Raw genomic sequence first — 42,124 nt, forward strand, 5'->3', positions numbered from 1 at the left:
CCTGTTAAGCCCATTGGCCTGGAAGTTGTTATGGCTAAAGACGGAAAAAAGCCAACCGCCCGAACAAGTCCCCAGTGTGCATTGGGCTTATCTAAGATTAGGAAAACTCGCGGGCTGGAATGACAGCAAACGAAGCGGAATTGTGGGCTGGGAAAGGTTATGGCAAGGATGGTTTAAACTGCAAACCATCCTTGAAGGTTACCAGCTAGCCTTGTCTCTTGAGCAAAAGATGTGATCAAGAGACAGGCTAAGTGCGGGGATTTTTTATTTAGCAATTGATGATCTAATTAACTTTTTTAAAATCATCAAAGCCTTACAGCCGACAATAGTCAATGCGATGGCAGCAGTATCCTTCAATCTATCAATAACGTTGAACTGCTAAGGGAGGCAGGTAACGTTGAACTGCTAAGGGAGGCAGGATTTGAACGAAAGGGGGATATAAAAAGCAGCCTTAAGGGATTAAGGCTGCTTTTGAAGATGGGCAAATTACTGTTCGATACCAACGATCAACCAAGGTGAATTGGCTTGCGTTACGTTACGCTCTAAATGCCAGATTTCCTTAATGTCCTCTTCTACGCCTTCAACGGTATCGCGATAGCGGCCGCTAAATTTAACACTCACTTCCGCAAGATTTGCATTGTGTGTGGCGCGGACGAGTTCGGCATCCAAAAACATCACTTCAGTGTGCTGATCGCCAACTAACTCGCGGCGTTGGTTGCTGAGTTCATTGTAAAGCTCAATCGAAACATACTCTTGGATTTTGCTTAAGTCGTTTTCATTCCACGCCAATTGCAAGGTTTTGTAGTGACTACGAGCGCCTTCCAAAAAGCTTGGTAAATCAAAACCTGCTGGCAAATCGAAAGGAACTGCGCTTGTCGCTTGACCAAAACCATTGCTGCCGCTGTTTGTATTGGTGGCAAAACCTGTTTGCTCAGTCTGTTGGCGCTGCATATTCGGATTGGGTTGGCCAGCACCCGCGTAGGCTGGTCTTGGCTGTGCCCCCGCTTTTGAGGCCATCACTGTACGGACGATTTTGAATAGTACGAATGCCAGCAAACCGATTATCAAAATATCCATGATTTGAATATTTTCAAAACCACCGCCCATAAACAGCGCAGCCAATAAGCCACCCGCTAATAAACCGCCTAACATGCCGCCCATCATACCTTTTTTGCCCGGCGCTCCCGCTGGTGCTGTAGTCGGTGTGTTAGTCGCCGCTGGTTGAGCAGGCGCCGTTTGGTGACTCTTGCCGATAGATTTACTACCGCCGAATTTTTTTGCTTCAACGACTGGGCTAGTAACTAAGCTAACCGCAAAAATCATCGCCAGCATAATAAATAACTTTTTCATTTATAGGATCTTGTTCGTGTAATCTGAGGTGCTGCCATAATAGCGGGATGACATTATATGTCAATTAGCAAAAAGCGAAGTCTGATTGTCCTGTGCATATTTAGTGAGTTCCGATTAAGCACTGTCATTCCAGTGACGCGCAGCAAGCACATCCCTGTGTGCTCGACCGTGACATCCCTGTCACGGACGGTCACTTACATGCCAGTGCTTAATCCCGTTAACTATTGTGCATCCTGATAGTCTGAACTCCGAAACCCAATACTAAGGTCAAAGTTAACATTTAAGCAGGCATAGCTTTTGAATATCGATATAGAATAATCACTATGAGGAAAGATATACATATTCTATTTTTTGACTCTGGGAGCAAAAGAGAAGTGTAGTATGTTCGATAATATCCTCACTAACGTCAAAGCAAACGTCCGAGGGCGAGTTCAATTGTTGTCAGGATTAAGCCCAGTACAACGCTAATAGCGGTCAAAACCGAGCTAGAGAGAGTGGTTGCTGCATGGTTAATACAATCGAAAAATTAAATTAAAACATTTAATTACAATAAGTTACTAATTCACCACAGATGAAATTTAATTTAAATAGTTACAAAAGGAATTGAACACCTATGATCTACAGCACCACTTTCAGTTTACTACTCAATGAGTCTTTACTAGCTAAATCCGCAATATCAGATGGATTAAGAACACTTAAACAAGCTGGGTTCGATGATGTATATCCAGGCAAATTTTATTCTTCATTTTTTCATCTATCTATTGGATTAGAAAGACTAATGAAGCTTGTGTATGTAACTGAGTACATGCTTTGTAATGAGATGAAGCCACCAAATAATGATATTTTAAAGAACAAGTTTTCTCATAAATTGAAGGACCAATACCAAACTATAAAATCTATAGGAGAAAAATATAACTTAGCTGATGGAAGTTTTTTTGGGGAAGATGACTACATACACGAAATGATCATTCACCATCTACACGAGTTTGCATTAAGCGCTCGGTATTATAACTTGGATACATTGACTAACAGTAAGAAGAGCGATGAAAACCCGCTTAGTGGTTGGTATCAAATTATTTGCGAAACTTACCTTAAGGAAATATCAGAAAGTAGAAGAACAAAGATCTGCGCTACAACATACCAGCGTTTAGACAAAGAGTTTATTAATGGCAGTAATGGATTTTATACCGGACAAATGGATTTTGATGGTCATCCACTAACAATTGCTGACGTTGAGTTCAGGCGTATCTATACAGAGTTAGCATTACCGCACACAGCTTGGTACTGTTTGGAAATCATTCAATCCATACTAAAAGTTCTCGATGAAATTCAAAGAAAACTTCAGGAGAAAGAACCATCTACTGAGAAGCGCGTAATGAATATCCCTTACTTTAATGAGATCTTTACCACGTTTATATTTCTGCATAGAAGTGATGCCCTCAAAAGAAAAACTTTCGATTAAAAAGGAGAAAATAAGTTTAACGAGAAGAGTTTTAACGAGCCGCCCGTTGTTAATTCTCGAAATGCATAATTGCAAATAACAGACTATCAGGCATACCACGGGTTGAACGGAATTAAGCACTGTCGTGGAAGTGACCGTTGGCGGCATGGATGCCGCCGTCGAGCCCTCAGGGATGAGTTCATGGCGTGTCACTGGAATGACAGTGCTTAATCAATATCACCTGCTGCCAAAAGTGACTTTATTAACAAAATAAAAAAATCCCCGCATTGCGGGGATTTTCGTTTAATCAAAACCACTAAAACTAACTAAGTTACAAACACTTTCCATCCGATGAATCATCGGAAGAAAGTGCTCGGCTGATGCCGCCGAAGATGACATTCAAGAAGCCGATACCGACATCTTTTTGCCGCTCATCGGCGCTGCCCGTATCGTGGCCGCTCGCATCGCGCATGCTTTGATTATTGTTGGTTCCACGTACAAAATCGCAGGACGCATTGCTGGTATTGTTCACCGAACAGGCACTGAGCAAAGCGATCATTAGGCCGCAAAGGGCAAGGCGTAATCTTGGCATATTAGTTCAACACCTCTTCTAATGCCTTGAGGCATAAAGAGACATTTTCTCGACGGGCACCAAAACCCATGAGGCCAATGCGCCATGCTTTGCCCGCAAGGGCGCCAAGGCCGGCGCCGATTTCGAGGTTGTAATCCTTCAGCAAACGAGTGCGCACCGCAGCATCATCGACACCAGCGGGGATGTAAACTGCGTTAAGTTGTGGCAGACGCGAATCTTCGGCCACCACAAAGTTTAGCCCTAACTTTTCAAGCCCAGCACGCAGCACTAAATGCATTTCGTGGTGGCGTTGCCACGCATTATCTAAGCCTTCGGCCGCTAAAATACGCAGGGATTCATGCAGTGCATAAAGTGCATTAACGGGCGCAGTGTGATGGTAACTGCGCTTACCGCCCGCGCTGGTCCAATAGGCCATCACTAAGCTTTGATCGAGGAACCAACTTTGCACTGGGGTCTTGCGATTCTTGAGTTTTTCGACGGCAGCAGGTGAGAAAGACACAGGTGATAAACCCGGTACACAGGAAAGGCACTTTTGACTGCCGGAATAAATAGCATCTATGCCCCATTCATCGACCCTTAACTCGACACCGCCAAGGGAAGTCACCGCATCAACTATGCTCAAGCAACCATAGGTTTTGGCTAATGCGCACAGAGTTTTGGCATCGGACAGCGCGCCAGTAGAAGTTTCGGCGTGCACAAAGGCTAAAAATTTGGCATCGGGATTGGCTTTCAGCGCCGCTTCAACCGCAGCAGGGTCAACAGGTGTGCCCCACTCATTGTCCACCAGCACGGCAATGGCGCCCATACGCTCGACGTTTTGGCGCATACGCTCACCAAACACACCGTTACGGCAGACAATCACCTTCTCACCCGGCTCGACTAAGTTAACGAAACAGGTTTCCATGCCCGCACTGCCCGGCGCTGATACCGCCATGGTCATTTCGTTTTTAGTTTGGAAGGCGTATTGGATCAGGCTCTTAAGCTCATCCATCATGCCCACAAACAGCGGATCTAAATGACCGACCGTCGGTCTGGACTGCGCCGCAAGCACTTCGGGATAAACATCCGACGGGCCAGGGCCCATTAAAATACGGCGAGGAGGATTAAAAGCGGTAAAACGCGGTGCTGGTAACATCATGTCTCCTTAATGCGTGTAGGTGTAGGTCGAAGTCTAGTTATTATTCGTTAGCCAATCGTCAGCGGATTAAGTCAGCGACTTAACTGTGACGTATTAATCGGCGGCTAGAGTATTAAGTCTACAAAACTACCACAAAAAGGAGCGCCTGTGCGCTCCTCCTTTAGCCTTAGTTATGACTAACATAACTATCACGCGCATGGTGCGCTAAGGTTGTAACGCCTTGTTGCCGTTACCCGCATTTAAAAACAGCTGATAGGCAGGACTTTGAGTTTCCTCTTGATAGACGAAACCCAGCTCAGTTAAAAACTGTTGGAACGGCAAGGCATCACTCGCGGGCACTTCAAATCCCGCTAGCACTCGGCCAAAGGCCGCGCCGTGGTTGCGATAATGGAACAAACTAATGTTCCATTTACTCTGCAATGTGGTCAAAAACTTTAGCAGCGCACCGGGATGTTCAGGGAACTCGAAGCTAAACAAACGCTCCTCTAAAGGCTCTGGTGGATGACCACCGACCATATAACGCACATGCAATTTCGCGGTTTCATCCCCAGATAAATCCTGAACTTCAAAACCATTGGCCTCTAAGGTGGCAATGATTTGTTCTAGCTCACCTTGGCCTCGGCTTAAGCGAATGCCGGCAAACACCACGGCAAGATCACGACTGCTGAAACGATAGTTAAACTCTGTCATCACCCGCTTATCGAGTAACTCACAGAATGTTAAGAAACTTCCCGGACGCTCAGGGACTTTCACCGCCAGTACCGCTTCTTTTTGCTCGCCAAGCTCACAACGTTCAGACACATAACGCAGACTGTGAAAATTCACATTCGCGCCACTTAAAATCGCCGCGACCTTTTCACCATTGCCGCAATCACCACTGGCATTAGCGCTGACATATTTTTTAAGCCCAGCTAAGGACAAGGCCCCTGCGGGTTCGGCGATCGCACGGGTGTCTTCGAAGATATCTTTCACCGCAGCGCAGATTTCATCCGAAGTGACAGTCACTACTTCATCGACATAGAGTTTAGCGACTCGAAACGGCTCAGTGCCGATACGTTTAACCGCCACGCCATCGGCAAATAAACCGACTTGCGCCAGCGTCACGGGCTCGCCCGCTTCCATCGCTGCCTTTAAACAGGCCGCGTCTTCTGGCTCGACACCGACAATTTTCACCTGCGGCATCACCGCCTTGTAATAGGCAGCGATCCCCGCGATGAGCCCGCCGCCGCCCACGGGCACAAATACCACTTCGAGATCGCGCTGCTGCTGCAACATCTCTTGGGCGATAGTGCCTTGGCCTGCGATCACGGCTTCATCGTCGAAGGGCGCGATATAGACTCGGCCCTCTTCTTTGGCCATCGCCATCGCAAAGCCATTGGCTTGATCGAAGGCTTGGCCGTGCAATACCACGTTGCCACCTAAACGGCGCACCGCATCGACTTTAATATCGGGCGTCGTCTCAGGCATCACAATCACAGCATCCACACCGCGACTCGCCGCTGACATAGCCACACCCTGAGCATGATTGCCTGCCGAAGCGCACACCACGCCGCGCTGGCATTCTTCTTTCGTCAGCTGGGCGATACGGTTATAGGCACCGCGTAACTTGAAGGAATGCACTGGCTGCATATCTTCGCGCTTCAAAAATACCTGACAACCTAAACGCGCCGATAACTTGTTCATGCTTGAAAGCGGCGTCACTTTCGCTATGTCATACACAGATGACAACAGGATTTTTTGCAGATAGCTTTGTGCCAACTGAAAATGGGCTAAATCCGCCTGAGTTTGCGATGCAAGTGGCAACATAGATGCAGTAAACATAATTAGTCCTCCAGTTTACTGCGATCGCGCACCGCGCCCTTGTCGGCACTGGTGGCGAGCATGGCGTAGGCCTTAAGCGCGAGTGACACATAACGCTGGCGACCAATAGGTTTCCACGCCATTGGGCCAAGACTGTGCATTTTTTCGCGGCGAGCATTGAGTTCAGCATCGCTTAACGCCAGCTTGATGCTGCGCTTGGGTATATCAATTTCGATGCGATCGCCATTTTCAATCAAGGCGATAGTGCCGCCAGCTGCCGCTTCGGGTGAGACGTGGCCAATCGATAAACCTGAAGTGCCACCGGAGAAACGACCGTCGGTGATCAGCGCGCAGGCCTTGCCTAGCCCGCGTGATTTTAAGTAACTGGTTGGGTACAACATTTCTTGCATACCTGGGCCACCTTTCGGGCCTTCGTAACGGATAACAACCACGTCGCCCGCCACCACTTCACCGCCTAAAATGCCCGCCACTGCATCATCTTGGCTTTCATAAACGCGCGCCGAGCCGATGAAGGTCAGATTAGATTCATCTACGCCCGCCGTTTTAACGATACAGCCGTTTTCGGCCACATTACCCGACAATACGGCAAGACCGCCCTCTTGGCTGAAGGCAAACTCGCGGCTACGGATACAGCCTTCTTGTCTGTCATTATCCAGTGACGGCCAGCGACAATCTTGGCTAAAGGCTTTAGTGGTCGGAATCCCCGCAGGTCCCGCCATAAAGAAATGTTTTACTTTTTCATCTTGCGTCTGCATCACATCGTATTTCGCCAATACAGACTTCAAATTGCCACCTTCATCGGCCGCCACATGGAACACATCGGTATGCAGTAATCCGGCTCTGTCTAGCTCACCTAAAATCCCCATCACGCCGCCCGCACGGTGCACGTCTTCCATATGGTATTTAGGCGTCGAGGGCGCAACCTTACAAAGGTGTGGCACCAGGCGCGACATACGGTCGATATCCGCCATGGTAAAATCGACATCGGCTTCCTGCGCGGCGGCCAATAAATGCAATACGGTATTAGATGAACCGCCCATGGCGATATCTAAGGTCATGGCATTTTCGAAGGCTTTAAAGTTAGCGATATTGCGTGGCAATGCCGATTCATCATCTTGATGATAATAACGTTTTGCCAGCGCCATCACCCGGCGACCCGCTTCCAAAAACAGCTCGCGACGATCGGCGTGGGTTGCCAGCATAGAACCGTTACCCGGCAGCGATAACCCTAGGGCTTCGGTTAAACAGTTCATTGAGTTAGCGGTAAACATGCCAGAGCAAGAGCCGCAGGTTGGGCACGCGCTACGCTCAATTTTGGCACTGTCTTCATCGCTCACGTTCGAATCGGCGCCGGCTATCATGGCATCGACTAAGTCGAGCTTGATGAGTTTATCCGACAACTTAGTCTTGCCTGCTTCCATCGGTCCGCCAGACACGAATACCACAGGAATATTGAGGCGCAGCGCCGCCATCAACATGCCGGGGGTGATCTTGTCGCAGTTGGAGATACAGACTAAAGCATCGGCGCAGTGGGCGTTAACCATGTATTCCACACTGTCGGCGATAAGCTCACGTGATGGCAGACTATAGAGCATACCGCCGTGGCCCATGGCGATACCGTCATCGACGGCGATCGTATTGAATTCTTTGGCGATACCGCCCGCTTCTTCGATGGCGCTCGCCACCAGTGACCCCATGTCTTTTAAGTGCACATGACCCGGTACAAACTGAGTAAAGGAGTTAGCAATGGCGATAATTGGCTTACCAAAATCATTGTCTTTCACCCCTGTGGCGCGCCATAGCGCACGGGCACCCGCCATATTGCGGCCTTCGGTACTGGTAGCTGATCGTAACTTTGGCATTGACTGTATCCTTTATCTCAAATCGAAAATCGTATTCTTAATTCACATGGCGAATGCTTAAGCATTCGCCGTTTGTTGCAAGCTCAGCGGTAACAATACCTTACACTGGGTCACATCAATCAGTTTATTCAACTGATTACTTAACAGTTCGATGGCACGTTCGCTATCGACCTCCATATCCAGCGACAGGCTCGCATCGTCATTCATACGCATCTGCATTTGGGTAATCGTAAAGCCTCGATGGCGAGTCACGCGCAAAACACGCTCAAGCACTTCGGGGCGTTGTTGAACCGTTAATTCCAGAGAGTGGATCATGTTTGTTTCTCCATTTCGTCCATCATATCGCTGTTTGATGCGCCGGGGGGCACCAGTGGCCAAACGTTAAAAGCATCGTCGATTGCAACGTGTAACAAATACGGGCCCTTAGCCGCTAACATTTCGGTTAAGGCTTCTTCCACTTCGTCGGAAGAAAAAATCGTCCGGCCGGGGATATCAAAGGCGGAGGCCAATAACACAAAATCTGGGTTATCAGATAAATCCGTTTCGCTGTAACGCTCTTCAAAGAATAGCTGTTGCCACTGCTTCACCATGCCGAGTTTTTGATTGTCGATCAGCACTATCTTCACCGGCAACTTACGGCGTTTGATGGTGGTCAGCTCCTGCACATTCATCATAAAAGAACCATCACCAGAGACAGTCACCACAGTCGCATCGGGACGCGCCACTTGCGCACCAATGGCGGCGGGTAAGCCAAAGCCCATAGTGCCTAAGCCAGCGCTGGACAGGTGATCTTCTGGACGGCGGAACCACATATGCTGGGCCACCCACATTTGGTGCTGGCCCACATCGCAACAAACAACATTGTCTTCGGGTAATTTATTGGCTAAACGGCGCAGCAGCGCAGGCGCATAGATCAAACTGCCGGGGTGTTGATAATCCCATTGATGCTTACGGGATAAATGCTCCACCTCAGCCTGCCAAGGCGTAATGTTCATCGACATGGCTAAGGCGGGGAGGATTTGGCGTAAGTCACCGGCGATTGCCACCTCTGGCATACGTAACTTGCCCAGCTCAGCGGCGTCTATGTCTAAATGGATCACTTTGGCCTTGTCGGCAAAGCTCGCTAAACGGCCGGTGACTCTGTCGTCGAAACGGGCGCCAACCACGATCAGCAAATCACAATCCTGTACCGCTAAGTTAGCCGCTTTGCCACCATGCATGCCTAACATGCCTAAGTAACCTGGCGTGCCGTGGGCGATACTGCCAAGCCCTTTCAAGGTCGCGACCGAAGGTATACCCGTTACTTTGATAAACTCACGCAGTTGATCGACCGCGCCCGCCATGCCCACACCGCCACCGACATACAACATAGGTTGTTTCGCTTCTGCCAACAGCGCACGGGCAGCCTCGATATCACTCATCTCGGCTTGGGGTTCGTTCATGACGGCCAGCAAAGGTGTACGGTATTCGAGGTGAGCGAGTTGGATATCCTTCGGGATATCGACCAACACAGGACCAGGGCGGCCGGATGCGGCGATCTCAAAAGCTTGATACAAGGTTGGGATAAGATCGTTGATGTTTGTCACCATAAAACTGTGCTTAGTGCAGCTCAGTGACATGCCCAGCACGTCGATTTCTTGAAAGGCGTCGGTGCCGATAACGGCGGTGGAGACTTGGCCTGTGATGGCCACGATAGGCACTGAATCTAACAGCGCGTCGGCTAAGGAAGTGATCAGGTTAGTCGCGCCTGGGCCTGAGGTCGCAAAGCACACGCCGGTTTTACCGCTGGCTCTTGCGTATCCTACGGCCGCAAAGGCGGCGCCTTGTTCGTGACGGCTGAGCAGATGTTCAACAGGGCTTCCATAGAGGGCATCGTATATTGGCATAATGGCACCACCTGGGTAACCAAACACTGTGGTGACTCCATGTGCTGCTAACACTTTGATTACCGCGTCTGCGCCTCTGATCATCTGCCCTGGTTCCATATTCTCTCTCGCTACGTTAGTCCTGAATTGCCGAAAATCGACGCTAATTTTTTACTCTTTCGAAGCTTAGAACCTTACTCTAGGCCCTGAAACGAAGAACCCCCCGGTCCTTTCGGAGCGGGGGGTTCTTTCGAAACTTTTAACCTTTTAGGTCTATCAGTTCGCCATGCGCCGCCCCCGCTGTGATTTAATAATCACGACGGTAATAATCACGAGAATGAGCTTGGCAGCTTGGTTAAACATCAATATGGATTCCTAATCGGTGTTTCTAAAATTGGGATATTGCATGAAAGTTAGTATCGCTTTGGGCTTTGCCCTAGCGCGAGCTATTAGCTTTACCATAAAGCAACGGCCAAACACAATAAAAAATATCTTTTGTCAAAAAAAATTCAGCTTCCCTGCCGAGACAATGCAAAACAACAAAGTAAAACGTTAACTGTTGAGCCTCAGTCGGCGCGATTCACCTACTGAACGATAGACTCACTAACTGTGTCGTTTTTGCCCGCTCGACAACCCACTGAACAGGAAAAAATTTGTTTCTCACTAACTGATTTATCACTAAGCAAGCTCAAGATGCGCGTTTCACTATCTTGAGCTTGCTTGGGAACTGAGTTGAGACCCAAGTCCTTTGAGTCTCAACCCTCTCCCCCAATGCTGGGCTTAACTCACTATCACTTAAGCCTCAACAATGCTCTTCATATCAGTCATGTAACCGCGAAGCTCAGCGCCAACATATTCCACTGCCGTTTCACGAATCGCTTCGTTAACAGCGATGAGCGTTAGGTTGTCGACACCGGTTGCGCAGTCTTTCAGGCCAGCACCTAAATACTCAGATGACATGGCATTAACATAGTCGCGCAGCATAGGTACGGCTGCGTGATTGAACAGATAGCAACCGTATTCAGCTGTGTCTGAAATCACTACGTTCATTTCGTATAAGCGCTTACGGGCAATCGTGTTAGCGATCAGTGGGGTTTCGTGCAGTGACTCGTAATAGGCCGACTCTTCCACAATACCCGCAGACACCATGGTATCGAACGCCAGTTCCACACCCGCTTTGATCATAGCAACAAGGAAAATACCTTTGTCGAAATAGGTTTGTTCGTCGATATGCTCACTCGATACGGGCGCATTTTCGAAACCTGTTTCGCCAGTTTCCGCTCTCCAACGCAGCAAGTTCGCATCATCGTTCGCCCAGTCTTCCATCATAGTGCGTGAGAATTCGCCGCTGATGATGTCATCCATGTGCTTTTCAAATAACGGTTGCAGAATTTCTTTTAAATCTTCTGCAATTTCAAATGCTTTAATCTTGGCTGGATTAGACAAACGGTCCATCATGTTAGTGATGCCGCCGTGTTTCAGCGCTTCAGTGACCGTTTCCCAACCTTGCTGGATAAGCTTGGCCGCATAGCCTGGCTCAACGCCATCGGCGATCATTTTCTCGTAACCTAAGATGGCACCCGTCTGCAACATACCGCACAGAATGGTCTGCTCGCCCATCAGATCCGACTTCACTTCTGCGATGAAAGACGACAGTAAAACACCGGCCCTGTCTCCACCCGTTGCGCTAGCGTAGGCTTTAGCAATCTCTAAGCCATCACCGTTTGGATCGTTTTCAGGGTGAACTGCGATAAGGGTAGGCACACCAAAACCACGTTTGTATTCTTCACGCACTTCAGTACCTGGGCACTTAGGCGCAACCATCACCACAGTGATATCGGAACGAACTTGCATACCCTCTTCAACAATGTTGAAGCCGTGTGAGTAAGACAAGGTAGAGCCTTGCTTCATCAGTGGCATAACCGCGTTAACTACGTTTGAATGCTGTTTGTCCGGCGTCAGATTAAGGACCAGATCCGCCGCGGGGATTAATTCTTCAAAGGTACCGACACGGAAACCGTTATCGGTTGCTTTTTGCCATGAGGCACGTTTCTGTTCAATCGCTTCAGGACGCAGGGCAAAAGAGATATTCAGACCCGAATCACGCATGTTCAAGCCTTGGTTAAGACCTTGAGCACCACAACCTAAAATAACAATATTCCAATCTTTGATGTAGTTACAGCCGTCGCTAAACTCAGAACGATCCATGAAACGACATTGGCCAAGCTGTGCTAATTGTTGACGTAAATTCAGAGAGTTAAAATAGTTAGCCATCTGATATACCACCTATAAGTCAGAAATTTTGGACGCAACCAAACTAACATAATGTTACGACTTGGTTGTGATTGAAATCACTATAACCCATGCTTATCATTGCTTAAAATGATATATTCGGAACTTCATATTGCATTATTCGCAACGTCAGCCGCAATAACGCTCAGTAACACTGGCAGCAACATCGGCGGCAATATGCAGCACTCAAGCTCAGGCTAAACAGGATAAGTTATGGATATTCGTACCCTCAAATTGTACCTGCACTTATGTGACAGTTTGCACTTCGCCAAGACGGCGGAGCAGATGCATGTGAGCCCATCAACCTTAAGCCGAGCCCTGCAAAGATTAGAAGAGGAAGTAAACGCTAAGTTGTTAGAGCGGGATAATCGCAGCGTGACCTTAACCCACGCGGGACACGAGTTTAAGCGATTCGCCGAGCAGACCTTGAACCATTGGAGCACCCTCAAGCACAGTATCGTTCTCAAGCAGGACGTGCTGCGCGGTCGGCTGAATCTGTATTGCTCGGTCACCGCTGCTTACAGTCATTTACCGGGTTTATTGGATTTATTCCGCCAAGAACATCCCTTCGTCGAGATTGCTTTAACCACGGGAGATGCAGCCAACGCGCTAGCAGAAGTGCAGCAGAATCGCGCCGATATCGCCATCGCCGCCCTGCCCGATCCTTTCCCCAGCAGCTTACACTTTGCCAAAATCGACGATGTGCCGCTGTCGATTATCGCACCGACGATCCGCTGTGCAGTACAGCAACAAGTGAGTCAAACGCCTATAGATTGGTCGAGCGTGCCCTTTATCATCCCAGATCACGGCCCAGGACGGCGCCGCGCCGATAACTGGTTCAAACAAATGGGCATCAGCCCTAATATTTACGCCCAAGTCTCGGGACAGGAAGCGATCGCCTCTATGGTAGCGTTAGGTTGTGGCGTGAGCATGAGCCCCGAAGTGGTGATCAATAATAGCCCAGTGCGTGATCGCATTCAGCTGCTCTCGTCGCCGGTTGCGATTCCACCGTTCGAGTTAGGTTGCTGCTGCAAAGTGAAACGACTTGATGATCCCATCGTTAATGCGTTTTTGGATGTGATTTAAACGGGGAAAGTAATACAAAATAAAAGTGCGAGTGAGAGTTTCAACGAGATAGAAACCGAAACGGCTCTCAAAAAGCTAAAAACTTAGCTAAAGAGAACCGCTTCACTATCGAACAGTTGCTATCAAACTGGTGCTAACTATTGCCACAGGATTTCTATCGCAAGGCAATCAACACAAGATGACAGGATTACACATCCGGCGAGTTGAGCTTATCAATAGGATCGATACGAGTCACCAATAGCTGATCGACCTTGTACGAATCGATATCGACCACCTCAAATTTATAGCCTGCATAGTTCACGAAATCCGTACGCTTAGGGATTTTACGCAGCATATACATCATAAAACCAGCAATGGTTTCGTAGTTCTGATTATGCGGAAACTCCTCAATACCAAAGGCGCGCATTACGTCGGTAATAGGCGTCACACCGTCGACTAACCAAGAGTTGCTATCACGGGCGATGATCTGCTCTTCGCTCTCGTGCAATGACCAAGCCCCCATTACGGCGCGCTGTAGATCGTTAGTCGTGACAATCCCCACCACTAAGGCGTATTCGTTCATGACCACGGCAAAATCGGCGCGACTATTTTTAAAGTATTCCATCGCTTCTGACAGGCTCAGCGTATCGGGAATGATCAGCGAAGTATGGATTAAGTTACTGCCTTTTAAGATGATATTCTCACCGTTGATCACACGGATCAGCAATTCTTTCGCATCCACGAAGCCTTTGATCATATCCAACTGACCATCGCAGACGAGGAACTTAGTATGGGGATCTTCAGAAATTTTACGCTTGATATCTTCTTCACTGTCTTGCAGTAAAAAGTACACTAAGCTTTCACGGGCCGTCATGGCCGAAGTCACAGAAACGGTTTGCATTTCAAACACATTTTCCATCATCTGTTGCTCACCGCGATCTAGCACCCCAGCTTCGGCACCGGCATTCATGACGGCATAAATGTCGTCGGAGGTGATGGCATCGTTACGTACGGTTGGGATCTGCAGCAGTTTAAAGATACCACTCGCCATGCCATTGAAAAACCATACTAATGGGCGTAATAGCACAATACAGAAAGACATAGGCCCGACAACAGCTAAAGCGACAGGCTCAGGCATCGCCATGGCAATGCGTTTTGGCATTAAATCGGCGACTAAAATAAAGGCGCTGGTTACCGTTATGAAGGATAAAACAAAGCTCAATTGGCTCAGCCAAGGCTCGGCAACTAAAGGGGAAAGCAACTGATAGAAGTAAGGCCGAAATGCCGACTCACCCACAATACCGCCCATGATGGCAACGGCATTAAGACCAATTTGTACTACCGTAAAAAAGCTACCGGGAACAGCTTGTAACTGCAGCACTTTTTCTGCTCGTGCATCGCCCTCATCGGCTAACTGACGTAAACGAATTTTACGTGAAGCGGCAAGTGCAATTTCTGACATAGAGAAAAAACAACTCGCGCCGATTAGACACAATATAATCATCACGTTATCAAAGAGACTCATGTAACACCTTTCATTTAACACTGGACTAACTAGGACCAACCCGCGCTTTATTGCTCGCGAGTCAGTTGAATTCATTGTATTTGAGCAAAGTTTGCTTTGTCTGGTCGCTGCACAACAAGATTGTATTGACCACTTTCACCCCAAAGATGAATGAGCGCTTAGATGACAATCCTTAGGGTGCACTCAGTATATCTGCAAATTCACGAGTTATGCGTGACTCCGCTCTCGCAGCCCACGCATAGCGCTAATGCACTTGCATCATTTAAGTAATGTTTTATGTCGAAGCGACTGAATATACAGCATTTAATTATTTTACTCGACTCGATGGCATTAGACATCCGAGCGCGGTGGCTTTGATATTGAGCTGCTAGAACGTACATTTAAACCAACAGAATTGACTATGCAGTCGTGGCTTTGCTTAGTTGCGTTACGTAAAATACGTCCAGAATGGCAGCATGAATGTCACTCAGAGTGCATCGCTAAATCGACAATAGGCGACAGATTATATCTCATCTGCCGCCTAATATTACCTCACCTTGAGTAATTTTTATCTTAGCGACTTATCTACAGCTGTGTTTCACATAAATGTTATCAATTAGTTAGCATGATAGAGGACGTCTGTAGCGTGGTGATGCTAACCGAATATGTCTCCAATTTTGCAGCATAGCGCCTAGACTCTTGAAGCTCAGTAGCCAATCCAGCAACGTGTTGGGATATCTTGGCGAAAGAGTAACATCACCTTCAACCGGCTCCCATTAAATCACTTCAACCTCGACTCTATTGCGACCTTTATCCTTAGCGCGATAGAGGCAAACATCGGCGCGGCGTAATACGTCGGCCATCTTAAACCCAGAGATCTTATCTAATGGCAAAAACACGCTGCCAATACTGATCGTCACCACTGCCAAGGGAGATACTTGATGGGGAATATTGAGTTGCTCAACGAGATAACACAATTGCGTAGCAATAGCCGTTAACTGTGCTGGCGTGACCTGCTCGACGACCAAAGCAAACTCTTCACCACCAATGCGAGCCAATAGAGCATTGTGCGGCAGGATATCGCACTGTGCTAAGGCATCAGCCACCCGCTTGAGCACAGTATCGCCTTCAAGATGACCATAAGTGTCGTTGTAGGATTTGAAATAATCGATATCCAACATTAACAATCCCGCTGGAGTGTTAGCTTGTAGCACAGTAGCTAATCTTTCGGCAAAGGGTCGTCTATTAGCTAAGCCTGTTAACTCATCGGTTTCAGCCATCACCTTTAATTGGCTATTCGCGGCAACCAGCGCTTGTTGTAGCACTATCATCTGACGCTCTTTCTGTTCGCGTAGCAGTAACTCGTTCAATGCGGAGGCGAATTGGGTCAGCATATTCTTTTTCTGGGCGTTCCAATTTAATGGCCGCGACACAGTCGACAGCGAGAGCAATCCCAATAACTCCCCAGCATTTTTAATCGCAAAGGCGGCAATCGAACATATCCCCACGGATTTCATTACCTCATATTCCTGTGGTGAAAAAGCCTTTAACGCCTCAAGATCCTCAATGACTAAGGTCGATTCCGTCTCGAATTTTTTAGCCAGTTGAGCAATATTATCTACCGAAATCACTTGGACCTTATTTGCGTGTAAGTCACTGGTCCAAAAGCTGCGGTAATAGGCATGCTGCTGATTGAATTCGAGAAGACTCACCCTTTCAACATCAAATAACTGACCTATTTTGTGGCATACTTCAGTTAAGGTTTTATCCACATTGCAGGTATCTATGCTCAAAAATTGCAACGAAATCTCTGCCAACAATTGATTCGACTGCGACTGCCAATCTAATTCTTTAGTTCGTTCTTTGACTAAGTCAGACAATAAATGCTGCTGTTGTTGCAGTGCACGTTGCTGACGTTTATTGATGGCTAAATCATTACGTATCCTTTGATACATACCCTTAAGTGACAATGCCACATGGGCTATTTCATCGGGTCTTGCGGTTACCGTCTCGGGCACAGATAACTTTTTTAACGAGTTAAGATTGATTTTATTAGTGAAATCTTCCAATGCCGACAATCTATCTGTCACCATGAGTCGCACTAAGGTCAAAATCAAATAAATCATCAATAGGGTCTTTAACCCATTACCGAGCACGATAAAAATCAACTGCCGCCACAGCTCGTAGTAAAGCCGATTGGTATCTAACCCTACGGTCAAAGTCGCTATCGACTGCTCTTGATAGGTCACAGGATAGTGAAATAGAGTTTGCGACTCATCATCGGTTAACAAAGGTTTACCCAGATGCATAGTGACGCCATCGATACTGTCTAAATGTACACTCGACACTAGTGGCATCATCCCCAGTCCAGAGAGCAAATCCGATAACAAGCTACGGTCGACGTCCCACAGTGACTTAGCCACGCTTGGCAAAATAGATTCTGAATACTCGCGGATATCCGAAGTCGCATTATCGATACTATCCTGATAGTTCCAAATCAACTGTACCAGCATAGTTAACACAGCAAAAAACGAGCTCACCCCAATAATAATCAGCGTCATCTTGTGGCTAATAGAATGATTACGATGCTTCATGTACACCTGTTATTACGCCTTGAGGGGCAACTTATTCAAAATCTGAGACTGGAAAATCTGTGGCCAATCTCGAGCAACTAACATTTGATAAAATGCCGAATCTGGTTGCAAAACACCGAACAAGGCAACATTGTCATAGGGGAGATATTTTTTATGCTGCTGATAATATTGCAATTCGACCAAACCTAAAGCGCCAACCAAAAAATGCCCGCCACCAATAACACTCACAGAGTGCTGGCGACAAAGCTGTAAAATCTCAGGTGAAGTATTGATCGTACCGACAAATACATCTTTACCAGACACCAAACCTTTTTCCTTCAATGCCTTAAGCACCCCAATCGCCATACGATCACTGGCGGTCCAAATCACATTCAGATCAGGATAACGATTCAGCAGGGTTAACGCTTGCCCATAAGCCACAGCCTCACTCCATTGGCCATAAACCGTTTGAGTCAGAGTGGCATTGGACTGCATAAAGAAATAGTCACTGGCGCCTTGGGTACGTAACACTGAAGCAGGCGTCGATTTATCGCCCGAAATCAACAGAACTTTAGCCGCCTTTCCCTCTAAGTCATCCATTAAGGCCTTAGCGGTCGCCGAACCAATAGCGTAATTATCGGGAATAATGGCAGGTAACAGATATTCTTGCCAATGGGGATCTTGCAGCAAGGCATCACGCTCACCAGGGGAAATATCATTTAAAATCAATTGCACATAGACAGGGTGAGGATAAAGCGCCTGCAGCATTTTTATCGCGGATTGTTTTTCATTAACCAGAATAACGTAATTAGGTAACGCCTTTGCAGAAGCTAACAACTCATCGAGTTGGGTGATCATCTTGAAGTGATTGCGATCGGAATGAATGATATCGAGTTTAATATCGAGTGTCGTCGATGCCGCCAACATCAATTGGTCGACATCTCCCCAAAAACTGTCATCGACAGCCCCAGGATTAAAGAAAACCACATCGAGTTTTGCCCATGCTGCCCCACCAAAACCCGCAGTACAGATAAACACACACGCTAACATCCACGAACGCATAGGCGAGTTCTCCTCGACCATGTTCCCTCAAATGTCATCCTTCACAAGAGGTCACTTTATTATTATCGATTCACAACCTTGTTACCGCATCGCCGCCCAAAATGTTGCTAAAATCGGCAGCAGATGTTTCGATTAAACCACAAAATGATACAAAGTATACTTTATATGCTGACTATTTATTCCGACACCCTGTCTGTATAAGGAGTTCGAGTGGCTCTGTAGCAGAATGTTTATGGGGATGTAAGTGGCGGCCTTATGGTCAGTCTTGCGACCTAACCACGGAGAAAATGACGGGAACTTAAAAGGAATACAAGTTAGAACTCAGACGTTAATGCAGCCTAGCGGTCAAGTTGAATCAAGGTCGTTGGAAGGGGAACCATGATTTTCAGTGGAGGGTCAACCAACTGAGACTGTGCAACGATGCCCTCATATAATGGCATAGGTTGACTAATCTCCATTAACTGATTGAAATAATTAAATATAACTATCAAGCACTCAATCTATTCAGTGGTAATCATTTCTCCCAGAATCAATCCTTTATAACTCATATTCATTCAAAGGCACTAAATTGTGCTTGCGACTCTTCTTTTAATCGGTCGCAACATACATCTTCAATCGTCTCGATATACTCCAAGTGCTGTGTAGCCCGTATCGCCCAGCAAAAAGGTTGGCTGTAGCCAACCTTTCGATGAACTAATAATCATATATGCAGTAAATGCGATCGAATTTGCCTAGCGCTAAATCCGCTTGGTGGATAATAAAATTCAACTGCATGGAGTGCTCACTATAGACGACTTTGAACAGTACTAGATAATCTTCGGCATTGCCGCCTAACTCAGCCGCAGCGTGGAGTTCGGGGGCTTTATAGCGACTATCGCCATGGCCATTAATGCTGGCGATACCATTGTAATACGGCAGCGGCTGCTCGGGGACCAGCAATGACTGCAAGCTGGATGGCTGCCACTCGGTATTAGCCCATTGCGATTGAGTGAGAATCTGGCCAGGGATGAACCCGTGCTCATTCAATTGTATCAGCTCATAGCCCTTGAGCTGATCTTGCCACTCTGGTGCCAATTCATCATCCACAACCGCTAGAGCCTCCAGCACCATAGCTTGTTGCGGTTCTGGTAGCGCTTGTAAACGTGCCTTGGCTAACTTTACTAAATGCGGGTTGTCACTATTAATCATGTCAGGGGCTATCATCTTAATGCTGGCAATCCCCTGAAGTTGATAAGCCGCCTCATACTCATAGTTTGCACATACCGCATCGTCGAACTTAAGTTCGGCAATCGCTTCCCCAGAGTTAAGCTGCTGATCCTCAGCGACATAATAGACATGGCCGCGAAGCATTTCCGAGAATCGCCAGCGCTCCAAAAAGAACAACAATCGCCCTTCTCGAGGTAAATAAGATTGAAACGCCTTTAGGTCGCTACAGTTGAGCTGTGCAATAAATTGCATGGGCACACGGAAGGCCTGCGCCGCCTCGTCCCAGTCCCAAAGATGCGCCTCATCTGTCTCCCAATCGTCCTGCCAGTCCTCCCGCCAATGCTCATTAATAAACTCGCGGGTATGGCCAAAGCTCTCAACATAGCCATCCAACATCTCCTCCCTTCCGACCAAAGTCACCGGATAATCCATGCCAACAGGCAAATCCGGCAATCCACCCAGTCGGCTATTACCTAACTGGACATAGTCTTCGATTGCACAGGGATAGAGATCGACACTACTTCGAATAAATGCCGAAAGCGTATGGGCAAGATGCGGGTCTTTAAACTGCGCCAGCTTTTGCTCTAGCAGCTGCTGACGAATGGGGGAATTTTCTGCTAACAACATATCCATATTGACCTCAGGACTCCAATGTTTGCTTTTTATCATTTCTATCAACTATTTGCTATCGTCCAATATGGCAATTTGCCAAAGCTATCACGGGAACGGTATAGCCAGATTCAGCAGCTTACTGATGAGGAGAATGACCAAGTTAATCGAAAACCCCTAACGTCAATTACTGCTACACTCAAATTCTGTGCGAAATGAACAACAAAAGGATTTGTTTATGGCGATTGCCTGCGTCAATACCCGAGCCAGTTGTGGGGTCGAAGCGCCCCAAGTCACAGTTGAGGTGCATCTGAGCAATGGCTTACCGGCATTTAATCTAGTGGGATTACCCGAAGCGTCGGTGAAAGAAGCCCGCGAGCGGGTACGCAGTGCGCTGATTAATGGGGGATTTGAGTTTCCGATGCGGCGGATAACCGTTAACCTCGCGCCTGCAGATTTACCTAAACAAGGTGGTCGCTACGATTTGCCCATCGCAGTGGGCATATTGGCCGCATCAGAACAAATCCCCCTTAATAGCCTAAAAAATCTCGAGTTTGTCGGTGAACTGGCATTGTCTGGGCACATACGTTATTGCCAAGGATTATTACCGGCGATTATCGCCGCAAAGCGCCAAGACCATACCTTGATATTGCCGCTGGATAATCGCCACGATGCCGAGTTAGTCGGCTATCCCAATGTGTTGTTTGGCTCGCACCTGCTGAGTCTGGCCGCTTATTTACAGGGGCAAAACCAACTGCCGACGTTAGCGCCACAATTAGAATGGATAAGCCAAGAGACGCCCGAGTCCCATACTTGCCTGAGCGATGTGATTGGCCAATATCAGGCCAAGCAAGCACTCGAAATTGCCGCTGCGGGGAACCATAACCTCCTGATGCTTGGCCCGCCAGGTACGGGCAAAACCATGCTTGCCAGCCGCATGATGGCGCTATTGCCCGCGCTTAATTATGAGGAAGCATTAGAAGTGGCGGCGATTCATTCCGTTGCCGGACTCGACATTAAGCCGCAGCATTTTTTGCAGCGACCCTTTCGCTCGCCACACCACACAAGTTCATCGATATCCCTCGTGGGCGGTGGCAGTATTCCAAAACCCGGTGAAATTTCCCTCGCCCACCGTGGCGTGCTGTTTTTAGATGAAGTTGCCGAATTTCCTCGGAAAGTCTTAGATTGCCTGCGCGAGCCGATGGAAACCGGCGAAGTGGTGATTTCCCGCGCAGCCGCTAAGCTGACATTTTTGAGTCGCTTCCAATTGATCGCGGCAATGAATCCCAGCCCGAGCGGTGATATTGATAGCCAACACAGATCGAGCCCCGAACAGATTCAACGTTATCTCTCAAGGCTTTCAGGCCCATTTCTCGACCGCTTCGATTTAACCATTGAAGTCCCCAAACTCCCCGCGGGTACCTTGACTCAAGCCGCGCCGCAAACAGAAACCAGCCAAGATATCGCCAAGCGGGTCAAACTGGCGCGTGAGCTGCAACTCGCCCGCGCTGGCGTGCTCAATAGTGAACTCACAGGGAAACAATTGAAACGCTTTAGCGGACTCAGTGACGCTGATTTAGTGTTTTTGGAACAAAGCGTGGTAAAGCTTGGCCTCTCGGTTCGCAGCTTTCATCGTATACAAAGAGTCGCGCGCACTATTGCCGATCTGGAACAAGTGCCTAACACAGAACGCCGCCATATTGCCCAAGCACTGGGTTATCGCGCTATGGATAGATTACTCGCCCGCTTATCCCAGCAATATTGAGTTTTCGCGGGAACAAATGTTAACAAATGCACCGACCAGCAGTGCCTAAGATTGAGCCAAACGTCGACACCGAGTAACATAGGCCTCCAATTTTTGTCAGGGGGCTCGGATGGGAACGCTGTTTTCACAGATAAAAGGCTGTATCGCATTTTTAGGCTACGTTATAAATACCGTCTTTTGGACTATCCCAATCGTGTTGATCAGTTTTATAAAACTGATACCTATCAGTCCATTAAGGACTGCGACGAGCCATGTGCTCGACTTTTGTGCCAGCGCTTGGATCAGCGTAAATGGTGTAATTGAGCGCTGCTTGCATCCGGTTAAGATAGAACTGAGTGGTGACACCGACTTTTCCACTAAAGAGTGGTATATGGTGATTGCCAATCACCAGTCTTGGGTGGATATCCTGATCCTGCAGCGGGTTTTTAACCGAAAAATCCCTTTCTTGAAGTTTTTCCTCAAGCAAGAACTGATTTTTGTGCCGATTTTAGGCTTAGCTTGGTGGGCGCTCGATTTTCCTTTTATGCGCCGTTACAGCACGGCACAGTTGCGTAAAAATCCTAAGCTAAAGGGAAAAGACATTGAAATTACTCGTAAAGCCTGTGCTAAGTTCAAGGCTAAACCGGTAAGTGTGATGAACTTTGTCGAAGGCACGCGCTTCAGCAAAGCTAAACATCAAAAGCAGAACTCACAGTTCCAACATTTGTTAAAACCCAAAGCGGGCGGCATGGCCTTCGCGCTATCGGCCATGGGTGAACAGATCCACAAGCTAGTCGATGTCTCCATTTACTACCCAGACACAGTGCCTAGCTATTGGGACTACCTGACAGGCAAGTTACCAAGCGTTAAAGTACACATCAAGGTCTCAGATATTGATCCTGCGATGCGTGGCGATTATATGAATGACCGCGATTTTAAAATTGGCTTCCAAGAGCAGCTAAATCAACTCTGGCTCACTAAGGATCAGGTGTTAAGCCAACTCGCTAGCCAAGTGAATAAAGAACAAAGGTAACGCCACTATGTTGAATTTCCTGCCTGGTTCAGTGCTGTTTATGCTGAGCTTAAGCTTGCTGATCATTAATACCGCCGTTTGGGGCTCACTTATCAGCATTGGCGGAGTAGTAAAACTCGTGATGCCAGCACAAAGTGCTCGCAATGCGGTGACTACGGTTATGAATCGTTTTATGTGGGCGTGGGCCTGCTGCAACGGTGGCATTCTATATTTGATCGCTAAAATTGAGTGGGACGTCGAAGGCCTAGAAGGACTCGATAAAAACAGCTGGTACTTGCTGATCAGCAACCATCTCAGTGGATTCGACATTGCCGCGCAAACCTATGTGTTACGCAACCATATTCCTATGCTGAAGTTCTTCCTCAAAAGAGAACTCGCCTATGTGCCGATTATGGGACTGGGTTGTTGGGCGCTAGATATGCCTTTCATGAACAGGACTAGCCCGGCAAAACTCAAGAAGAATCAGAAGCTTAAGGGCAAAGATTTAGCGACCACACGCCGCGCCTGCGAAAAATTTAAAAATATGCCTACGTCAATCATTAACTATGTTGAAGGCAGCCGTTTTACCCAAGATAAACATCAGCGCCAAAACTCGCCTTATCAGCATTTGTTACGCCCTAAAGCGGGCGGTATTGCCTTTACCCTATCGGCCATGGGTGAGCAATTTACTAACCTGCTGGATATGACTATTGTCTATCCCGATGCACCTGACGATATTCTGTTTTGGGTAATGAACGGTAAAGTCACTAAGATCATTGTTAGGATAAGAGCGTTGCCCGTACCTCAAGTCGATCCAACGCGTTATTTCTCTGAATCTGAATATCGCGTCGAGTTCCAACGCTGGTTAAACCAAGTGTGGGCGGAAAAAGATCAACAAATCGATACCTTACTGCAAACGAATCAAAATGTCGCGGATAGTGCCGACAGCGCCAATCACACTCAAGCGAGCTAGATCTGCTCAGTTCTTTTCTAACTTTGCTCTAGTTCGGCAACCCATGCTGCTGCGGCGGATAACTCAAATTCATTGAATACGGTTATCCCTGCGGCGCTGAGTTTTTCAGCCGTTAATCCCTGTCCCGCGATTAATTGCTTAGCAAATTGACCATCGTAAATCTGCCTATTACCACAGGATGGACTGCGGGCTTTTAGGATCGCCACTTTAATCCCTTCTTGCTGCGCCAGCTTAAGGGCGAGATCGGCTCCCAGACTAAAAGCGTGGGTCACATCCTCACCCTGAGCGGTTAAGATACGCTGCCCAACCCGCTCCGCTGGCTGCCTGGGTGTTGGCAAACCGCCTGCACATTCGGGACAAATCGCCACAATCCGTCCTTGCTCAAGCCACGTCTGTACAAGTTCGCTCTCCATCAAGTTATGATCACCGTCGTAGCGCACCGCTTGCCCGAGTAAACAACTGCTCACTAACACTTTTTCCACGGTCACCTCCAAGCGTGTCATTCCGCCCATAGCATAACGCGAAGGACAAACATGCAAAATGCATTTGGACGATTTCCCCCAAAGCCATCAACAACTGCAACAAGAACGGACGGCAAAAACCACTTCATTGTTGACAATTTAATATTTAAAAATTCATAAGCTAAAATATTAAAAACGAACAAATTAAAATAAAACTATAAAAATCAAAACAATAAATAAAAAGCAATTAGGATGTAGACTTACGTCTAAGTAAACACATTGTTGACAATCCACCAAGAGAGGGCTATTTTTTACCCATTGTCGACAATCCTATTAATAGTGATGCGCTCTATGTTGAAGCAAGACACGACGTTCGTTTCTGATGACACACATGTTTCCCACCTGCATAAGGTCAAATCGACCTCGGCAGATAAAACGTCGACCACACTCGCCGATCAAATTTTGGTGCAGATCCAAACCAGCATCATCAAGGGCGAACTGCCTGCAGGCAGCAAGATTAACGAGCAAGCACTGGCCGAAAAATACGGCATCAGCCGCGGCCCGACCCGCGAAGCCCTGCAAACCTTAGAAAGACAACGCTTAGTGGTGCGCGCCCCCCATGTTGGCGCCCGCGTCGCACAACTGACAGTGAGCGAACTTAACGACTTATATCAACTGCGTAGCGTACTCGAAGGCATGGCCTGCGAACTGGCCGCCAGTCGTATCACCCCAGAACAATTAGCCAAGTTAGAAGATCTACTCGCAACACAAGAAGCGGCGCTCGCCAAGGGCGATACTTACTTCCAAGAGGAAGGCGATGTCGATTTTCACTACCAAATTATTCAAGCCAGCGGTAACAAGCATCTGCAGGAAACCTTAGTCGGCGGCCTGTACCACCTGCTACGTATGTATCGCTACCAGTGCACTAATAAAAATCGTCCCGTGAAAGCGATTGCCGAGCACAGACGCATAGTCGAAGCCATTGCCCAGCGCGATGGTGAACTCGCCAGTTTGCTGATGCGCCGCCATATCGAACAGGGGCGTAAAAATACCGAATTACGCTTAATTGAATTGCAAGCCAATGCAGCCGCAAAAGAAACCTTAGCCAGCATTAGCTAAGTTTATACGGCTCAATATGCCCACTTCCCATAAATGGAAAAGGATAAGGACAAGACCATGACCCAAAGCGCAGGATTACGTTTTCGCCAAGCTCTTGCTAAGGCTAAACCGTTACAAATCGTTGGCACCACCAATGCCTATTTTGCCTTGATGGCAGAACAAACAGGCTTCCAAGCCTTGTATCTTTCGGGCGCTGGCGTTGCCAATGCGTCCTACGGTTTGCCTGACTTGGGCATGACCTCAATGAATGACGTGCTGATTGATGCAGGCCGCATCACCTCTGCCACGCAAGTGCCTTTATTGGTCGATATCGATACTGGCTGGGGCGGCGCATTCAACATTGCTCGTACCATTAAAGAATTCGAAAAAATCGGCGTCGCTGCTGTGCACATGGAAGACCAAGTATCGCAAAAGCGTTGTGGCCATAGACCTAACAAAGCGGTCGTGAGCATTGAAGAAATGGTCGATCGCATTAAAGCGGCCGTCGATGCCCGTACCGATCCTAACTTTGTCATCATGGCGCGTACCGATGCGGTCGCCGTGGAAGGCTTAGAAGCGGGTATTGAGCGCGCAAAAGCCTATATCGCTGCCGGTGCTGACATGATTTTTGCCGAAGCGTTAACTGAGCTAGACCAATATCGCCACTTTAAAGCGCAAGTCAAAGCACCGATTTTGGCCAACATGACTGAATTTGGCCAAACCCAATTGTTCAATAAAGAAGAACTCGCCGAGGCAGGCGCCGACATGGTGCTCTATCCACTGGGAACGTTCCGCGCAGCCAACCAAGCGGCACTGAACGTCATGCAAGCGCTGATGAATGATGGTCATCAACGTAACGTGCTCGACACTATGCAAACCCGTAAAGACTTGTATCAATACTTGGGCTACCACGCCTTTGAAGACAAGTTAGATCAACTATTTAGCCAAGATAAATAACCGACAAGCTGCCGCCCTACATCAGCAGCCTTAACCAATAAACGCCAGCGCTCGGCGCTGGCAATAATCAAATAGCGTTAACGGAAGGATTACATTATGTCAGAAGGTAAAAAGTTAAGCGGCGCAGGACTACGTGGCCAAAGCGCGGGCGAAACCGCATTAAGCACAGTGGGCGTGTCAGGTTCGGGCCTCACGTACCGCGGTTATGATGTGAAAGATCTCGGTGAAAATGCCACCTTCGAAGAAGTCGCCTATCTCATTCTTTACGGCGAGTTGCCCACTCAAGCCCAGCTTGATGCCTACAAAATCAAACTCAAAGGCCTTCGCGGTCTGCCGCAAGCCTTAAAAGAAGTGTTAGAGCGCATTCCTGCTGACACTCATCCAATGGATGTGATGCGTACTGGCTGCTCTATGCTAGGCAATTTAGAAGCCGAGCACAACTTTAGCGAACAGAGTGAAATCACCGATCGCCTTTTAGCCGCATTCCCATCGATCATCTGTTACTGGTATCGCTTTAGCCACGATGGCGTGCGTATCGATACTGAAACCGATGACGATCAAATTGGCGCACACTTCCTCCACTTATTACATGGCAAAGCGCCGTCGGCACTGCATGCTAAAGTGATGGACGTATCGTTAATTCTTTATGCAGAACATGAATTTAACGCATCAACCTTTACCGCTCGCGTCTGTGCTTCCACCCTGTCAGACATGCATTCATGCGTCACTGGTGCCATTGGTTCACTGCGCGGCCCGCTGCATGGCGGCGCAAACGAAGCGGCGATGGAACTGATCCAAGACATGAAAGACGAAGCCGATGCCCGCGACATATTAATGGGTAAACTCGAGCGTAAAGATAAGATCATGGGCTTCGGTCACGCGATTTACCGCGAATCGGATCCACGTAACGCCATTATCAAAGAATGGTCTGAAAAGCTGGCCGCCGATTATGGTGATGATCGCCTCTACCGCGTATCGGTAGCCTGTGAAGCCCTGATGTGGGAACAGAAAAAACTCTTCTGTAATGCTGACTTCTTCCACGCCAGCGCTTATTGCTTTATGGGTATTCCGACTAAATTGTTTACCCCTATTTTCGTGTGTTCACGGGTAACGGGTTGGGCGGCGCATGTGATGGAGCAACGCTCTAACAACCGCATCATTCGCCCAAGTGCCGATTATGTGGGCGTAGCACCCCGTAAAGTGGTGCCGATTGCTAACCGTTAATGTTTAAAAACATGAACTGGCGCTAAGGCGTCAGTTTCTCTTTAAGATCTCCAATAGATCATGTGATGAGCACCGATGTTATGAGCACTATCATAAATACCCAGTACCGCAAGCCCTTACCAGGCACTGCACTCGACTATTTCGATACCCGTGAGGCCGTTGAGGCCATTGCCCCCGGCAGCTACGCTAAGCTCCCCTACACCTCACGCGTGCTAGCGGAAAACTTAGTCCGCCGCTGCGATCCAGCGGTACTCACCGACTCGCTGAAACAGATTATCGAATCTAAACAAGAACTGGATTTCCCTTGGTTTCCCGCCCGCGTGGTCTGCCACGATATTTTAGGCCAAACCGCCTTAGTTGACCTTGCGGGTCTGCGTGATGCCATTGCCGCCAAGGGGGGCGATCCGGCCAAAGTTAACCCTGTAGTACCAACCCAACTGATTGTGGATCATTCCCTCGCAGTGGAATACGGCGGTTACGATAAAGATGCCTTTGCAAAAAACCGCGCCATCGAAGACAGACGCAACGAAGACAGATTCCACTTTATCAATTGGACTAAAAAGGCCTTTAAAAACATCGATGTTATCCCGCAAGGGAACGGCATCATGCATCAAATTAACCTAGAGCGTATGTCACCTGTAGTGCATGCTCGCGACGGTGTCGCCTTCCCGGATACCTTAGTCGGCACCGACAGCCATACACCACACGTAGATGCACTGGGCGTTATCGCCATTGGGGTCGGCGGGCTAGAAGCCGAAAGTGTGATGCTGGGACGCGCATCCTATATGCGCCTGCCAGACATTATCGGTGTCGAGCTAACGGGCAAGCCGCAAGCTGGCATCACGGCGACCGACATAGTACTGGCGCTTACCGAATTTTTACGCGCACAAAAAGTGGTGTCCTCTTATCTAGAGTTCTTCGGCGAAGGCGCATCAGCGCTGACACTGGGCGATCGCGCCACCATTTCGAACATGACACCTGAATTTGGCGCCACCGCCGCCATGTTCTATATCGATCAACAAACGCTGGATTATTTGACCTTAACCGGCCGCGAAGCCGAGCAAGTCAAACTGGTTGAAACCTATGCTAAAACTGCAGGTTTGTGGAGCGATGACTTAAAACAGGCCGAATATCCACGCGTATTACACTTTGACCTCTCGTCAGTGGTACGCACCATTGCCGGCCCGTCGAATCCACATGCTCGGGTGCCAACCTCGGAACTCGCCGAGCGCGGCATTAGCGGTGTGGTCGAAAACGAACCTGGCCTAATGCCAGATGGCGCCGTGATTATCGCCGCCATCACCAGCTGCACTAACACCAGCAATCCACGTAACGTGATTGCCGCCGGCCTAATTGCCCGCAACGCCAACGCCAAAGGCTTAAGCCGCAAACCTTGGGTCAAAACCTCACTGGCCCCCGGTTCCAAAGCGGTACAACTCTATTTAGAAGAAGCCAATTTATTACCTGAGCTTGAGCAACTTGGCTTTGGGATTGTCGGCTTTGCCTGCACCACCTGTAACGGTATGAGCGGCGCGCTGGACCCTGTGATCCAAAAAGAAGTGATCGACCGCGACTTGTACGCCACCGCCGTATTATCGGGCAACCGTAACTTCGATGGCCGCATCCATCCCTATGCCAAACAAGCCTTCTTGGCATCGCCGCCATTGGTGGTGGCCTACGCGATTGCCGGCACCATACGTTTCGATATCGAAAAGGATGTGCTGGGATTAGATAAAGACGGCAACCCAGTCAAACTGATTGATATCTGGCCATCGGATGAAGAAATCGATGCCGTGATTGCGACCAGTGTTAAACCTGAGCAGTTCCGCAAAGTGTACGAGCCTATGTTCGATTTAGCCGTCGATTACGGCGAGCAAATTAGTCCGCTGTACGATTGGCGCCCGCAATCTACTTATATTCGTCGTCCACCTTACTGGGAAGGCGCATTGGCGGGTGAACGCGCACTCAAGGGCATGCGGCCACTAGCGGTGCTGGGTGACAACATCACCACCGACCATTTATCGCCGTCGAACGCCATTATGCTCGACAGCGCCGCGGGCGAATACCTGCACAAGATGGGCTTGCCGGAGGAAGACTTTAACTCCTACGCCACCCACAGGGGCGATCACTTAACTGCCCAGCGCGCAACCTTTGCCAATCCTAAACTTAAAAACGAGATGGCAATTATTGACGGTAAAGTGCAACAAGGCTCACTGACGCGTATCGAGCCCGAAGGCCAGGTCACCCGCATGTGGGAAGCGATTGAAACCTATATGGAACGTAAGCAACCGCTGATAATTATCGCGGGTGCAGACTACGGCCAAGGTTCGTCCCGCGACTGGGCCGCCAAAGGCGTGCGTTTAGCGGGCGTTGAGGCCATTGTTGCCGAAGGTTTCGAGCGCATTCATCGCACTAACTTAGTGGGTATGGGTGTTTTACCACTGGAATTTAAAGCCGGCGACAACCGCGCCACCTACGCCATCGACGGCACCGAAGTGTTCGATGTCCTCGGCACGCCAGCGCCACGAGCGGATTTGACCGTCGTTATCACCCGTAAAAACGGTGAGCGCATCGAAGTGCCAGTAACCTGTCGTCTCGATACCGCCGAAGAAGTCTCAATCTACGAGGCGGGCGGCGTATTGCAACGCTTCGCGCAAGACTTTTTAGAGTCAAACCTGAAGTAACACTCGCGCTAAAAAGGCGGTAATGCCAATTGAAGATTACCGCCTTTGATATCGACACTAACCTGTATCGCTATTCCCCTTGGAGTTAATAGCATGAGTAACAATCTTTTCCCGCCCCAAATCAAAGTCGCCGCAACTTATATGCGCGGCGGCACCAGTAAGGGCGTGTTTTTCCGCTTGCAAGATTTACCAGAGGCCGCACAAGTTGCTGGCCCGGCACGTGATGCCTTGTTACTACGCGTAATAGGCAGCCCAGACGCTTACGGCAAACAGATCGATGGTATGGGTGGCGCCACCTCAAGCACCAGCAAGACAGTGATCCTCTCTAAGAGCACCCGCTCGGATCACGATGTCGACTACCTCTTTGGCCAAGTTGCTATCGACAAACCCTTTGTCGATTGGAGTGGTAACTGCGGCAACTTAACCGCTGCCGTCGGTGCCTTTGCCATCAGCAATGGCTTGATTGATACGGCCCGCATTCCACAAAATGGCGTCTGTACTGTGCGAATTTGGCAGGCCAACATAGGCAAAACCATTATCGCCCATGTACCCATCACCCACGGTGAAGTGCAAGAAACCGGTGATTTTGAACTCGATGGTGTGACCTTTCCTGCCGCCGAAGTGCAAATCGAGTTTATGAACCCCGCCGCCGATGCTGATGGTGATACTAGTGGTGACGCTGGCAGCATGTTCCCTACGGGTAATGTTGTCGATGTGCTAGACGTGCCGGGCATTGGCAGCTTTAACGCCACTATGATCAACGCTGGCATTCCCACCATTTTTATCAATGCAGAAGACTTAGGCTACACAGGCACTGAGTTGCAGGATGATATTAATAGCGACAACGCCGCCCTTGCCAAATTTGAGACTATTCGTGCCTATGGCGCAGTGCGTATGGGATTGATTTCACATATAGATGAAGCCGCATCACGCCAGCATACCCCTAAAATTGCCATTGTCGCCAAACCACAGACCTATGTGTCCTCGAGCGGAAAATCGGTGGCTGCAGAGGATATCGACCTACTGGTGCGTGCCCTGTCTATGGGTAAGTTGCACCACGCCATGATGGGCACGGCGGCAGTGGCAATTGGCACGGCGGCAGCAATTCCCGGCACTTTAGTCAACTTAGCCGCAAGCGGTGGAGACACTCACAAAACGATAGATGCTGTACGTTTCGGCCATCCCTCTGGCACCTTGCGCGTTGGCGCCGAGGCAAACTTAGTGAATGGTGAATGGACAGTCGTCAAAGCCATTATGAGCCGCAGCGCTCGCGTACTGATGGAAGGTTTTGTGCGGGTGCCCGCTGCGTAATTTTATCTAAGTAAACAGTTCAACCAAAGACCTTGCTTCTCCCCCTTCCGGCAAGGTCTTTTTTCTATTCTCGCCCATCATTTTAATCTGCTTCGCCCGTATTTGTCTTAGCATGATATGTTGACATACCTGAAACAATGCTAAGATCCTTTAGCAAAAACGCCAGAATACAAACTCGTCATAAAAAGAATATTGGCAGTGAAACGGTACAGTTAATATATTGCATGATCTATTACAGAATCGCGCCCATTGATTTTGGTTATTTTTAAACCAAGTCAGCAATTTAAGTCGCATTTTTACAGCAAAATGGCATGTAAGGTCTAGGCTAAGAACTAAACTAAATAGAAACCTAATCAGGATGGGTCCGTTTTTGGTAGGGGAAAATTTGAGTCAACTAATCCACAAGCTAATGTTAAGTACGCTTTTTATCCTAAGTTTGTGGGGGATCTCGTGCAATGGATTAGCTCAACCATTGAGCGCGGCTTCTACACAGCTCAAATTTGAACATATTCGCAGTGAAGATGGCCTTACCCAAAATACGATTACTAGCCTGTTTATGGACAATGCCGGTATGTTATGGATTGGCACTCAAGATGGTTTGCATGCTTATAACGGTCACAGCTTCAATATTTTCCCCCATTCACCCAATGATCCGAGGAGTATTTCTGAGAGCTATGTCTCTGACATTATTCAAGACTCAGAAGGTAATATCTGGGTTTCGACTTTCAGCCAAGGGGTAAATCGACTCGATTTGAGCACAGGGACCTTTGAACACTTTGGCCAAGAACAAGGGCTTACCGATCCGCGCACAACCAAACTCAGCGTTGTAGGCAATACACTCTGGATTGGTACTAAAGCAGGACTATTTTCCCTATCGACCAAAACCAAACGCATTACCCAAGTAAACTTAGGTAATAGTGTTCAACCCCACATCACCAGCTTAGTCAATGTTGAAGACACTTACCTTCTGGCAGGAACACAAGATAGCGGCACCTTTGCTGTCAGTGCCAATACTATCACTCGCTTAAATGTCCCGCAGAATCTCACTGCACATCAAATTAGGGCACATTCCGCTAATGCGATCACTTTAGCTCTGGGTGAGCAATTATGGCATTACAACTTGGCCTCACAACAGGGCGAAATCCTCTGGCAGACAGACGATAATGTGCCTTACATTAAGGACTTTATCCAAACTGAACAGGGTAATTTTTGGGTTGTTGGGCCAGAAGCTGGTCTTATTCAACTCGAGAGAAACGATAAAGCATTTACTGCGACCTACCACAGGTATGATCCTAAGCGTACCAACAGTATCAGTGAAAATAACATGCTGAGCTTACTGCAAGATCCCTTTGGTAATTTATGGTTAGGTGCCAGTTATTCTGGTCTAGATAAAATTAATACCCGTCGTCAGTATTTTCAGCATATTTACGAATCCACCCCTAACCTGTCGCAACAAAGTAACAACATTCGCACCTTGTTCCGCAGCCAAGATAATGCGCTATGGATAGGCACCGAAGGTGCTGGGCTTAAACGCATGTTGGCCAATGGAAAATATGAACACTACACGGAGCTCTTTGCTAACGCCTTAGGGATGCATCAACGCAACTTGAATCTTATCCTGCGAGATATAGACCAAGACAAAAATGGCGTGCTTTGGTTTGCCACTAACTATGGGCTAGGTCGACTGGCGCTAGATGGCCACTTCCAGTTACTCAAGGTGACAGAACGCACTGATCAAGGCTCAGAAACCAATTATATCCGTAGTTTAGATATTGATGAGCAAGGTCGCCTCTGGGTGGCAACAACCAATGCCCTCTACCGTAAGGCGATAGATACCGATGAATTTACTTTTATCTCATTGGCACATATTGATAATTTCTATCCGGCACAAAACCAGTTTTTAATCCTCAGAACACACAAAGACACGCTATGGATAGGTACTCTCGATGGCCTGCTTAAGCTGGATATGAAAACAGGCACAGGTAAATCCTACTTCCATCAATCCTCAGACAAAAACAGCCTGATCAACAACCGCGTCCGCGATATTTTAGTCACAAAATCGGGCGAGGTATGGTTTGCCACCCATGGTGGGATCAGCAAGTTACCGTCCCAAGAGACTGATGCAGGTTTTAGCCACTATACCCGCAATCAGGGATTACCAAGTGATACCATCTATGCCTTACTCGAGGATCAAGAACACAACATTTGGTTTAGTAGTAATGCGGGGATAGGAAAGCTCAATCCTAAAACCAATCGTGTCATCATATTTAATGAGCAAGAAGGGCTACAAGCACTGGAGTTTAACGGTGGCGTAAAACTTGAAGACAGCGATGGCGATCTCTGGTTTGGTGGCATTAATGGCATAAATCGTTTCAATCCAAAGTCAATTCCAGATCAACGACCCGATGTTAAAGTCGCACTCACTGGCTATAGTATTGCGGGTAAAGGGCACACTATTCTCGATTTGAGCCATCCACCTAGCATAGTAATGGACTATAGCGATCAGCTGATCAGTTTTGAGGTGACCTCATTGGATTTCAGCTATACGGGTAAAAACCGCTTCAGCTATTTTCTTGAGGGATTTGATAACGAATGGCATGAGCTCCCCACAGGTAATGAAATTACCTTTACCAATATTAATCCTGGTCACTACCAACTGCATGTTCGCCATGGGCTGCAATACAACTCTCAAGGTGACTACGCCCTTTCTGTCGATCTTCATGTAAAAGCGCCCTTCTATCGAACTCAGTTCGCCTACGCCCTCTATAGCTTGCTCTCTCTATGGCTGTTGGCTTGGATCATTATCTGGCGTAAAAGAAAACGTCAGCAACAGCGCGAATTTGAAACCAGTATCCGCGCCTCAGAGGAGCGACTCAAACTTGCACTTTGGGCCTCTGGCGATGGCATGTGGGACTGGAACATACCAGAAAATCGAGTTTATCGTACCAATATGGATTCTTCAGTCCCCCATTGGAATAGCAGCAATATAGCCCATGAGAGCATGCACTCAGAGGATAGAGAAAGATTCAAATTTGAGCTTAACGAACACCTTCAAGGTCGTTCGCCTTTCTTCGAAGCAGAGTACCGAGTCGAACGCTCCCCCGGTAATTGGGTATGGATTTTAGACCGCGGTAAAGTGGTGGAAAAAGATACCCTAGATAATCCGATCCGTATGACAGGGACCAACCGTAACATTACCTCGCGCAAACTGATTGAAAACGAGTTGGTACTGTCATCACAAGTGCTCAACAGTATGAACGAAGCCGTTGTAGTGGGAGGATTAAATTATCGAATTCGTTCGGTCAACCCAGCATTTTGTGCCATTACAGGGTACACAGAACGCCAAATAACCGACAGGCATTTCATTCACCTAGCCTTTAGTCGCCAACAGCGGGAGTTGTTCAATACGATTGAACAACAGCTACTGCGTCACAAACATTGGGTAGGAGAACTGTGGATCCGCAATAAACAACGTCAGGCCATTTTAGTCTGGCTTGAAATCAACCAAGTGATCGATATCAAAGGCGAAACCAGTCACTTCGTTGCAGTATTTACTGACATCACAGAGCGAAAAAAAGCCGAAGAAGATCTGCGTTTCCTCGCCAGCTTCGACACATTAACTGGCTTACCGAACCGAACCTTATTTCAAGACAGGCTCAATCACGCGATTACTCAAGCGCACAGAGCGAATAATATCGTTGCCTTGCTGTTCTTAGACCTCGACCGCTTTAAACATATCAACGACTCTATGGGTCATCATGTCGGGGATTTGTTACTGAAAGCCGTGGCAAGACGACTGCAAAATGCGGTACGTGATGGCGATACTGTCGCACGCTTAGGTGGCGATGAATTTACTATTATTTTAGAAGGTGTTGCGAAAACAAAAGCCGCAACCCTGATCTCAGAAAAAGTGCTCAGAGCATTCCAAACGCCCTTCCTATTGGACGATAAAACGCTGACCATTTCGACCTCAATTGGTATCAGCTTATATCCTAACGATGCGGACAATGCCGACTCACTGATTAAATTTGCCGATACCGCCATGTACCACGCAAAATCATCAGGTCGAAATAACTTTCAGTTTTATACCTCTAAGTTGAATGAAATCGCCACCCGTCATGTACAACTCGAAAGTGGTTTAAAGGAAGCTATCCAACGCAAAGAACTAAGCTTGGTTTATCAACCTAAATTCTGTTTACGAGATGGTTCACTCACAGGACTGGAAGCACTTTTACGTTGGTATCACACTGAACTTGGCCCCATTTCCCCCGTCGAGTTTATTCCGCTGGCGGAAGAAACGGGTATCATCACCCAAATTGGCCATTGGGTGATCAATCATGCTTGCCAGCAATTAGCCGAATGGAATAGCTTAGGATTTAACGGGATCACTATTGCCGTCAACCTATCGGCTCGCCAACTGAAGGCGGACATTATCTCCACCATCGAAGTCGCTTTAGCCGTATCAGGTCTCCCGGCTCAATCTCTTGAGCTTGAGCTTACTGAATCAATGATCATGGGCAATCCGCAAGAGTCGGTCAGCATCCTATCTAAACTCAAGGCCCTAGGATTGACCATAGCCGTGGATGATTTTGGTACGGGTTATTCGAGCCTAAGCTATCTCAAACGCTTCCCGATAGACACACTCAAAATCGATCGAGAATTTGTCAGAGACATCACCAACGATCCCGACGATGCCGCCATCACCAGCGCCATTATTGCCCTCGCTCACAGCTTAGAACTGAATGTCGTCGCCGAAGGCGTAGAGACCCAAGAACAGCTTAACTTCTTGGCGATGCAAGGTTGCGATCAAGTACAAGGTTTTTTACTGAGTAAACCCTTAAATGCCGAAGATTGTTTAACCCTACTCAAAAATCAATCTAAGCCACAGCCACTTTGATTTAAGGCATTATCGACAAAAACAGCCAATAAAAAAGGCTCCTAGGAGCCTTTATACATCACCACAAATTCCTTACTTTGCTAAACGTTCAACACGCTTAACCCAGCCTTCAGGACCTTTAATATGGCCCTTTTGGATTTCGGTATACAGTTTATAGATGCGCTGAACATGCTCGCCCACTTCACCATTACCGACAGTGACAACATGGCCATCTTCAAAAATGTAGGAGCCCACAGCAGAAACCACGGCCGCCGTCCCAAAACCACCCGCCTCGATAATTTCACCTGATTCAATATCAGCGATAAATTTATCAAGCATGACAGTCTCTTGGCGCACTTCACAACCGAGCATCTCACCCAATTCCATAATGGATTGCGAGGTGATCGACTTCAAAATAGTATCTGTGAAGGTTGGAATAATCACAGTGCCATCTTTTAAGATGTGGAAATGGTTCATCGCGCCCGCTTCTTCAATCTGTTGATTGGTCGAATCGAGATATAACACTTGCGATGCACCAAAGGCTGCCGCCGCTTTACCCGCACGCAACGAAGCCGCATAGTTACCCGCGGCTTTTGAGGCGCCAGTGCCACCCGATACAGCACGATGGAAAGTTTTGCTGATCAGCAAGCGTATGCCTTTGTTCACGCCAGCCGCGTAATAAGCGCCACTTGGGCTTAACACGACACAGAAGGTATAACGCGAACTTGGGCTCACAGAGAGGCGGTCTTCGGTCGCAAAAATAAAAGGACGAATATACAGACACGCGCCTTCTTGCATCGGGAACCAGAGGCGATCGACATCGATCAACGCATTGATCGCATCCATCTGCATTTGTTCATCGATATTGGGAATACAGACGATATCGGCGGAGCGATTCATCCGCTCGGCATTCTTATTAATACGGAAAGTATAAATCTCACCGTCTTCATGCATAAAGGCTTTAGCGCCTTCGAAGATCGACTGGCCATAATGCAACGCCATTGCACCCGGTGCCATTTCAAATGGTCCATAAGGAACGATGCGCGGATCGCACCATTGTCCATCATGATAATCCATCAAAAACATATGATCGGTTCTGAGGCTACCAAAGCCCACATTCCCTTCGGGCTTGAATTGCTCAGTACGGCGCTCGGACGCAGGTTTTAAATTGTAAGTTATTTCCATCGCATACCACCTTGATTACTGAACAAGCAGACTAGGGAGCGACAGGAATAAAGTCAAGAGGGGCGCGCATATCTAAAGGTCTAAGCAAATAAAAAACTCGCTAACACGCTTGGTTCAACTTTTCACACGGCCTCAGAGACAGAATAAAACAATCCGCATTGGGTCACACATAATGCCAATGGCAAGTATTTTTGCCACAATAGGGTCGAACTTCCAATGAGATGATCCTATGTCAGATTATAAAATGATCCCCTGCGCCCACTACGACTATCTCGAACTCGCTTGTCTGCGTGGTTATCAACTCAACATTGAGCTTATTGATGGCACCCAGTGCCAAGGTAAAGCCATCACCACGCAGACAAGAGCCGACAAAACTGAGTGGCTTATCATACAACTGCAACAAACTAAACAATCCCTTAGACTCGACCATATCGCCGCCATCACGCCCCTCGAGCCTAATGCTGAATTTAGCCGAGTACTCATTGCGGCCAAGCAACCCTAGCAAAGGATATAACATGGCAACTATGATTTTATCGGTTGAAATCGGTCACTGGATCGGTGGGCATAACGGCAAATACCCCCATCTCATTGAATTTGATATGGCACATCTGGATAGACCCTTTCAGGTCAGCGAAGGTTGGGGGCATGGTTTAGGAGGCTCCGCTTACTCACTCGCACAATTTGTCGAAACGCCTTATTTCCTCAAACTCAAAACCGAGGCTCCTTGGGCGTTTGCCATTATCGCACAAGGCTTAGCCCAACAAGATATTGAGACTATCGCCACCGCACTCTCAGAACAATATGGGGATCATCCGCCGCTTGTCCCTACACATTTAATGGAATACTTATTAGGTTAAAGCTAAAGGGTTTTGTTAGAAGAGAGTGGACCTGCTGAACAATACAGGTTTAGTTAGCGAGGTGTATTGCGGAAAAGCTTCACCGAGTCATGACACTCGGTGACAGGATTCGAAATAGGAATCGAAACAGGTTTCTAAACGGGACGAAAAATAGCTTAGCGCTTAAACCGCAACCGCCGCAATCACAGAGACTTCAACCAAATATTCTGGCTCGGCAATAGCGGCTTGCACACAAGCGCGGGCTGGCGCATGGCCTTTAGGCACCCAAGCATCCCATACCGCATTCATTGCATCATAATCACCCATATCTTTCAGATAAATAGTCGCTGACAGTAAATACTCACGCGAACTTCCCGCCTGCGCTAACAAGGTATCGACCTCCTCAAGCATAGTGACAGTTTGCTCGGTGATGCCTTGATACTTGTCCTTCGCCACTTGACCACACAGATACACAGTACCTTGGTGGATCACTATACTGCTCATGCGGGTACCTACATCTAAACGGGTAATACTCATATTGATAATCTCTTAAATCAGATGCACTTAAATAAATGGCTCAGCAAGAACCGAATCGGCTATTTTAACGATAAACAGGCTTTATGTCTGCGCCACAAATCTGGGCAAAGGTGAATAAAAACGTGCCATCAAGGCAAATAATCCTAGGCTACAGCTCACCACTGCCAGCCACACTAACGGCGTCGCCACGGCTAAATTGACTAATTGAAATCCGACTAATGCTGCGCATGCCGCGATCAAAGCAAAGGGTAACTGAGTCACCACATGGTCATGGGGAGCGCAACCTGAGCTGGTCGCACTGAGCACGCTGGTATCTGAAATGGGCGAGCAGTGGTCGCCAAAAACCGACCCCGCCATCACAGCGCTCAGTACAGGTAACAACAAATGAGGATCTAAGTTATGGGCAATCTCTGCGCCAATAGGGATCATAATTGCAAATGTTCCCCAGCTTGAACCCGTCGCAAAAGCCATTATCGCGCAGAGTAAAAACATTCCCGCTACCAGCAGGTGCGGAGAAAGATAAGCCTTAGCCCAAGCAGCCAATAATTTAGCGACGCCAAGATCTTGGATCACAGCGCCAATCATCCAAGTGCAGAGTAAAATCGCAATGGCGAAGGAGATCATGCGAACTCCGTGGCTCAAATCCCCCACTAACGCCGTTAAACGTCGCCCAGACAAGCCTAACATGGCAAGAGTGACCAAGGTTGCCAACAAACAAGCATCGCGCATAGAAGCGCCAATATCAGCCTTAGCAAGCCAGAGTGACACATCCCAAGAAGAGACCTGCTGAGCCCCAGACCACAAAGTTAATCCCACTGAAGCAGACAGCAGAGTCAGCATAGGGATTGCGAGCAGCCAAGGATTTCCCTTAACCTCGACCGTATTGGAGGATTCCACAGCAGTAACAGCAACAAAAGAGTGAAAACCTACGCCATACCAAGCGACGAGTACGGACAAGCCTAAGGTCACTATGGCGTAAAAGTTAAATAAGGCCACCTCAATAAAGGCTTCCAGCGGCGACACGGGCAAAAAGCTGATCCCCGCGATAAGCGCCATCACATAAGGGCCCCAACTGGAGAAAGGCAATAGCGCGCATAAAGGCGAAGCATTGGAATCAACTAAATAGGCGAGCTGCTCATGGCGAATACCATAACGCTGGCTGAGCGGCTGACACACATGGCCGACAGCAAGACAACTGAAAATCCCATCGATAAACACTAACCAACCAAGAAATACGACCCCAAGACGCGCCTGACGTTCAGTACGAATACGGCTATACAGCCAATCACCAAACTGCCCCACGGCACCGCCACGTGCTAACAATTGCGTCATGCTACCGAGCAGTAACATGGCGAACAGCACATTGAGATGCCACGCTTGCCAAGCACCTTGGGCATAAAATTGTTTTACACCGATATCAAGCAAATACAACCCCGTTTGCAGCGGGTCAAATTGGGCGATCAATAGGGCGCCAGAGACGATACCAACGCCTAACGCCACCAGCGTGCGGCGTAAAAACAGGGCTAAGGTTAAGGTCAACAGTAACGGGAGTATGGCGAGCAAACTAGGCGACATGGACCATTCCGATAAAAAATAAAACCAAGAATACTAACGAGTTAATAACAAATGCAAAAAAACTTAATTTAGAACCCAGTAATAGGGTGTTTTTTAACCAAACGGCAAGAATCGCTATTCCTTAAGTTCTAGGCACTGCTAGAATCACAGTCCCATCCAGAAACCATAGGACTCTCCAGATGAGCCTTGAATTACTGTCCAAACTGGAAACCAAAATCCAGGCTGCACTCGAAACTATCGAGCTTCTAAAAATGGAGCTTGAAGAAGAGAAGCAAAAAGCGTCTACGCTGAGTGAGCACAATCAACAATTGAATGAGCAAAACCAGCAACTACAAGAAGAACTCACTTCTTGGAACGAAAAAGTGACTGGCCTTGTTGGCTTGTTAAACAGCGAAATCTAAACTGCATTAGTTTGATGATGCTGCGCTTCGATCAGTTCGTTCAATTCTAAAATAGCCTGCTTCACTTTTGGCAGGCTTTTTCTTGGCAGTAAAAACCGTCCCTTCTCAAATTCCAATCGTCCTAAATCTTTAACCCAAATAACACCAGTGAGAAAAATACGCGCGTGCTTAACGATAAGCTTAGGTGCGTAGACAGGAAAAACTCTCATATGACCACCTACAAGCATTCTTGTTGTTATTGATTACAGTTGTTTGACAGAAACTTTGCCACTTGAGTTTCATCGTTAGAGTGGTATTTTTCATCTTTTATCACCAAAAATACTTAATCGTTTGATTTAGTTAAACTATGAATATGTCACCCTGTGAGCAAAAAAGAAGAACGCCATAATAATGTCACTTGCCAATTTTTTGACACTCTGCTAAATTATTAGCGTTACTCAGGGTAAAAATGAGTCCTCTGGCTCAAGTCCGTACTTTCTTTTACAAGAAGTACGGTTTTTTTTGCCCATTTTTTGCCTCGTCTTTATTCAATAAGTTCAAACGACTAGCCTACAGAGGCCTAACTCAGTACGTTAAACTCCCTATCAAAGCGCTATTTGCCTTGTTGTTGCCAACCGCCCCAGTAAAGAATCCGCCTTCTTAGAAGGCGGCTTTGACTTGCCCCTGGAAGGGGCTATTCCAAAAACTACATCATCTGCAACGACAATTGAGCCTCATGTTCCTGATCTTGTTTATCTTGATGGCGCACATATCGTCTAATGATTTCTTCATTAACACCTACTGTATCTACAAAATAACCTCTGGCCCAAAAGCTATTGCCCCATAGCTTTTTACGTACATGAGGGAATTTATTGAATAGCCTTATCGCAC

The 42,124-nt window shown here is 47.8% G+C and carries 32 protein-coding genes and 2 pseudogenes; 16 read left to right on the top strand and 18 right to left on the bottom strand.

All coding sequences use genetic code 11. The annotated features are described in order from the left end of the window. A pseudogene (locus L5M28_RS19850) lies at positions 1–235 on the top strand (IS4 family transposase); the annotation flags it as partial. Between the two features lie 251 nt (positions 236–486). Here L5M28_RS19850 and L5M28_RS19855 read toward each other — a convergent pair. Continuing rightward, positions 487–1,350: a Tim44 domain-containing protein gene (locus L5M28_RS19855; RefSeq protein ID WP_263204240.1), complete on the bottom strand. Its 864-nt coding sequence runs from the start codon at positions 1,348–1,350 to the stop codon at positions 487–489. 613 nt (positions 1,351–1,963) lie between these two features. Between L5M28_RS19855 and L5M28_RS19860 the strand changes: the two genes are divergently transcribed. Beyond that, positions 1,964–2,812 carry a hypothetical protein gene (locus L5M28_RS19860; protein WP_263204241.1) on the top strand — a complete coding sequence of 283 codons (849 nt, stop codon included), beginning with the start codon at positions 1,964–1,966 and terminating at the stop codon, positions 2,810–2,812. 124 nt (positions 2,813–2,936) lie between these two features. Further along, positions 2,937–3,065, top strand: coding sequence for a hypothetical protein (locus tag L5M28_RS19865; RefSeq protein WP_012090428.1), 129 nt, complete (start codon positions 2,937–2,939; stop codon positions 3,063–3,065). 57 nt (positions 3,066–3,122) lie between these two features. Here L5M28_RS19865 and L5M28_RS19870 read toward each other — a convergent pair whose 3' ends face one another. The 7 genes from L5M28_RS19870 to ilvC all read right to left on the bottom strand — a co-directional run bounded on the left by L5M28_RS19870 (position 3,123) and on the right by ilvC (position 12,343). Then, positions 3,123–3,383 carry a hypothetical protein gene (locus L5M28_RS19870; protein WP_263204242.1) on the bottom strand — a complete coding sequence of 87 codons (261 nt, stop codon included), beginning with the start codon at positions 3,381–3,383 and terminating at the stop codon, positions 3,123–3,125. Between the two features lies 1 nt (position 3,384). After that, on the bottom strand, positions 3,385–4,518 hold the full coding sequence (locus L5M28_RS19875) for a pyridoxal-phosphate-dependent aminotransferase family protein (RefSeq protein ID WP_263204244.1): 1,134 nt from the start codon (positions 4,516–4,518) through the stop codon (positions 3,385–3,387). 207 nt (positions 4,519–4,725) lie between these two features. Continuing rightward, a complete protein-coding gene (gene ilvA, locus L5M28_RS19880) occupies positions 4,726–6,327 on the bottom strand; it encodes a threonine ammonia-lyase, biosynthetic (RefSeq protein ID WP_263141229.1) in 1,602 nt (533 codons plus the stop codon). A gap of 17 nt (positions 6,328–6,344) precedes the next feature. Then, the gene (ilvD, locus tag L5M28_RS19885; protein ID WP_263201288.1) at positions 6,345–8,204 is read right to left on the bottom strand and encodes a dihydroxy-acid dehydratase; all 1,860 of its coding nucleotides are present in this window, start codon (positions 8,202–8,204) and stop codon (positions 6,345–6,347) included. A 57-nt stretch (positions 8,205–8,261) separates the two neighbouring features. After that, the gene (ilvM, locus tag L5M28_RS19890; RefSeq protein ID WP_006083459.1) at positions 8,262–8,519 is read right to left on the bottom strand and encodes an acetolactate synthase 2 small subunit; all 258 of its coding nucleotides are present in this window, start codon (positions 8,517–8,519) and stop codon (positions 8,262–8,264) included. Next, positions 8,516–10,189: an acetolactate synthase 2 catalytic subunit gene (gene ilvG / locus L5M28_RS19895; protein WP_168825976.1), complete on the bottom strand. Its 1,674-nt coding sequence runs from the start codon at positions 10,187–10,189 to the stop codon at positions 8,516–8,518. The genes ilvM and ilvG overlap by 4 nt, the downstream gene beginning before the upstream one ends. A gap of 675 nt (positions 10,190–10,864) precedes the next feature. After that, the gene (gene ilvC / locus L5M28_RS19900; protein WP_105250470.1) at positions 10,865–12,343 is read right to left on the bottom strand and encodes a ketol-acid reductoisomerase; all 1,479 of its coding nucleotides are present in this window, start codon (positions 12,341–12,343) and stop codon (positions 10,865–10,867) included. A 231-nt stretch (positions 12,344–12,574) separates the two neighbouring features. Here ilvC and ilvY point away from each other — a divergent pair, with 231 nt between their 5' ends. Then, the gene (gene ilvY, locus L5M28_RS19905) at positions 12,575–13,447 is read left to right on the top strand and encodes an HTH-type transcriptional activator IlvY (RefSeq protein ID WP_263204245.1); all 873 of its coding nucleotides are present in this window, start codon (positions 12,575–12,577) and stop codon (positions 13,445–13,447) included. Positions 13,448–13,634: 187 nt separating this feature from the next. Here ilvY and L5M28_RS19910 read toward each other — a convergent pair whose 3' ends face one another. The 4 genes from L5M28_RS19910 to L5M28_RS19925 all read right to left on the bottom strand — a co-directional run bounded on the left by L5M28_RS19910 (position 13,635) and on the right by L5M28_RS19925 (position 20,404). Beyond that, on the bottom strand, positions 13,635–14,951 hold the full coding sequence (locus tag L5M28_RS19910; RefSeq protein ID WP_105250472.1) for a hemolysin family protein: 1,317 nt from the start codon (positions 14,949–14,951) through the stop codon (positions 13,635–13,637). A 755-nt stretch (positions 14,952–15,706) separates the two neighbouring features. After that, positions 15,707–17,491 (bottom strand): GGDEF domain-containing protein, encoded by a 1,785-nt coding sequence (locus L5M28_RS19915; RefSeq protein WP_263204254.1) that lies wholly within the window; start codon positions 17,489–17,491, stop codon positions 15,707–15,709. 45 nt (positions 17,492–17,536) lie between these two features. Beyond that, entirely contained in the window at positions 17,537–18,565 is a 1,029-nt protein-coding gene (locus L5M28_RS19920; protein WP_173248009.1) for an ABC transporter substrate-binding protein, read from the bottom strand. 693 nt (positions 18,566–19,258) lie between these two features. Beyond that, entirely contained in the window at positions 19,259–20,404 is a 1,146-nt protein-coding gene (locus L5M28_RS19925) for a YwqG family protein (protein ID WP_263198057.1), read from the bottom strand. A gap of 214 nt (positions 20,405–20,618) precedes the next feature. Between L5M28_RS19925 and L5M28_RS19930 the strand changes: the two genes are divergently transcribed. The 3 genes from L5M28_RS19930 (at position 20,619) to L5M28_RS19940 (ending at position 24,109) form a co-directional block, all read left to right on the top strand. Next, positions 20,619–22,145, top strand: a complete 1,527-nt coding sequence (locus L5M28_RS19930; RefSeq protein ID WP_263204246.1) for a YifB family Mg chelatase-like AAA ATPase — start codon at positions 20,619–20,621, stop codon at positions 22,143–22,145. Positions 22,146–22,254: 109 nt separating this feature from the next. After that, the gene (locus L5M28_RS19935) at positions 22,255–23,157 is read left to right on the top strand and encodes an acyltransferase (protein ID WP_063884657.1); all 903 of its coding nucleotides are present in this window, start codon (positions 22,255–22,257) and stop codon (positions 23,155–23,157) included. Positions 23,158–23,164: 7 nt separating this feature from the next. Then, on the top strand, positions 23,165–24,109 hold the full coding sequence (locus tag L5M28_RS19940) for an acyltransferase (RefSeq protein ID WP_263204247.1): 945 nt from the start codon (positions 23,165–23,167) through the stop codon (positions 24,107–24,109). Positions 24,110–24,126: 17 nt separating this feature from the next. On the opposite strand, the gene L5M28_RS19945 is transcribed toward L5M28_RS19940, so the two are convergent. Then, positions 24,127–24,621: a DUF523 domain-containing protein gene (locus L5M28_RS19945; protein ID WP_259579358.1), complete on the bottom strand. Its 495-nt coding sequence runs from the start codon at positions 24,619–24,621 to the stop codon at positions 24,127–24,129. 300 nt (positions 24,622–24,921) lie between these two features. Here L5M28_RS19945 and L5M28_RS19950 point away from each other — a divergent pair, with 300 nt between their 5' ends. From L5M28_RS19950 to L5M28_RS19975, 6 genes are all read left to right on the top strand, one after another. Further along, positions 24,922–25,689, top strand: a complete 768-nt coding sequence (locus tag L5M28_RS19950) for a GntR family transcriptional regulator (protein ID WP_263204248.1) — start codon at positions 24,922–24,924, stop codon at positions 25,687–25,689. Between the two features lie 57 nt (positions 25,690–25,746). Next, positions 25,747–26,625: a methylisocitrate lyase gene (prpB, locus tag L5M28_RS19955; RefSeq protein ID WP_106649158.1), complete on the top strand. Its 879-nt coding sequence runs from the start codon at positions 25,747–25,749 to the stop codon at positions 26,623–26,625. Between the two features lie 96 nt (positions 26,626–26,721). Next, positions 26,722–27,849: a 2-methylcitrate synthase gene (gene prpC, locus L5M28_RS19960; RefSeq protein WP_263204249.1), complete on the top strand. Its 1,128-nt coding sequence runs from the start codon at positions 26,722–26,724 to the stop codon at positions 27,847–27,849. An 80-nt stretch (positions 27,850–27,929) separates the two neighbouring features. Beyond that, positions 27,930–30,533: a Fe/S-dependent 2-methylisocitrate dehydratase AcnD gene (acnD, locus tag L5M28_RS19965; RefSeq protein WP_263204250.1), complete on the top strand. Its 2,604-nt coding sequence runs from the start codon at positions 27,930–27,932 to the stop codon at positions 30,531–30,533. Between the two features lie 93 nt (positions 30,534–30,626). Further along, positions 30,627–31,844 (top strand): 2-methylaconitate cis-trans isomerase PrpF, encoded by a 1,218-nt coding sequence (gene prpF, locus L5M28_RS19970; RefSeq protein WP_263204251.1) that lies wholly within the window; start codon positions 30,627–30,629, stop codon positions 31,842–31,844. 370 nt (positions 31,845–32,214) lie between these two features. After that, positions 32,215–36,741: an EAL domain-containing protein gene (locus L5M28_RS19975; protein WP_263204255.1), complete on the top strand. Its 4,527-nt coding sequence runs from the start codon at positions 32,215–32,217 to the stop codon at positions 36,739–36,741. A 72-nt stretch (positions 36,742–36,813) separates the two neighbouring features. Here L5M28_RS19975 and L5M28_RS19980 read toward each other — a convergent pair whose 3' ends face one another. Continuing rightward, positions 36,814–37,905 (bottom strand): branched-chain amino acid aminotransferase, encoded by a 1,092-nt coding sequence (locus tag L5M28_RS19980; protein WP_131524942.1) that lies wholly within the window; start codon positions 37,903–37,905, stop codon positions 36,814–36,816. A gap of 229 nt (positions 37,906–38,134) precedes the next feature. Between L5M28_RS19980 and L5M28_RS19985 the strand changes: the two genes are divergently transcribed. Both L5M28_RS19985 and L5M28_RS19990 read left to right on the top strand, forming a co-directional pair. Further along, the gene (locus L5M28_RS19985) at positions 38,135–38,407 is read left to right on the top strand and encodes a Rho-binding antiterminator (protein ID WP_105251101.1); all 273 of its coding nucleotides are present in this window, start codon (positions 38,135–38,137) and stop codon (positions 38,405–38,407) included. A 13-nt stretch (positions 38,408–38,420) separates the two neighbouring features. After that, positions 38,421–38,762, top strand: coding sequence for a hypothetical protein (locus L5M28_RS19990; RefSeq protein WP_263204252.1), 342 nt, complete (start codon positions 38,421–38,423; stop codon positions 38,760–38,762). Positions 38,763–38,924: 162 nt separating this feature from the next. Here L5M28_RS19990 and L5M28_RS19995 read toward each other — a convergent pair whose 3' ends face one another. Together L5M28_RS19995 and L5M28_RS20000 are read right to left on the bottom strand one after the other, a co-directional pair. After that, positions 38,925–39,278 (bottom strand): RidA family protein, encoded by a 354-nt coding sequence (locus tag L5M28_RS19995; RefSeq protein ID WP_219254231.1) that lies wholly within the window; start codon positions 39,276–39,278, stop codon positions 38,925–38,927. Between the two features lie 81 nt (positions 39,279–39,359). Further along, complete coding sequence (locus tag L5M28_RS20000; RefSeq protein ID WP_263204253.1) at positions 39,360–40,853, bottom strand: Na+/H+ antiporter NhaC family protein; 1,494 nt, start codon at positions 40,851–40,853, stop codon at positions 39,360–39,362. Positions 40,854–41,032: 179 nt separating this feature from the next. Here L5M28_RS20000 and L5M28_RS20005 point away from each other — a divergent pair, with 179 nt between their 5' ends. Next, a complete protein-coding gene (locus L5M28_RS20005) occupies positions 41,033–41,254 on the top strand; it encodes a cell division protein ZapB (RefSeq protein ID WP_131524947.1) in 222 nt (73 codons plus the stop codon). Here the strand turns inward: L5M28_RS20005 and L5M28_RS20010 are convergent. Both L5M28_RS20010 and tnpA read right to left on the bottom strand, forming a co-directional pair. Further along, complete coding sequence (locus L5M28_RS20010; protein ID WP_006083486.1) at positions 41,251–41,463, bottom strand: DUF1107 domain-containing protein; 213 nt, start codon at positions 41,461–41,463, stop codon at positions 41,251–41,253. The genes L5M28_RS20005 and L5M28_RS20010 overlap by 4 nt on opposite strands. 476 nt (positions 41,464–41,939) lie before the next feature. Next, positions 41,940–42,124: pseudogene (gene tnpA, locus L5M28_RS20015) on the bottom strand (IS200/IS605-like element ISSod23 family transposase); the annotation flags it as partial.

The organism is Shewanella sp. SW32, from assembly GCF_025653365.1.
Classification (GTDB): Bacteria; Pseudomonadota; Gammaproteobacteria; order Enterobacterales; family Shewanellaceae; genus Shewanella; species Shewanella oncorhynchi.

Excerpts from the sequence above, each read along its gene's own strand:
- L5M28_RS19855 (WP_263204240.1), bottom strand. The coding sequence starts at position 1,350 with ATGAAAAAGTTATTTATTATGCTGGCGATGATTTTTGCGGTTAGCTTA.
- L5M28_RS19860 (WP_263204241.1), top strand. The coding sequence starts at position 1,964 with ATGATCTACAGCACCACTTTCAGTTTACTACTCAATGAGTCTTTACTA.
- L5M28_RS19870 (WP_263204242.1), bottom strand. The coding sequence starts at position 3,383 with ATGCCAAGATTACGCCTTGCCCTTTGCGGCCTAATGATCGCTTTGCTC.
- L5M28_RS19875 (WP_263204244.1), bottom strand. The coding sequence starts at position 4,518 with ATGTTACCAGCACCGCGTTTTACCGCTTTTAATCCTCCTCGCCGTATT.
- ilvA (WP_263141229.1), bottom strand. The coding sequence starts at position 6,327 with ATGTTGCCACTTGCATCGCAAACTCAGGCGGATTTAGCCCATTTTCAG.
- ilvD (WP_263201288.1), bottom strand. The coding sequence starts at position 8,204 with ATGCCAAAGTTACGATCAGCTACCAGTACCGAAGGCCGCAATATGGCG.
- ilvM (WP_006083459.1), bottom strand. The coding sequence starts at position 8,519 with ATGATCCACTCTCTGGAATTAACGGTTCAACAACGCCCCGAAGTGCTT.
- ilvG (WP_168825976.1), bottom strand. The coding sequence starts at position 10,189 with ATGGAACCAGGGCAGATGATCAGAGGCGCAGACGCGGTAATCAAAGTG.
- ilvC (WP_105250470.1), bottom strand. The coding sequence starts at position 12,343 with ATGGCTAACTATTTTAACTCTCTGAATTTACGTCAACAATTAGCACAG.
- ilvY (WP_263204245.1), top strand. The coding sequence starts at position 12,575 with ATGGATATTCGTACCCTCAAATTGTACCTGCACTTATGTGACAGTTTG.
- L5M28_RS19910 (WP_105250472.1), bottom strand. The coding sequence starts at position 14,951 with ATGAGTCTCTTTGATAACGTGATGATTATATTGTGTCTAATCGGCGCG.
- L5M28_RS19915 (WP_263204254.1), bottom strand. The coding sequence starts at position 17,491 with ATGACGCTGATTATTATTGGGGTGAGCTCGTTTTTTGCTGTGTTAACT.
- L5M28_RS19920 (WP_173248009.1), bottom strand. The coding sequence starts at position 18,565 with ATGCGTTCGTGGATGTTAGCGTGTGTGTTTATCTGTACTGCGGGTTTT.
- L5M28_RS19925 (WP_263198057.1), bottom strand. The coding sequence starts at position 20,404 with ATGGATATGTTGTTAGCAGAAAATTCCCCCATTCGTCAGCAGCTGCTA.
- L5M28_RS19930 (WP_263204246.1), top strand. The coding sequence starts at position 20,619 with ATGGCGATTGCCTGCGTCAATACCCGAGCCAGTTGTGGGGTCGAAGCG.
- L5M28_RS19935 (WP_063884657.1), top strand. The coding sequence starts at position 22,255 with ATGGGAACGCTGTTTTCACAGATAAAAGGCTGTATCGCATTTTTAGGC.
- L5M28_RS19940 (WP_263204247.1), top strand. The coding sequence starts at position 23,165 with ATGTTGAATTTCCTGCCTGGTTCAGTGCTGTTTATGCTGAGCTTAAGC.
- L5M28_RS19945 (WP_259579358.1), bottom strand. The coding sequence starts at position 24,621 with ATGGGCGGAATGACACGCTTGGAGGTGACCGTGGAAAAAGTGTTAGTG.
- L5M28_RS19950 (WP_263204248.1), top strand. The coding sequence starts at position 24,922 with ATGTTGAAGCAAGACACGACGTTCGTTTCTGATGACACACATGTTTCC.
- prpB (WP_106649158.1), top strand. The coding sequence starts at position 25,747 with ATGACCCAAAGCGCAGGATTACGTTTTCGCCAAGCTCTTGCTAAGGCT.
- prpC (WP_263204249.1), top strand. The coding sequence starts at position 26,722 with ATGTCAGAAGGTAAAAAGTTAAGCGGCGCAGGACTACGTGGCCAAAGC.
- acnD (WP_263204250.1), top strand. The coding sequence starts at position 27,930 with ATGAGCACTATCATAAATACCCAGTACCGCAAGCCCTTACCAGGCACT.
- prpF (WP_263204251.1), top strand. The coding sequence starts at position 30,627 with ATGAGTAACAATCTTTTCCCGCCCCAAATCAAAGTCGCCGCAACTTAT.
- L5M28_RS19980 (WP_131524942.1), bottom strand. The coding sequence starts at position 37,905 with ATGGAAATAACTTACAATTTAAAACCTGCGTCCGAGCGCCGTACTGAG.
- L5M28_RS19985 (WP_105251101.1), top strand. The coding sequence starts at position 38,135 with ATGTCAGATTATAAAATGATCCCCTGCGCCCACTACGACTATCTCGAA.
- L5M28_RS19990 (WP_263204252.1), top strand. The coding sequence starts at position 38,421 with ATGGCAACTATGATTTTATCGGTTGAAATCGGTCACTGGATCGGTGGG.
- L5M28_RS19995 (WP_219254231.1), bottom strand. The coding sequence starts at position 39,278 with ATGAGTATTACCCGTTTAGATGTAGGTACCCGCATGAGCAGTATAGTG.
- L5M28_RS20000 (WP_263204253.1), bottom strand. The coding sequence starts at position 40,853 with ATGTCGCCTAGTTTGCTCGCCATACTCCCGTTACTGTTGACCTTAACC.
- L5M28_RS20005 (WP_131524947.1), top strand. The coding sequence starts at position 41,033 with ATGAGCCTTGAATTACTGTCCAAACTGGAAACCAAAATCCAGGCTGCA.
- L5M28_RS20010 (WP_006083486.1), bottom strand. The coding sequence starts at position 41,463 with ATGAGAGTTTTTCCTGTCTACGCACCTAAGCTTATCGTTAAGCACGCG.